Source organism: Pseudomonas sp. IT-P74 (assembly GCF_949768175.1).
Taxonomy (GTDB): domain Bacteria; phylum Pseudomonadota; class Gammaproteobacteria; order Pseudomonadales; family Pseudomonadaceae; genus Aquipseudomonas.
Genome location: NZ_CATKQD010000008.1, coordinates 1 through 57,671, shown reverse-complemented (window position 1 = coordinate 57,671; position 57,671 = coordinate 1). Strand labels below are relative to the sequence as shown.

Sequence of the window (57,671 nt, the reverse complement as noted above, 5' to 3'; positions counted from 1 at the left end):
AGCGACCTCAGCTTGCCGACCGTCACCAGCATCTGGCCGAACGCCAACTGGTACGAGCGTGAAGTCTGGGACATGTTCGGCATCGACTTCAAAGGTCACCCTCACCTGTCGCGCATCATGATGCCGCCGACCTGGGAAGGTCACCCGCTGCGCAAGGACTTCCCGGCCCGCGCCACCGAGTTCGACCCGTTCACCCTGAACCTGGCCAAGCAGCAGCTCGAAGAAGAGTCCGCGCGCTTCAAGCCGGAAGACTGGGGCATGAAGCGTTCCGGCCCGAACGAGGACTACATGTTCCTCAACCTCGGCCCGAACCACCCGTCCGCCCACGGTGCGTTCCGCATCATCCTGCAACTGGACGGCGAAGAGATCGTCGACTGCGTACCGGACGTCGGTTACCACCACCGTGGTGCCGAGAAGATGGCCGAGCGTCAGTCCTGGCACAGCTTCATCCCGTACACCGACCGTATCGACTACCTCGGCGGTGTGATGAACAACCTGCCGTACGTGCTCTCGGTCGAGAAGCTGGCCGGCATCAAGGTGCCGGAGAAGGTCGACGTCATCCGCATCATGATGGCCGAATTCTTCCGGATCACCAGCCACCTGCTGTTCCTGGGTACCTACATCCAGGACGTCGGCGCCATGACCCCGGTGTTCTTCACCTTCACCGACCGCCAGCGCGCGTACACGGTGATCGAAGCCATTACCGGTTTCCGTCTGCACCCGGCCTGGTACCGCATCGGTGGCGTCGCCCACGATCTGCCGCGCGGTTGGGAAAAACTGGTCAAGGATTTCGTCGAGTGGATGCCCAAGCGTCTGGACGAATACCAGAAAGCCGCACTGGACAACAGCATCCTGCGTGGCCGGACCATCGGCGTCGCCGACTACAACACCAAAGAGGCCCTGGAATGGGGTGTCACCGGTGCCGGTCTGCGTTCGACCGGTTGCGATTTCGACCTGCGTAAAGCGCGCCCGTACTCGGGCTACGAGAACTTCGAATTCGAAGTGCCGCTGGCCGCCAATGGCGATGCCTACGACCGCTGCATCGTGCGTGTCGAGGAGATGCGCCAGAGCATCAGGATCATCGACCAGTGCCTGCGCAACATGCCGGAAGGCCCGTACAAGGCGGATCACCCGCTGACCACGCCGCCGCCGAAAGAGCGCACCCTGCAGCACATCGAAACCTTGATCACGCACTTCCTGCAGGTTTCGTGGGGCCCGGTCATGCCGGCCAACGAATCCTTCCAGATGATCGAAGCGACCAAGGGCATCAACAGTTATTACCTGACGAGCGATGGCGGCACCATGAGCTACCGCACCCGGATTCGTACCCCAAGCTTCCCGCACCTGCAGCAGATCCCTTCGGTGATCAAAGGCAGCATGGTCGCGGACTTGATTGCGTACCTGGGTAGTATCGATTTCGTTATGGCCGACGTGGACCGCTAAGCATGAACAGCACGCTTATCCAGACAGACCGTTTCACCTTGAGTGAAACCGAGCGCTCGGCCATCGAGCACGAGCTGCATCACTACGAAGACCCGCGCGCGGCGTCGATCGAAGCCCTGAAGATCGTCCAGAAGGAACGTGGCTGGGTGCCGGACGGCGCCTTGTACGCCATCGGCGAGATCCTCGGCATCCCGGCCAGCGACGTTGAAGGCGTGGCGACGTTCTATAGCCAGATCTTCCGTCAGCCGGTCGGCCGTCACATCATTCGCGTCTGCGACAGCATGGTCTGCTACATCGGCGGCCACGAGTCCGTGGTCAGCGAAATCCAGAGCAAACTGGGCATCGGCCTGGGTCAGACCACCACCGATGGTCGTTTCACCCTGCTGCCGGTCTGCTGCCTCGGCAACTGCGACAAGGCGCCGGCGTTGATGATCGACGACGACACTTTCGGTGATGTGCAGCCAGCAGGCGTTGCCAAATTGCTCGAGGGCTACGTATGACCCTGACTTCCTTCGGTCCGGCCAACCGCATCAAGCGTTCGGCCGAGACTCACCCGCTCACCTGGCGTCTGCGTGACGACGGCGAAGCCGTATGGCTCGACGAGTACCAGGCCAAGAACGGTTACGCCGCTGCGCGCAAGGCCTTCGCCGACATGGCTCAGGACGACATCGTCCAGACCGTGAAAGATTCCGGCCTCAAGGGTCGCGGCGGTGCTGGCTTCCCCACTGGCGTGAAGTGGGGCCTGATGCCCAAGGACGAATCCATCAACATCCGCTACCTGCTGTGCAACGCGGATGAAATGGAGCCCAACACCTGGAAAGACCGCATGCTGATGGAGCAACTGCCCCATCTGCTGATCGAAGGCATGCTGATCAGTGCCCGCGCGCTGAAAACCTACCGTGGCTACATCTTCCTGCGTGGCGAGTACACCACCGCCGCCAGGCACCTCAACCGTGCCGTGGAAGAAGCCAAGGCAGCGGGCCTGCTGGGCAAGAACATCCTGGGCAGCGGCTTTGATTTCGAGCTGTTCGTCCACACCGGCGCCGGACGTTACATCTGCGGTGAAGAAACCGCACTGATCAACTCCCTCGAAGGCCGCCGCGCCAACCCGCGCTCCAAACCGCCCTTCCCTGCCGCCGTTGGCGTGTGGGGCAAGCCGACTTGCGTGAACAACGTCGAGACCCTGTGCAACGTGCCGGCGATCATCGCCGACGGCGTGGACTGGTACAAATCGTTGGCTCGCGAAGGCAGTGAAGACATGGGCACCAAGCTCATGGGCTTCTCCGGCAAGGTCAAGAACCCGGGCCTGTGGGAACTGCCGTTCGGCGTCACCGGTCGCGAGCTGTTCGAAGACTACGCCGGCGGCATGCGCGACGGTTACAAGCTCAAGTGCTGGCAGCCTGGCGGCGCCGGTACCGGCTTCCTGTTGCCGGAACACCTGGACGCACAAATGTACGCCGGCGGCATCGCCAAAGTGGGCACCCGCATGGGTACCGGCCTGGCCATGGCGGTGGACGACAGCGTCAACATGGTGTCCCTGCTGCGCAACATGGAGCAGTTCTTCGCCCGCGAGTCCTGTGGCTTCTGCACGCCGTGCCGCGATGGTTTGCCATGGAGCGTCAAGCTCCTGATGGCCATCGAGAACGGTGAAGGCCAGCCAGGCGACATCGAGACCCTGCTGGGTCTGGTTGGTTTCCTCGGCCCAGGCAAGACCTTCTGTGCTCACGCACCGGGCGCCGTGGAGCCGTTGGGCAGCGCAATCAAATACTTCCGTCCAGAGTTCGAAGCCGGTATCGCGCCTGTCAGCGCCGCCGTCCCGCCTCTGGCAAGGCCGATTGTAGTCGGCGCGTAAACGCTTAAAAAAGGCGAAGGGTCCGTGCCCTTCGCTTTTCGTGTGATGACGCCTTTAACGGCTGTGTTGATTCACGCGGATAACAAGATTCCATTAGCCACGCCCGCTGACACCGGGCCAACGAAGAACTTTGAACCATGGCCACTATCCACGTAGACGGCAAAGAGCTCGAAGTCGATGGGGCAGACAACCTGTTACAGGCATGTCTGTCGCTAGGCCTCGATATCCCTTATTTCTGCTGGCACCCTGCCCTCGGCAGCGTTGGCGCTTGCCGCCAGTGCGCGGTCAAGCAGTACACCGACGAAAACGACACCCGTGGTCGTATCGTCATGTCCTGCATGACCCCTGCCACCGACGGCACCTGGATCTCCATCGAAGATGAAGAATCCAAGGCCTTCCGCGCCAGTGTTGTCGAATGGCTGATGACCAACCATCCTCACGACTGCCCGGTCTGTGAAGAAGGCGGTCACTGCCACCTGCAAGACATGACGGTCATGACCGGCCACAACGAGCGCCGTTACCGCTTCACCAAGCGTACCCACCAGAACCAGCAACTGGGCCCGTTCATTTCCCACGAAATGAACCGCTGCATCGCTTGCTACCGCTGCGTGCGCTTCTACAAAGACTACGCCGGCGGCACCGACCTCGGTGTATTCGGCGCCCACGACAACGTGTACTTCGGTCGCGTTGAAGACGGCACCCTGGAAAGCGAGTTCTCCGGTAACCTCACCGAGGTCTGCCCGACCGGTGTGTTCACCGACAAGACTCACTCCGAGCGCTACAACCGCAAGTGGGACATGCAGTTCTCGCCGAGCATCTGCCATGGCTGCTCCAGCGGTTGCAACATCTCCCCGGGCGAACGTTACGGCGAACTGCGTCGCATCGAAAACCGCTTCAACGGTTCGGTGAACCAGTACTTCCTGTGCGACCGTGGCCGTTTCGGCTATGGCTACGTCAACCGCGAAGACCGCCCGCGTCAGCCATTGCTGGCCAACGGCACCAAGCTGAGTCTCGACGAAGCGCTGGATAAAGCCGCCGACCTGCTGCGCGGTCGCAACATCGTCGGTATCGGTTCGCCCCGCGCCAGCCTCGAAAGCAACTACGCGTTGCGCGAACTGGTGGGTGCCGAGCACTTCTACTCGGGTATCGAAGCTGCCGAACTGGAACGCATCCGCCTGGTCCTGCAAGTACTGAAAGACAGCCCGCTGCCAGTGCCGAACATGCGCGACATCGAAGACCACGATGCCGTGTTCGTCCTCGGTGAAGACCTGACCCAGACTGCCGCGCGCATGGCCCTGTCCCTGCGTCAATCGGTCAAGGGCAAGGCCGAAGACATGGCCGATGCCATGCGCGTCCAGCCTTGGCTCGACGCCGCCGTGAAGAACATCGGTCAGCACGCGCTGAACCCGCTGTTCATCGCAAGCCTGGCTGAAACCAAGCTCGACGACATCGCCGAAGAGTGCGTTCACGCCGCTCCAGACGACCTGGCCCGCATCGGTTTCGCCGTGGCTCACGCCCTCGACGCTAGCGCACCGGCCGTTGAAGGCCTGGACAGCGAAGCGCTCGAACTGGCCAAGCGCATCGCCGACGCCCTGCTCGCAGCCAAGCGTCCGCTGGTCATCGCCGGTACCTCCCTGGGCTCCAAAGCGTTGATTGAGGCTGCTGCCAACATTGCGAAAGCTCTGAAGCTGCGCGAGAAGAACGGTTCCATCAGCCTGATCGTGCCAGAGGCCAACAGCCTCGGCCTGGCCATGCTCGGTGGCGAATCGGTCGACGCCGCGCTGCAAGCCGTGATCGACGGTAAAGCCGACGCCATCGTCGTGCTGGAAAACGATCTGTACACCCGTACCGACAAGGCCAAGGTCGATGCTGCCCTAAGCGCCGCCAAAGTGCTGATCGTCGCCGACCATCAGAAGACTGCCACCAGCGATCGCGCGCACCTGGTTCTGCCAGCCGCCAGCTTCGCTGAAGGCGACGGCACCCTGGTCAGCCAGGAAGGCCGCGCCCAGCGCTTCTTCCAGGTCTTCGATCCGAAGTACATGGACGCGAGCATCCTGGTTCACGAAGGCTGGCGCTGGCTGCATGCACTGCGTGCAACCCTGCTGAACCAGCCGATTGACTGGACCCAACTGGACCACGCCACCGCTGCCGTCGCTTCCAGCACTTCGATCCTGAATCGCATCGTCGATGCCGCACCGTCCGCCGCGTTCCGCATCAAGGGTATGAAACTGGCCCGTGAACCGCTGCGTTACTCCGGTCGTACCGCCATGCGCGCCGACATCAACGTGCACGAACCGCGTACCCCGCAGGACAAGGACACCGCGTTCGCCTTCTCGATGGAAGGTTACTCGGGCTCGGCCGAACCGCGTCAGCAAGTACCATTCGCCTGGTCTCCGGGCTGGAACTCGCCGCAAGCCTGGAACAAGTTCCAGGACGAAGTCGGTGGTCACATCCGCGCTGGCGACCCGGGCACCCGCCTGATCGAAAGCACTGGTGACTCGCTGAACTGGTTCGCCAGCGCTCCGCGTGCGTTCAACCCAGCTCCTGGTACCTGGCAGGCCGTGCCGTTCTTCCACCTGTTCGGCAGCGAAGAGAACTCTTCGAAAGCCGCTCCGGTTCAGGAACGCATCCCGGCTGCTTATGTTGCTCTGGCCAGGTCCGAAGCCGACCGCCTGGGTGTCAATGACGGCGCCATGCTGAGCCTGAACGTGGCTGGCCAGACCCTGCGTCTGCCGCTGCGCATCAATGAAGAACTGGGTGCTGGTCTGGTGGCATTGCCTGCGGGCATCGCCGGCATTCCGCCAGCGATCTTTGGCAAATCCGTTGACGGTCTGCAGGAGGCAGCTCAATGACCTTGTTCACTCCTGAAGTGATCGACGTGATCATCGCGGTCCTCAAGGCCGTGGTGATTCTGCTCGCCGTGGTGGTTTGCGGTGCCCTGCTGAGCTGGGTCGAGCGTCGTCTGCTCGCCCTCTGGCAGGACCGTTACGGTCCGAACCGCGTCGGCCCGTTCGGCGCGTTCCAGATCGCCGCCGACATGATCAAGATGTTCTTCAAGGAAGACTGGACCCCGCCGTTCGCCGACAAAGTGATCTTCACTTTGGCGCCGGTCGTGGCCATGAGCGCCTTGCTGATTGCCTTCGCAATCATCCCGATCACCCCGACCTGGGGTGTCGCGGACATCAACATCGGCATCCTGTTCTTCTTCGCCATGGCTGGCCTGTCGGTCTACGCGGTGCTGTTCGCCGGCTGGTCGAGCAACAACAAGTTCGCCCTGTTGGGCAGCCTGCGGGCCTCGGCGCAAACCGTGTCGTACGAAGTGTTCATGGGCCTGTCGCTGATGGGCATCGTGATCCAGGTCGGCTCGTTCAACATGCGCGACATCGTTGAGTATCAAGCGCAGAATCTGTGGTTCGTCATTCCGCAGATCTTCGGTTTCCTGACCTTCTTCATCGCTGGCGTCGCCGTGACTCACCGTCACCCGTTCGACCAGCCGGAAGCGGAACAGGAACTGGCCGACGGTTACCACATTGAATACGCCGGCATGAAATGGGGCATGTTCTTCGTCGGCGAGTACATCGGCATCGTGCTGATCTCGGCGCTGCTGGTGACCTTGTTCTTCGGTGGCTGGCACGGTCCGTTCGGCATCCTGCCGCAGATCCCGTTCATCTGGTTCGCGTTGAAAACCGCGTTCTTCATCATGTTCTTCATCCTGCTGCGCGCCTCGATTCCGCGCCCACGGTATGACCAAGTGATGGATTTCAGCTGGAAGTTCTGCCTGCCGCTGACCCTCGTCAACATGCTGGTGACCGCTGCGATCGTGTTGCTCAACACGCCCGCCGTCGCGGCTCAGTGAGGATAGAATCATGAAGTACATTTTTGACATCGTGCATGGCTTCTACACCCAGCTTCGCAGCCTGGTGATGATTTTCGGCCACGCCTTCCGCAAGCGCGACACGCTGCAGTACCCGGAAGAACCGGTCTACCTGCCGCCGCGCTACCGTGGGCGTATCGTCCTGACCCGCGACCCCGACGGCGAAGAGCGTTGTGTAGCTTGCAACCTGTGCGCCGTGGCGTGCCCGGTCGGTTGCATCTCGCTGCAGAAAGCTGAAACCGAAGACGGTCGCTGGTACCCGGACTTCTTCCGCATCAACTTCTCGCGCTGCATTTTCTGCGGCCTCTGCGAGGAAGCCTGCCCGACCACCGCGATCCAGCTGACGCCGGATTTCGAAATGGCCGAGTTCAAACGTCAGGACCTGGTTTACGAGAAAGAAGATCTGCTGATCTCCGGCCCCGGCAAAAACCCTGATTACAACTTCTATCGTGTTGCAGGTATGGCGATTGCCGGTAAGCCGAAAGGCTCCGCGCAGAATGAAGCCGAACCGATCAACGTGAAGAGCTTGCTGCCTTAAGGAAGAAAGATGGAATTCGCTTTCTATTTCGCATCGGGTATCGCTGTGGTGTCCACGCTTCGCGTGATCACCAACACCAACCCTGTGCACGCCCTGCTCTACCTGATCATTTCGCTGATCGCCGTGGCGATGACGTTCTTCGCCCTCGGCGCACCGTTTGCCGGTGTCCTGGAAGTGATCGCCTACGCTGGCGCCATCATGGTGCTGTTCGTGTTCGTGGTGATGATGCTGAACCTGGGGCCGGCCTCGGCTCAGCAAGAGCGCGCCTGGCTCAAGCCCGGTATCTGGGGCGGCCCGGTCCTCCTCGCCGCGCTGCTGCTGGTGGAACTGCTGTATGTGCTGTTCTCCCACCAGACCGGTGAAGCCATCGGCCACACCACCGTAGACGCCAAGGCCGTGGGCATCAGCCTGTTCGGTCCTTACCTGCTGGTGGTCGAACTCGCCTCGATGCTGCTGCTCGCCGCAGCCGTCACGGCGTTCCATTTGGGCCGTAACGAAGCCAAGGAGCAATGACGATGCCTGCTATCCCCATGGAGCATGGTCTGGCGGTCGCCGGCATCCTGTTCTGCCTCGGTCTGGTCGGCCTGATGGTCCGCCGCAACATCCTCTTCGTGCTGATGAGCCTGGAGGTCATGATGAATGCCTCTGCTTTGGCGTTCATCGTTGCCGGTAGCCGCTGGGCGCAGCCGGATGGACAGATCATGTTCATCCTGGTGATCAGCCTGGCAGCCGCCGAGGCCAGTATTGGCCTGGCGATCCTGCTGCAACTGTATCGCCGCTTCCACACGCTCGATATCGACGCTGCCAGTGAGATGCGCGGATGAACCTACTCTTTCTGACTTTCGTATTCCCTCTCATTGGTTTCCTGCTGCTGTCGTTCTCACGCGGCCGCATTTCGGAAAACCTGGCTGCGCTGATCGGCGTCGGCTCCATCGGTCTGTCGGCGATCGTTACCGCCTACGTGATCTGGCAGTTCAACGTCGCCCCGCCGGAAGGCGGCCACTACACCCAGGTGTTGTGGCAGTGGATGGCGGTGGAAGGCTTCACGCCGAACTTCGCGCTGTATCTGGACGGCCTGTCGCTGACCATGCTCGGCGTGGTGGTTGGCGTCGGCTTCCTGATCCACCTGTTCGCGTCCTGGTACATGCGCGGTGAAGACGGTTACTCGCGCTTCTTCGCCTACACCAACCTGTTTATCGCCAGCATGCTGTTCCTGGTGCTGGGCGATAACCTGTTGTTCCTGTACTTCGGCTGGGAAGGCGTGGGCCTGTGCTCGTACCTGTTGATCGGTTTCTACTACAGCAACCGCAACAACGGTAACGCGGCACTCAAGGCCTTCATCGTGACCCGTATCGGTGACGTGTTCATGGCCATCGGCCTGTTCATTCTGTTTGCCCAGCTGGGCACGCTGAACGTTCAGGAACTGCTGGTGCTGGCTCCGCAGAAATTCCAGTCCGGCGACTTCTGGATGGTCATGGCCACCCTGATGCTGCTGGGCGGCGCTGTCGGTAAATCCGCGCAACTGCCGCTGCAAACCTGGCTGGCGGACGCGATGGCCGGCCCGACTCCGGTTTCGGCACTGATCCACGCCGCAACCATGGTGACCGCTGGCGTCTACCTGATCGCCCGTACCCACGGCCTGTTCACCCTGGCGCCGGAAATCCTGCACCTGGTGGGCATCGTTGGCGGTGTGACCCTGGTTCTCGCCGGTTTCGCAGCCCTGGTCCAGACCGACATCAAGCGTATCCTCGCCTACTCGACCATGAGCCAGATCGGCTACATGTTCCTGGCCCTGGGCGTCGGTGCCTGGGACGGCGCGATCTTCCACCTGATGACCCACGCCTTCTTCAAGGCCCTGCTGTTCCTTGCGTCCGGTTCGGTGATCGTTGCCTGCCACCACGAGCAGAACATCTTCAAGATGGGCGGTCTGTGGAAGAAGCTGCCACTGGCCTACGCCAGCTTCATCGTCGGCGGCGCGGCCCTGGCGGCCCTGCCACTGGTTACCGCGGGTTTCTACTCCAAGGACGAAATCCTCTGGGAAGCGTTCGCCAGCGGCAACAACGGTCTGCTCTATGCCGGTCTGGTCGGCGCGTTCATGACGTCGCTCTACACCTTCCGCCTGATCTTCATCGCGTTCCACGGTGAAGTGAAGACCGAAGCCCACGCCGGTCACGGCATCGCCCACTGGCTGCCACTGTCGGTGCTGATCGTATTGTCCACCGCCATCGGCGCGATGATCGTTCCACCACTGCACGGCGTGCTGCCGGAAAGCGTCGGCCATGCCGGCGGCGAAGCCAAGCACAGCCTGGAAATCGCCTCGGGCGCCATTGCCCTGGCCGGTATCCTGCTGGCTGCCCTGCTGTTCCTCGGCAAGCGTCGCTTCGTCACCGCCGTCGCCAACAGCGGCATCGGCCGTTTCCTCTCGGCCTGGTGGTTCGCTGCCTGGGGCTTCGACTGGATCTACGACAAACTGTTCGTCAAGCCGTACCTGGCGATCAGCCACATCCTGCGCAAAGACCCGCTCGACCAGACCATCGGTCTGATCCCGCGCATGGCCAAAGGCGGTCACACCGCCCTGAGCCGTACCGAGACCGGTCAACTGCGTTGGTACGCCGCCTCGATGGCTGCTGGTGCCGTGCTGGTCATCGGCGCCGTCGTGCTGGTAGCGGTCTGATATGAACCTTGCGAATTTGCGAAAGGAAACGAACCCGTCATGATTCTGCCTTGGCTAATCCTGATCCCCTTCATCGGCGGCCTGCTGTGCTGGATGGGTGAGCGCTTCGGCGCCACCCTCCCCCGCTGGATTGCGCTGATCACCATGTCCCTGTTGCTCTCCCTCGGCCTCTGGCTGTGGGCCAACGGCGATTATTCTTTTGCCCCGGCGCCTGGCGCCGACCCGACCTGGGCGCTTGAGTTCAAGCACGTCTGGATCCAGCGCTTCGGCATCAACGTGCACCTGGCCCTCGACGGCCTGTCGCTGTTGATGATCATGCTGACCGGTCTGCTGGGTGTGCTCTCGGTACTCTGCTCGTGGAAAGAGATCCAGCGTCACGTGGGCTTCTTCCACCTGAACCTGATGTGGATCCTGGGCGGTGTCGTCGGCGTGTTCCTGGCCCTCGACCTGTTCATGTTTTTCTTCTTCTGGGAAATGATGCTGGTGCCGATGTACTTCCTCATCGCGCTCTGGGGTCACAGTTCTTCGGACGGCAAGAAAACCCGGATCTACGCGGCGACCAAGTTCTTCATCTTCACTCAGGCTTCCGGCCTGATCATGCTGGTGGCGATCCTGGGCCTGGTACTGGTCAACTTCAACGACACCGGCGTGATTACCTTCAACTACGCCGACCTGTTGAAGACCAAGATGTCGATGACCACCGAGTACATCCTGATGCTCGGTTTCTTCATCGCCTTCGCGGTCAAGCTGCCGGTCGTGCCGTTCCACTCCTGGTTGCCTGACGCTCACGCCCAGGCGCCGACCGCAGGTTCCGTCGACCTCGCCGGTATCTTGCTGAAGACCGCGGCCTACGGCCTGCTGCGTTTCGCCCTGCCGCTGTTCCCGAATGCTTCGGCCGAGTTCGCGCCGTTTGCGATGGCCCTGGGTCTGATCGGGATCTTCTACGGTGCGTTCCTGGCGTTCGCGCAAACCGACATCAAGCGTCTGATTGCCTTCTCGTCCGTTTCCCACATGGGCTTCGTACTGATCGGCATCTACTCCGGCAGCCAACTGGCGCTGCAGGGTGCGGTGATGCAGATGCTGGCCCACGGCCTGTCGGCGGCGGCACTCTTTATCCTGAGTGGCCAGCTGTACGAACGCACCCACACCCGCGACATGCGTGAAATGGGTGGCCTGTGGTCGAAGATCGCTTACCTGCCGGCCCTCAGCCTGTTCTTCGCTGCCGCGTCCCTGGGCTTGCCGGGTACCGGTAACTTCGTCGGCGAGTTCCTGATCCTGATCGGCACCTTCCCGATCGCTCCATGGGTCACCATCATCGCCACGTCCGGCCTGGTGTTCGGTTCGGTCTATTCGCTGATCATGATCCACCGTGCGTACTTCGGTCCGGCCAAATCGGACGCAGTTCTGCATGGCATGGACGGTCGCGAAATGATCATGGTGGTCGGTCTGGCTGCGCTGCTGATCTACATCGGCGTGTACCCACAACCGTTCCTCGATACCTCTGCCGCTACGATGCATGGCGTGCAGCAGTGGCTCGGCACCGCCTTCACTCAACTCGCTTCGGCCCGGTAAGAGCGCTATGGAATTCACGACTCAACACTTTATCGCGCTAGCGCCGTTGTTGATCACCAGCGCCACGATCATCGTGGTGATGCTGGCGATCGCCTGGCGCCGCAACCACTCCCAGACCTTCCTGCTGTCCGTGGCGGGTCTGAACCTGGCACTGCTGTCGATCCTGCCTGCCTTGAAAGTCGCGCCATTGGCCGTGACCCCACTGCTGCAGATCGACAGCTTCGCCTGCCTGTACATGGCGCTGATCCTGGTCGCCACCCTCGCTTGTGTGACCCTCGCCCACGCCTACCTCGGCGATGGCGGCACGGGTTACCCGGGCAACCGTGAAGAACTGTACCTGCTGATCCTGATGGCCGCCGCCGGTGGCCTGGTGCTGGTCAGCGCGCAGCACCTGGCCGGGTTGTTCATCGGTCTGGAACTGCTGTCGGTGCCGGTCTACGGTCTGGTGGCTTACGCCTTCTTCAACAAGCGCTCGCTGGAAGCCGGCATCAAGTACATGGTGCTGTCGGCTGCCGGTTCCGCGTTCCTGTTGTTCGGCATGGCGCTGCTGTACGCAGACTCGGGTTCCCTGAGCTTCGTCGGCATCGGTCAGGCCCTGGCGGCCACCGGCCTGCCAAGCTCGCTGGCACAACTGGGCCTGGGCATGATGCTGATCGGCCTGGCGTTCAAGCTGTCGCTGGTACCCTTCCACCTCTGGACTCCAGACGTCTACGAAGGCGCTCCGGCGCCGGTCGCGGCGTTCCTGGCGACCGCTTCCAAAGTGGCCGTGTTCGCGGTGATGGTGCGTCTGTTCCAGATCTCGCCTGCGGCGAGCAGCGGCGTGCTGAGCGACGTGCTGACCATCATCGCCATCGCGTCGATCCTGTTCGGTAACCTGCTGGCACTGACCCAGAGCAACCTCAAGCGTCTGCTGGGTTACTCGTCCATCGCCCACTTCGGTTACCTGCTGATCGCCCTGGTGGCGAGCAAGGGTCTGGCCGTGGAAGCGATCGGCGTGTACCTGGTCACCTACGTGATCACCAGCCTCGGCGCCTTCGGCGTGATCACCCTGATGTCCTCGCCGTACAAAGGCCGTGACGCGGATGCCCTGTACGAATACCGCGGCCTGTTCTGGCGCCGTCCGTACCTGACCGCCGTACTGACCGTGATGATGCTGTCCCTGGCCGGTATCCCGCTGACCGCGGGCTTCATCGGCAAGTTCTACATCATCGCCACCGGCGTTGAATCGCACCAATGGTGGCTGGTCGGCTCGCTGGTACTGGGCAGCGCCATCGGCGTGTTCTACTACCTGCGTGTGATGGTCACCCTGTACCTGATCGAACCGAACCTGCGTCGCGTTGATGCCCAGTTGCACTGGGAACAGAAGGCAGGCGGCGTGATGCTGCTGGCCATCGCGGTACTGGCCTTCTTCCTCGGCCTGTACCCACAACCGCTGCTGAACCTGGTTCAACAGTCAGGGTTGGCGGGTTGATCGCTTAGGCGACCCTCGGTGGTAAACAAAAACGGCACCTTCGGGTGCCGTTTTTGCGTTTGGGGATTTGTGTTCGGTCATAGGTAATCGGTTGTCAGGAATGGCCTCATCGCGAGCAGGCTCGCTCCTACAGTGGTCGGGTCGCCCACAAATTCATTGCATGACACATAACCTGTAGGAGTGAGCCTGCTCGCGATCGCGGTAGATCAGGTACAAAAGAAAACGGCACCTTACGGTGCCGTTCGCTTCTTACAGGTCGCCTTATTTACGCGCCGCCTCCCACGATTTCAGCAGTTCGGCATAGCTCACGGTCTCGCCCTTAGGCTTCTCGTTTTCCAGTTTCGGCTTCGGTGCGCCCGGTTGGTCGAACCAGTATTGCGCATCCCGCTCGGGGTTCATTTTCGGGGCGCAGGTGGCTTGGGCTTTCGAGCGTTCCAGACGGGTCATGATCGCGTCCTGATCCTTGGCCAGGCCGTCGAGTGCCTGTTGCGGGGTTTTCTCGCCGCTGGCGGCTTCGGCGATGTGGCTCCACCACAGTTGCGCCAGGCGTGGATAGTCCGGCACGTTGGTCCCGGTCGGGGTCCATTGCACGCGGGCCGGGCTGCGGTAGAACTCCACCAGGCCGCCGAGTTTCGGTGCCAGGTCGGTCATGGCTTGCGAGTTGATGTCCGATTCGCGGATCGGCGTCAGGCCGACGATGGTTTTCTTCAGCGACACGGTTTTCGAGGTCACGAACTGCGCGTAGAGCCAGGCCGCGAGTTTCTGTTTCTCAGGCGTGGATTTCATGAAGGTCCAGGAGCCGGCGTCCTGATAACCGAGTTTCATGCCCTCCTCCCAATACGGGCCTTTCGGCGAAGGCGCCATGCGCCATTTCGGCGTGCCGTCGGCATTCATCACCGGCAGGCCCGGTTTGGTCATGTCGGCGGTGAACGCGGTGTACCAGAAGATCTGCTGGGCGATGTTGCCCTGGGACGGCACCGGCCCAGACTCGGAGAAGGTCATGCCCGCCGCTTCCGGTGGCGCGTATTTTTTCATCCAGTCCACGTACTTGGTGGTCGCATACACGGCCGCCGGGCCGTTGGTGTCGCCACCGCGGGTTACGCTGGAGCCGACCGGATGGCAATCCTCGACGCGGATACCCCACTCGTCCACCGGCAAGCCGTTGGGTATGCCTTTATCGCCAGCACCGGCCATGGAGAACCAGGCATCGGTGAAGCGCCAGCCCAGGGACGGGTCTTTCTTGCCGTAGTCCATGTGCCCGTAGACGCGCTTGCCATCGATTTCCTTGACGTCTTCGCTGAAGAACTTGGCGATGTCTTCATAGGCCGACCAGTTCACCGGCACGCCGAGCTCGTAGCCGTACTTTTCCTTGAACTTGGCCTTGAGGTCCGCGCGCTCGAACCAGTCGGCGCGGAACCAGTACAGGTTGGCGAACTGCTGGTCAGGCAACTGATAGATCTTGCCGTCCGGCGCGGTGGTGAAGGAGATGCCGATGAAGTCTTTGATGTCGAGGGTCGGCGAGGTGAAGTTCTTGCCTTCGTTAGCCATCAGGTCGGTGATCGATTCGGTCTTGCCGTAGCGGAAATGCGTACCGATCAGATCCGAGTCATTGACCCAGCCGTCATAGATGTTCTTGTCCGACTGCATCTGGGTCTGCAGCTTTTCCACCACGTCGCCTTCCTGCAGCAGGTCGTGGGTCAGCTTGATCCCCGTGATCTCGGTGAAGGCCTTGGCCAGCACCTTGGATTCATACTCGTGGGTGGCGATGGTTTCCGACACCACTTTGATGCTCATCCCGCGAAACGGCTCAGCCGCCTTGATGAACCACTTCAGTTCTTCGAGTTGTTGATCGGCCGTCAGTGTGGATGGCTTGAATTCACTGCCGATCCATTTCTTTGCGGCGTCTTCATAGGCATCGGCCCAGGCAGACGCGCTCAAACCGCTGAGTGCCAGCATGGCTGCCAATGAAATGCTATGTCGCAGCTTATTGTTTTTGTCGAACATAGAGACCTCCTTATTGAGTTTCGGAGCAACATTGCCGAGCGATTCGACTAGCCCCAACGCATCACAGCCAACAGCCACACCAGGGACATCGCGAAGGCGACCCAGATGCTCCAGTCGGTGACGCCGATTACCAGCAAATGCAGGTAGGCGCTGCCGAGAAGACCGATGAACAAGCGATCGCCACGGGTGGTGGCAATCGGCAAAAATCCACGCCGAAGGATGCTCGGCGAACGTAATTCCCAAGTGGTCATGACCACCAGGATCAGGGCGATCACACTGAAAAATGCCGCCGTGGGGACGGTCCAGCTCATCCATTCCATCATCAGTTCCTCATACCCGGCCCAGGGCAAAGCCCTTGGCCACGTGGTTGCGAACAAACCAGATCACCAGCATGCCCGGCAGGATGGTCAACACCCCCGCCGCCGCCAGCACGCCCCAGTCAATGCCGGATGCCGAGACGGTGCGGGTCATCACCGCTGCGATCGGCTTGGCGTTCACCGAGGTGAGGGTTCGCGCCAGCAGCAGTTCGACCCAGGAAAACATGAAGCAGAAAAACGCCGTGACGCCGATGCCGGAGCCAATCAGCGGGATGAAAATCTTCACGAAGAACTTGGGAAAACTGTAGCCGTCGATGTAGGCGGTTTCGTCGATTTCCTTGGGCACGCCGGACATGAAGCCTTCTAGAATCCACACCGCAAGCGGCACGTTGAACAGGCAGTGGGCCAGGGCCACGGCGATGTGGGTGTCGAACAAGCCGATCGAGGAATACAACTGGAAGAACGGCAGCAGGAACACCGCCGGTGGCGCCATGCGGTTGGTCAGCAGCCAGAAGAACAGGTGCTTGTCGCCCAGGAAGCGATAACGCGAGAACGCATAGGCTGCCGGTAGCGCCACGGTCAGGGAAATGATCGTGTTCAGGCTCACGTAGTACGCCGAGTTGATGTAGCCGGTGTACCAGCTCGGATCGGTGAAGATCACCTTGTAGTTCGCCAGCGTGAAGTCCTGTGGGAAAAGTGTCAGGCCGCCGAGGATTTCGCTGTTGCTCTTGAACGACATGTTCAGCAGCCAGTAGATCGGCACCAGCAGGAACAGGATGTAGATCAGCAGTGGAACAAGCTTTCTCTTGCTCATGGCGGGCCTCAGCGGTTGGCGTCGGAGTGAGTCATGGCGGTGTAGAACAGCCAGGACACCAACAGGATGATCAGGAAATACACCAGCGAGAATGCGGCGGCCGGCCCGAGGTCGAACTGCCCGATCGCCATTTGCGTCAGGGTCTGGCTCAAGAAGGTGGTGGAATTGCCCGGACCGCCGCCCGTGAGCACGAAGGGCTCGGTGTAGATCATGAAGCTGTCCATGAAGCGCAGCATCACCGCGATCAGCAGCACGCTCTTGAGCTTGGGCAGCTGGATGTGCCGGAACACCGCCCATGCCGAGGCCCGGTCGATCCGCGCCGCCTGGTAATACACATCCGGAATCGCCCGCAGGCCGGAGAAGCACAACAGCGCCACCAGCGAGGTCCAGTGCCAGACGTCCATCACCAGCACGGTGACCCAGGCATCCATGGTGTTCGCCGCATAGTTGTAGCTGATGCCCATGGCCTTGAGGCTCGCCCCCAGCAGACCGATGTCGGCGCGGCCGAAGATCTGCCAGATGGTGCCGACCACGTTCCACGGAATCAGCAACGGAATCGCCAGGATGATCAGCACCACCGACGACCAGCGGCCCTTGGTCGGCATGGTCAGGGCAATCGCAATCCCCAGGGGAATTTCGATCAGCAGCACGCAGGCCGAGTAGATGAACTGGCGCAGCAACGAGTCGTGCAGGCGCGGATCGAGCAGCACTTGCTTGTACCAGTCGGCGCCGACGAAGTAGCGGCTGGACTGGTCGAAGATGTCCTGCACCGAATAGTTGACCACGGTCATCATCGGGATCACCGCACTGAACGCCACCAGCAGGAACACCGGCAACACCAGCCACCAGGCCTTGTTGTTCTGCACCTTGTTCATGGCTGCGCCTCTTGGTTGGCATTGGCTTCGAGCAGGAATTCATCGGCGTAGACCATCAGCCACTGCGCCGGAAAACTGATGTAGGCCGTGCCTTGCGGCACTGGTTTGTCTTCGGCCAGGCGCACTTTCAAGGGCACGCCATCGAGGTCGAGGCTCATGATCTTGTAGGTGCCCAGGTCTTCGACGTGTACGACCTGTGCCCGCAGCGCGTCATCAAAGGCTTCGTCCCACACATGGACGAACTCCGGACGAATGCCGACCTTCAGGGTATTCCACTCGGACTCGGCAATACGCTGCTGCATCGCCTCGGACAGCGGCAGGTGCGTCGAGGCAAAACCGACACCGCCGGGTTGCGGCTGCACCTCGATCAGGTTCATCCCGGGGCTGCCGATGAAGTAGCCGACAAAGGTGTGGCTCGGGCGCTCGAACAATTCCCTTGGCGTGCCGAATTGCACGATCTGCCCGCCGTACATCACCGCAATCTTGTCGGCAAAGGTCGAGGCCTCCAACTGATCGTGGGTGACGTAGACCATGGTGATGTTGAACTGCTCGTGGATCTGCTTGAGCTTGCGCCGCAGTTTCCACTTCAGGTGCGGGTCGATCACCGTCAGCGGCTCGTCGAACAGGATCGCCGACACGTCATCGCGCACCAGGCCGCGCCCCATGGAAACTTTCTGTTTTTCGTCGGCGGTGAGGTTGCGCGCCTTTTTGCTCAGCAGGTTCTGCAGGTCGAGGACCTCGGCGATTTCCTGCACCTTGCTATGGACCCTGGCCTCGGCCATGCCCTGATTGCGCAGCGGGAAGGCCAGGTTGTCGAACACCGTCATGGTGTCGTAGACCACCGGGAACTGGAAAACCTGGGCAATGTTGCGCTTCTCCGGGGTCAGGTTGTTGACCGCTTTGCCGTCGAACAGCACATGGCCCTGGGACGGGCTGAGCAGCCCGGAAATGATGTTGAGCAAGGTTGATTTGCCGCAGCCCGATGGACCGAGCAACGCGTAGGCGCCGCCTTGCTCCCAGATGTGGTCCATCTCGCGGATCGCATAGTCCTCCGGTCCCGCCGGGGTCCTGGTGTAACTGTGGGCGAGGTTCTGCAAACGGATTTCGGCCATCAGGCAACCCTCGTGACACGCCGGCCCGGCGCCTGGACCAGCCGCCCCTGCGTATCGAACACAAACAGTTTATGGGTCGGGATGTAGATGCGTATCGGCGCATCGACGTCGTATTCGTGGACACCCGGCAAGTGCAGCACCAGCAGGAAGTGCTCGTTGCGCACGTGCAGGAAGGTTTCCGAGCCGCTGATTTCCGCGACTTCGACGGTCACCGCCAATTCGAGGTCATCGTCGTTGCTCGGCACCAGCGAGATATGGCTGGGCCGCACGCCGAAACGGAACTCGCCCTCGCCCACCGGGCGCAGATCGACGTTCAGCGGGAAATGCACGAAGTTGGCGAAACTCACTTCGTTGCCGGCAATGCGTCCCGGCATCAGGTTGATCGGCGGCTCGGAGAACAGCTCCGCCGCCAGCACCGTTTGCGGCTGGTGATAGACCGAGGAAGACTGGCCGCTCTGGATCACCCGGCCTTCGTGAAGAATCGTGGTGGTGCCGCCCAGGGCCAGGGCCTCGTTGGGTTCGGTAGTGGCGTAAATCGCGATGGTGTGGCGCGCCTTGAACAGCTCGCGCATTTCCTGGCGCAGTTCTTCGCGCAACTTGTAGTCGAGGTTGACCAGCGGCTCATCGAACAGGATCAGTTCGGCATCCTTGACCAGCGCCCGGGCCATGGCCGTGCGTTGTTGCTGACCGCCGGAAAGCTCCAGTGGATAGCGCTTGAGAAACTTCTCGATGCGCAGCATCTTCGCGGTTTCCAGCACCTTGCTCTGGATCACTTCGCTGGATACACCGGCCTGACGCAGCGGCGAGGCGATGTTGTCGAACACCGTCATGGTCGGGTAGTTGATGAACTGCTGATAGACCATCGACACATTGCGCAAGCGCACGGGGCGTTGGGTGACATCGACGCCGTTCATCAGGATGCGGCCGCTGTCGGGCTTGTCCAGACCGGCCATCAGGCGCATCAGGCTGGTCTTGCCGGACAAGGTGCGCCCCAGCAAAACGTTGAAGGAACCGGGTTCAAAACTCAGGTTGGCATCGTCGATCCAGGTCTGGCCCTCGACGGTGCGGCTGACGTGCTCCAGGGTGAGTGACATGGCTCGGCCTTTTTATTATTTGGAGTCAAGCGACCGGAGCTCTAAAGCGACATCCGTGCCAAAAATCTCAAACTGTTGATTCAGCTTGAAATTCTCGAAGAAGACGGCGAAACAGCGTTCGTTGCTGAACACAAATGAACAATCGGAAATGAACAATTGAACAGTTCACCCATTGACAGTGAACAATAGTGAACAACACTCTACAGACTGCTCACGCCCCCCTGTAGGAGCGAGCCTGCTCGCGATGGACGTTAACGTTGACGAGGGCTGTCTGAATAAACGCGGCGCTCTCACGTCCATCGCGAGCAGGCTCGCTCCTACAGGGAACGTGTGAAGTTGAAGTCACCATAAAAACAATAAAAGCTTGCCCAGAGATCGACTGCCATGGCCGCACCCGCATCGCCGTTGTCCCACGACGCCATCATCCAGGACTCCTGGTCCCGTTGCCGCGCGTTCGGCCTCAGCCATCAAAGCACGCCGGCATTCGACCAATTGCCGGCCGCGGGCATCGCACAATTGCTGGAGAGCCAGCATTCACTGGTGCAAACCACCCATCAGGAAGTGCTGCCCTACTACGAGAACATCCTCAGCAATTCCAATTGCCTGATCATGCTCGCCGACCACCAGGGCCAGGTGCTAACGTCCTGGGGCACCCAGCGCTTCATCGAACCGAAACTGGCCCGGGGTTTCAGCGCCGGCGCCAGCTGGATGGAACGTTGCACCGGTACCAACGCCATCGGCACCGCCCTGGCCTGCGAACAAGCGGTGCACATCGAGCACGATGAACATTACCTCAAGGCCAACCGCTTCATGACCGGTTCCGCCGCGCCGATTTTCGATGCCGAGCGCAAGGTGATCGCGGTGCTGGACGTGTCCAGCGACAGCTACCTGCCCCCCTCCCACACCCTGGGCATGGTCAAGATGATGAGCCAGACCGTGGAAAACCGGCTGATCCTCAACCTGTTCCATGGCCAGCATTTCCAGCTGACGTTCAATACCGGACTGAACAACCTCGACAGTCAGTGGGCCGGGTTGCTGATATTCGACGAGACCGGCCAGGTGCTGTCGGCCAATCGCCGGGCTGACAATCTGCTGGGCATCAGCCTGTCGCGGGTCAGTGTCGAAAGCCTGTTCAAGGTCTCGCTGCTGGAGTTGCTGAACCAGCCCGACGGCCTGCCCTTCGCCCTGCAAACCTCGGGGCGCAATCGCTTCCAGTGCCTGTTGAAGCGGCCGAAACAGGCAACGATTCAACCTCGAGTGTTCACCGAGCCGGTTGTAGCTGCACCCGCGCCCATCAGCCTCAACACCCTGCACTTCGGCGACAGTCGCGTGGAAAAAGCCGTGCGTCAGGCCGAGCGCTTGCTGGAAAAAGACATTCCATTGCTGATCCACGGTGAAACCGGGGTTGGCAAGGAAGTGTTCGTCAAAGCCCTGCATCAGGCCAGCTCACGCAGCAAACAAGCGTTCATCGCCGTCAACTGTGCAGCGATTCCCGCCGAACTGGTGGAGTCCGAGCTGTTCGGCTATGAGAAAGGCGCGTTCACCGGCGCCAACCAGAAAGGCAGCATCGGGCTGATCCGCAAGGCTGACAAGGGCACGCTGTTCCTCGATGAAATCGGTGACATGCCGCTGCCGACCCAGGCACGACTGTTGCGGGTGTTACAGGAGCGTTGCGTGCAGCCGGTGGGCAGCAGCGAGTTGTTCCCTGTGGACTTGCGCATCATTTCCGCGACCAATCGCTCGTTGCGCGAACAGGTACAACTGGGGCGGTTTCGTGAAGACCTGTATTACCGCATTGGCGGCCTGACCCTGGAACTGCCGCCGTTAAGAGAGCGCAGCGATAAAGAGGCACTGTTCAAACGCCTGTGGGAACAGCATCGCGAACCCAGCCAATGGGCTGGGCTGAGCCGCGAGGTATTGGAGCTGTTCGACCGTCATCCGTGGCCGGGAAATTTGCGCCAGGTCAGCAGTGTGATGCAGGTGGCATTGGCGATGGCCGAGGAACAACCGATAAGGCCGGAGCATTTGCCGGATGATTTTTTTGTCGACCTGGAGATGGAACCGGTCGATACGCCGGAACCGTTGGCCGTGGATCTGAATGATACCGAGGATTTGAACCGGCAATTGCAGGCGGCAGGGGGGAATATTTCGTATCTGGCGCGGCGGTTGGGGGTTAGTCGCAATACCCTTTACAAGCGGTTGCGCCAGACTGAATGACGATTGAACCGCGCTGGTGGGGTTTGGCTTGAGACCATCGCGAGCAGGCTCGCTCCTACAGGGGATCTATGTTGCTCACAAAACTCAAACCTGGCGAAAACCCAATGTAGGAGCGAGCCTGCTCGCGATTACGTCAGCTCAGGCACCTCAAAAACAGCAGCCACCTCATAAACAAAAACCCGCACAAGGCGGGTTTTGTCTGTAACAAGTAAAACTATCAGTCAGCCAGACGCCAGGTCGTGCCGCCCTTGCCGTCTTCCAGCACCACGCCCATGGCGGTGAGCTGGTCGCGGATGCGGTCGGATTCGGCCCAGTCCTTGCCGGCACGTGCCGCCAGGCGCGCTGCAATCAGTGCCTCGACTTCGGCTGCATCCACGCGCCCTTCGGCGCCAGCCTGCAGGAAGTCATCTGCCTCAAGCTGCAACACACCCAACACACTGGCCAGCTCTTTCAAACGGGCTGCCAGACCGGCCGCTGCGTTCAGATCGCTCTCGCGCAGGCGGTTGATCTCGCGGACCATCTCGAATAGCACCGCGCAGGCTTCCGGCGTACCGAAGTCGTCGTTCATCACCGAGGTGAAACGCTCGACGAAAGCTTCGCCGCCAGCCGGTGCAACGTTCGGCAGGCCTTTCAACGCGTGGTAGAAACGCTCCAGGGCGCCCTTGGCGTCCTTGAGGTTGTCTTCCGAGTAGTTGATGGCGCTGCGGTAGTGGCTCGACACCAGCAGGTAGCGCACGACTTCCGGGTGGTACTTGTCGAGCACGTCGCGAATGGTGAAGAAGTTGTTCAAGGACTTGGACATTTTCTCGCCATTGATGCGAATCATGCCGCAATGCATCCACGCGTTGGCGTAGGTCTTGCCGGTCGCTGCTTCGCTCTGGGCAATTTCGTTTTCATGGTGCGGGAACTCCAGGTCGCTGCCGCCGCCATGAATGTCGAAGGTCTCGCCCAGGCAGCAGGTGGACATCACCGAGCATTCGATGTGCCAGCCCGGACGCCCGGCGCCCCACGGCGATTCCCAGCTCGGCTCGCCCGGCTTGGTGGCTTTCCACAGCACGAAGTCCAGCGGGTCCTGCTTGGACTCGTCGACTTCGATGCGTGCACCGATGCGCAGGTCTTCGATCTTCTTGCGCGACAGCTTGCCGTAGCCCATGAACCTGGCAACGCGGTAGTACACGTCGCCATTGCCCGGGGCGTAGGCGTAGCCCTTGTCGATCAAGGTCTGGATCATGCTCAGCATGCCCGGAATGTGATCCGTGGCACGTGGCTCCATGTCCGGCTTGAGGATGTTGAGGCGCGCCTCGTCCTCATGCATCGCGGTGATCATGCGTTCGGTCAGCGCGTCGAACGGCTCGCCGTTCTCTTTCGCCCGATTGATGATCTTGTCTTCAATGTCGGTGATGTTGCGCACATAAGTCAGGTTATAACCGCTGAAGCGCAACCAGCGGGTCACCAGGTCGAACGCAACCATGCTGCGGCCATGGCCAATGTGGCAGTAGTCGTACACGGTCATCCCGCAGACGTACATGCGCACATTGTTGCCATCGAGCGGCTTGAAGACTTCTTTGCTCTTGGTGAGCGTGTTGTAGATCGTAAGCACGTTAATTCCTTGACGCTAAATCACTGGCCCCACGAATCACGCAGGGTCACGGTACGGTTGAATACCGGAGCGCCCGGTTTCGAGTCCTTGATATCCGCGACGAAGTAACCTTCGCGCTCGAACTGGAAACGGTCTTCCGGCTGTGCATTGCCCAACGAGGGTTCAGCACGACAACCGGTGAGTACCTGCAGCGAATCAGGGTTGATGTTGTCCAGGAAACTGGCGCTGTCTTCGGCCTTCTCAGGGTTGGCCGAACGGAACAGACGATCGTACAACCGCACTTCGCACTCGACGCTGGCCGCAGCCGGTACCCAGTGGACCACGCCTTTGACCTTGCGGCCCTCAGGGTTCTTGCCCAGGGTGTCCGGATCGTACGAGCAGCGCAGTTCGACGATGTTGCCATCGGCGTCCTTGATCGCTTCATCGGCACGGATCACGTAGCTGCCACGCAGGCGCACTTCACCGGCCGGTTCCAGGCGCTTGTAGCCCTTCGGCGGCTCTTCCATGAAGTCTTCACGGTCGATGTAGATTTCCCGGGCGAACGGCAACACGCGCACGCCCATGTCTTCTTTCGGGTGGCACGGCAGTTCGAGGTTCTCGACCTGGCCTTCCGGATAGTTGGTGATCACGACTTTCAGCGGACGCAGTACGCACATGGCGCGCGGCGCGCTATGGTCGAGGTCGTCGCGGATGCTGAATTCGAGCATGCCGAAGTCCACCACGCCGTCGGAACGGTTGGTGCCGATCATTTCGCAGAAGTTGCGGATCGATTTCGGCGTGTAGCCACGGCGGCGGAAACCCGACAGCGTGGACATGCGCGGGTCGTCCCAGCCATTGACGTGACCTTCGTCCACAAGCTGCTTGAGCTTACGCTTGCTGGTGATGGTGTAGTTCAGGTTCAGGCGGCTGAACTCGTACTGGCGCGGGTGCGCCGGCACCGGCAGGTTGTCGAGGAACCAGTCGTACAGCGGACGATGGCTTTCGAACTCCAGGGTGCAGATCGAGTGGGTGATGCCTTCGATGGCGTCCGACTGACCGTGGGTGAAGTCGTAGTTCGGGTAGATGCACCACTTGTCACCGGTCTGGTGGTGGTGAGCGTGACGGATGCGATACATGATCGGGTCGCGCAGGTTCATGTTCGGCGAGGCCATGTCGATCTTGGCCCGCAGCACCCGTGCGCCGTCCTTGAACTCGCCGGCTTTCATGCGGGCGAACAGGTCCAGGTTCTCTTCGACGCTGCGCTCGCGAAACGGGCTGTTCTTGCCCGGCTCGGTCAGGCTGCCGCGATACTCCTTGGCTTGCTCCGGGGTCAGGTCATCGACGTAGGCATTGCCGGACTTGATCAACTCCACCGCCCAGTCATGCAACTGGTCGAAATACTGCGAGGCGTAGCGCACTTCGCCGGACCACTCGAAGCCCAGCCATTTGACATCGCTTTCGATCGCGTCGATGTATTCCTGGTCTTCCTTGGCCGGGTTGGTGTCGTCGAAACGCAGGTGCGTGACGCCGCCGAACTCCTGGGCCAGGCCGAAGTTCACGCAGATCGACTTGGCGTGGCCGATGTGCAGGTAGCCGTTGGGTTCAGGCGGGAAACGGGTGACGATTTGCGTGTGCTTGCCCGAGTCCAGGTCTGCCTGGATGATCGGCCGCAGGAAGTTGACCGGCACGGCAGGGCCGGTCTTGGCATTCGAGGTAGGGTCGACAGTGGGCTTGCTCATAGGATCCTTGAACGTACAAGTGCGTGGCCGTAATGAAGGCCGGACAAAACAAAGGCGCTATCATAGCCGATGCCGTCAAGTACCTGACAGAGCGCACTCTGTAAACCGTCGTATTTAATAGGCCGCAAATGAAAAAACTGCCTCGAAATTCGCGTCTGGCACGCTAAACTGCGCACCTTGGCCAAGACAGGCCGAACCGGTTGCGGGACGGAATGTCCCAGAACCACGAATTCCTTAGATATGCTTCATCTCAAAAGAGTACCGATCATGACCCAAGTCAAACTGACTACCAACCATGGCGACATCGTCCTCGAACTGAACGCCGATAAAGCCCCGATCACCGTGGCCAACTTCGTCGAGTACGTTAAAGCCGGTCACTACGAAAACACCGTTTTCCACCGTGTCATCGGTAACTTCATGATCCAGGGCGGCGGTTTCGAGCCAGGCATGAAAGAAAAGAAAGACAAGCGCCCAAGCATCCAGAACGAAGCTGACAACGGTCTTTCCAACGACAAGTACACCGTCGCCATGGCCCGCACCATGGAGCCGCATTCGGCTTCCGCGCAATTCTTCATCAACGTGGCCGACAACAGCTTCCTGAACCACAGCGGCAAGAACGTTCAGGGCTGGGGCTACGCGGTATTCGGTAAAGTGACCGCCGGCACCGACGTTGTCGACAAGATCAAAGGCGTGGCCACCACTTCCAAGTCCGGCCACCAGGACGTACCAGCAGACGACGTGATCATCGAGAAAGCCGAGATCATTGAGTGATATTGCTGATTTCAGACTTGCATCTGGAAGAGGAGCGCCCGGACATTACCCGGGCGTTTCTGGATTTGCTCGCCGGACGCGCCCGCTCGGCGAGTGCGTTGTACATTCTGGGCGACTTCTTCGAGGTGTGGATTGGCGACGACGCCATGACCCCCTTCCAGCGCTCCATCTGCCAGGCCCTGCGCGACCTCAGCGACAGTGGCACGGCCATTTTCCTGATGCACGGCAATCGCGACTTCATGCTGGGCAAGGCCTTCTGCAAAGCAGCCGGCTGCACCTTGCTGAAAGATCCGAGTGTCGTGCAGTTCAACGGCGAGCCGGTGCTGCTGATGCACGGCGACAGCCTCTGCACCCGCGACGAAGCCTATATGAAGCTGCGTCGCTACCTGCGCAACCCGATCACCCTGTTCATCCTGCGGCACTTGCCGCTGCGCACCCGGCACAAGCTGGCGCGCAAGCTGCGCAGTGAAAGTCGCACGCAAACGCGGATGAAGGCCAATGACATTGTCGACGTCACGCCTGAGGAGATTCCGCGAATCATGCAGGAATACGGCGTGAAAACCTTGATCCACGGGCACACCCACCGCCCCGCGATTCACAAGTTGCAGCTTGGCGAGCAAGCGGCCAAGCGTATTGTGCTGGGGGATTGGGATCGTCAAGGGTGGGCGCTGCAGGTGGATGAGCAAGGGTTTGCGCTGGCACCCTTTGATTTCACGCCGCCACCGCAACTGGCTGCACCCGCGAACTGACTACCAAACACAAAACCCTGTAGGAGCGAGCCTGCTCGCGATTGCGGACTCAAATTCAACATCATTGTTGATTGATCCACCGCTATCGCGAGCAGGCTCGCTCCTACAGGGGGTGTGCGGTGTTTAGTGTCCGGCCGAGGCCGCAGGCCCGGCCTTCGCCGTAAACGGTGGCTTCGCCAGCCACACGATCAATATCAGCCCCATGAACATCCAGCCCAACAAGGTGAAGTAATCCACCGTGGACATGATGTACGCCTGGCTGACCACCGTCTGCTCCAGCTGCGTATAGGCCTTGGCCCCTGCCCCGCCCAGTTGGCTCAGTGCTTCGCGGGTTGCCGGATCGAAGGGGGTGATGCTTTCGGTCAGGTAGGCATGATGCTGGTCCGCCCGGCGAATCCAGATCCAGGTGGTCAACGACGCCGCGAAACTGCCGCCCAGGGTCCGCAAGAATGTCGCCAGCCCCGAACCGTCGGCAATCTGGCTGGGCGGCAGGTCCGACAGAAGGATGGTCAGGGTCGGCATGAAGAACAGTGCCACGCCGATGCCCATGAACAGTTGCACCATGGCGATGTGCTGGAAGTCCACTTCATTGGTGAACCCGGCGCGCATGAAACAGCTCAGGCCGATGGCCAGGAACGCCCCGCCCGCCAGCAGGCGCATGTCGAATTTCGGTGCGTATTTGCCGACAAACGGCGCCAGCAGCACCGGCAGGATCCCCAGCGGTGCCACGGCAAAACCGGCCCAGGTCGCGGTGTAGCCCAGCCGCGTTTGCAGCCACTGCGGCAGGATCAGGTTGATCCCGAAGAACCCGGCATAACCCAGGATCAGCACGATGGTGCCGTAGCGGAAGTTGCGATGGGCAAACAGGCGCAGGTTGACCACCGGGTGTTCGTCGGTCATTTCCCAGATCACGAAGAACGCCAGGGCCACCACCGAAATCACCGAGCCGATCACGATGAAGCTGGATTCGAACCAGTCGGCATCGTTGCCCTTGTCGAGCACGATCTGCAACGCCCCGACACCGATGATCAACGCGATCAAGCCGACGTAATCCATAGGCTGGCGGCTGGTGACCACCGGACGCTTTTTCATCTGCTGGGTCACCACCCACGCCGCGAACAGACCGATCGGCACGTTGATGAAGAAAATCCACGGCCAGCTATAGCTGTCGGTGATCCAGCCGCCGAGGATCGGCCCGGCAATCGGCGCGACCACCGTGACCATCGCCAACAGCGCCAGCGCCAGCCCCCGTTTCGCCGGTGGGTAAACCGCAATCAGCAGGGTCTGGGTCATCGGGTACAGCGGCCCGGCCACCACCCCCTGCAGCACACGGAAGCCCACCAGCTCCGGCATCGAGGTGGAAATCCCGCACAGGAACGAAGCCAGCACGAACAGCAGTGTCGCCCAGACAAACAGCTTCACCTCGCCGAACCGTCGACTGAGCCAGCCGGTCAGCGGCAAGGCGATGGCGTTGCTCACGGCGAACGAGGTGATGACCCAGGTGCCCTGCTCTGAACTCACGCCCAGGTTGCCGGAGATCGTCGGCAACGCCACGTTGGCGATGGTGGTGTCGAGCACTTGCATGAAGGTCGCCAGCGACAGGCCGATGGTGCTGAGCAGCAGGCTGGGCGGCGTGAAAGACGCGTTATTGCTCATCGCGAATCCTTTGGAGCTGAATTTTTTGGAGCGGGGCCGGCGCTGCGCCGGTAACAGACGCAGCTAACCCTGTGGGAGCGAGCCTGCTCGCGAAGGCGTCAGCTCAGTCGACATTGATGTTGAATGTCAGTCCGCTATCGCGAGCAAGCTCGCTCCCACAAGGGCAGAGGGATCAGCGTTGCGCGGTCTTGCTGACCGCGGCGCTGTTGTCGTGGATCAACTGGGTGATCATCGCGTCGGCCTCGGCCAGTTGACGGTCGTAGACGTTGGTGCTGAACGACGCCTTCTGCGGTGGCTGTTGCGCCAGCACCGGTCCGCTCTGGTCGTGCAGGTCCACATCGACCATGGTCGACAGGCCGACCCGCAGCGGATGTTTGGCCAGTTCCTCGGCGTTGACGTGGACTCGCACCGGCACGCGCTGCACGATCTTGATCCAGTTGCCGGTGGCGTTCTGCGCCGGCAGCAGGGCAAAGGCGCTGCCGGTCCCGGCGCCGAGGCTGTCGATGGTGCCGCTGAATTTGACGTCGCTGCCGTAGAGGTCGGTTTCGATCTCCACCGGTTGGCCGATGCGCATGTCACGCAGCTGGGTTTCCTTGAAGTTGGCGTCGATCCACAGTTGATCCAGAGGAATCACCGCCATCAGCGCGGTACCCGGTTGTACGCGCTGGCCAAGTTGTACAGAACGCTTGGCCACGTAACCGGTGACCGGTGCAATCAGGACGCTGCGCGAGTTGTTCAGGTAGGCCTGGCGCAGTTGTGCGGCGGCGGCCATCACGTCCGGGTGCGATGAAACAACGGTGTCATCGACCAGCGCACTGGTGGTCTTGAGCTTCTGTTCGGCATTGGCCAGGGCGTTTTGCGCCGAGGTCAGGTCGTCGCGGGCGTGGGACAGCTCTTCCTGGGAAATCGCGCCGCCAGCGGCAAGGTTCTTGCGCCGGCTGAAGTTGTCCTGGGCCTTTTGCACTTCGGCTTTCTGGGCGTTGACCTGGGCCTTCATGCCATCCACATCGCTGTACAGGCCACGCACCTGACGCACGGTACGCGCCAGATTGGCCTGGGCGTTTTGCAGGCCGATTTCGGCATCGTTCGGGTCGAAGTTCACCAGTACCTGGCCTTCATGGACCAGATCGCCGTCATCGGCGCCGATGCTGACCACGGTGCCGGTGACCAGCGGGGTGATTTCCACCACGTTGCCGTTCACATAGGCGTCGTCGGTGCTTTCGCTCCAGCGCCCGTAGAACTCATGGTAGGCCCAGACGCCCGCGCCGCTCAGCACGACGATGGTCGCCAGGACCAGCAGCATGAACTTGCGCTTGCCCGAATTGGGGTTGCCCTGGGTGTTTTCAGGAGGTTGAGTTGTATCGGCAGTGGCCATGACAAGTACCTTGAATTAGTGGGTCAGCGTGGCTGGCGTGGCGGTGGCCGTGGCAATGGCCTCAGGCTGGAAACCGCCGCCCAGCGCCTGCATCAACTGGATCGACAGGTCAATCCGCTCGGCATTCAGGTTGGCCAGCTGACGCTGGGCCTGGAGCAATTGCTGCTCGATGCTGAGCACGTCCAGGTAGTTGCCGATGCCGGAACCGTAACGCTGTACCACGGTGTTGTAGGAATCCTGGGCAATGTCGGTGGCGTGCTGCTGGGCAGCGATCTGCCGGCCGATATCGCGTAGCTGGTTGATGCTGTCACTGACATCCCCCAGTGCCTTGACCAGGCTTTTGTTGTACTGCGCCACGGCGAGGTCGTAATCGGCGTCGCGCGAATCGAGGTCGGCGCGCAAGCGGCCACCGTCGAAGATCGGCACCGAGATCGTCGGTGCGATGTTGAAGAAGCGGCTGGCCGAACCAAACATCGCATCGCCCAACAACGATTCGGCACCGGCGGCGGCGCTGAGGTTCAGGTTGGGATAGAACCGGGTCTTGCCGGCATCGATGCTTTTGCTCGCGGCCTCGACCCGCCAGCGCGCGGCCACCAGGTCCGGGCGACGCCCGAGCAATTCGGCCGGCAGCACCGAAGGTAGCGCTACCGCACTCGGCTGAAGAATGTTCGGGCGGGCAATTTCATTGCCGCGGTCAGGGCCTTTGCCGAGCAGCACCGCGAGAGCGACTTTCGCGCTGTTCAGGCGTTTTTCGGCGTCGATCAGGTTGGCCTGGGAAGTGGCTTCCAGGCTTTCGGTCTGCTGGAACTGGTATTGGCTGTCGATCCCGGCAGTCATGCGTCGCTGGCTCAGGTCGAGCATTTGCCGGGTGCGCTTGAGGTCTTCACTGGACAGGTCATAGACGATGTGTGCCTGGCCGAGGTCGCTATAGGCACGGGCGACATCGGCGGCCAGGGTCAGTTGCGCAGCCTGCTGGTCGACTTCGGCCGCTCGGGCCTGGCCCAAGGCCGCTTCCCAGGCATCGCGCTGACCGCCCCACAGGTCGAAGTTGTAATTGAAACTGCTGCTGATGTTACGCACGGTGGCGTACGTATCGCCCTGCCCACGCGGGTCCTGGTCCCGGGCCAGGCGCGAGCGGCTGACACCGGCGCTGGCATCCAGGGTCGGCATCCGCTCGGCGTCGGCTGCGGAAGCGGCAGCGCTGGCCTGATGGGCACGGGCGTCGGCGATCTGCATGTCCGGGCTGTCGCGCAGGGCCTCGCGGATCAAACCGTCGAGTTGCGGGTCGCCGAGGCTTTTCCACCAGTCGCTTTTCGGCCAGGCGGCGGGGGATAAAGTCACACCGCTGAGGGATTTCCCGGTCTTGAGGGTCTTCGCGTCGAGGCTGACGCCTTCGGTTTTCAGACCGCTGTAACTGGCGCAACCGGCGACGCTCATGGCCAACAGCACCAGGCTCAGGCCGGTACGCAAGGGGTTACTGCTCATTTGTCACCTACCCGTAGCAGGGTAATCGCGTCACCGGCTGCCACCAAAATTTTCTTCAGGATCAACTCCAGGGTTTTCAGTTCCTCTGGAGTGATGGCACCGGCCAGTTCATTCATGGCTTCGGCACCGATGTGCGGCAGGCGGTCGGCCAGTTTCTGCCCTTCTTCGGTCAGTACCAACTGCACCTGACGGCGATCCGCCTCGGAGCGTTGGCGAGCGAGGAAACCCTTCTGTTCCAGACGATCGAGCATGCGCGTCATCGAGCCGCTGTCCAGGGACAGGTGGCGGCACAACTCGCCCGGCGAATCGACGCCGAACTGGGCGATGATGATCAACACCTTGAACTGTGCGGCGGTGATGCCGTGGGGTTCCATGTGGGTGTCGATGATCCGGTCCTTGAGCAGCGCGGCACGCCCGAGCAACAGGCCGAGATGGCAATTCTGGAAATCGTCCGGAGAGAAATGTTTCATCTGACCACCAATTAGCTGCCTAGGCAGTGAATGTATGTCGAGATGTTACTGCCTAGGCAGCGAATGTCAACGCAATAGTTAGCAGGCTTGGTAAATAGTTGACTAATGGCGTCAGATTTTGTGCTGCCCACGCCGACGCCTTCGCGAGCAGGCTCGCTCCCACAGGTTCTGCGTAACCCTTGTGGGAGCGAGCCTGCTCGCGATGGCAGCGACTCGGATCCGAGAAGAAACGGGGGCTTAGAAATCCCGCTTGTAGAAGATGTCCAGCGAACTGGCCACGCCGCCAGCGGCTTCGAGGTAAACCTTCTTGCTCAGCTTGTAGCGCAAGGCAATGGTGTTGGCCGGTTCGAACACGCCGACGCCATAGCGCAGGCTGAGCTTCTCGGAAATATTGCCGCTGGCCACCACACTGGTGGCAGTACCGCTACCCTGGGTGTCGAGCTGGAAGTCCTGGATGCCCAGGTTCTTGGCGATGCCGCTGGTCACCCCGGAACTGCCCATCAAGCCCAGACCGAGGGCCGCCTGGGCGAGCATGTTGTTGTCCTCGCCATTGCTGCTCAGCGGACGCCCGAGCACCAGATAGGACAGGGCCTCCTCCTGGCTCATGGCCGGTTCGGAAAAGATCTGTGTGGTCGGCTGCTCAGCGCTGCCACTGAGGCGAATGCCGGCGATGATGTCGCCGGTCTTGCGAATGGCCTCGATGTCCAGGTACGGCTGATCGATGGGCCCGGCAAACAGCAAGCGTGCCCGGCGCACCGAAAGCCGCTGGCCGTAGGCGCGATAACGCCCGTCGTTGAGCCACAGCTCGCCACGGGTGTCCATGTTGTCGCCGATGTGCACATGCCCCTGCACATTCGCGGTCAGGCCAAACCCGGCAAAGCTCAGCTTGTCTTCGCCAACCAGCACTTCGATGTCCATCTTCATCGCCAGCGGCGGTTTACCCTCCTCGGTTTGCTGACCAATGATCACCGTGTCATCGGAGACCTTGACCGTCGACGGCGGCAACTCGCGAATGGTGATTTCGCCCCTGGGCACCAGCACTTTGCCGGCGATGGCCAACTCGTCGCCTTTCATCGAGATCTTCAGGTCCGGAGCGACTTCCAGCTTGGCGTATGGCTCGACGGTGACTGGCAACTGCGCCCCCTTGAGCGCCAGGTCCACCACCAGTGCCTGACCCCAGGTGACGTTGCCGCTCAGGCTGCCCTGCCCGACCTTGCCGCTGTTCCAGCCGCCGTTCAGTTCTACGCTTTCGCCGGCGATGAGTGCTTGAACGTGCAGGTTTTTCAGCTCCATCGGCAATTCAGGCCCGGAGATCTGACCGTCGCTGAGTTGCAGGCTGCCATTGACCCGCGGCACCAGCAGCCCGCCGGAAATCGTGCCGCTGCCATTCAAGCGCCCGGTCAGTTTCTCGACCATCGGCACGAACGGCCGCGCCACCGACAGGTCCAGCCCGCTCAAGCGGAACGAGCCGCTCAACGGTTTGTTCTTCGGCAACGGATCGAGCTGCGCCTGCACCATCAGTTCGCCGAGTTTGCCGCCGACGAAGTTGAGCTCGGTATCGATGCGCTTGGGCGTGAGTTTGCTGGAGAGTTTCAGGGTCTGGTACGGGAAGTCCAGCCACTGGTCCTTGTCCTTGTCCTTGATGCGCAGCGTGCCGCCGCCGGCATCGACGCTGATCTGGCCGTTCGGGCCACTGGCCGGCAGGTCCAGTTGCAGGTCGGCGTTGAGCCGGCCCTGCCAGGCGAAATCCTTCGGCAACCACTGCGCGAGGCTGTCGATCGGGAATTGCTTGAGGTGATAACGCAGCTTCGGCTCGGGCATCAGGCGTGAGTCTTCACCGCACAGGCTGGCTTGGCCGGATGCCCAGCAATGGGCGCCAAAGTTGATTTTGCCGTCCGCCAGGCGTTCGAGTTTCGCCGACCCTTGCAGCTTCCAGTCCTGGCCACCGGCCTGGATATCACCGCTGGCCAGGCGTCCGCGCCAATTGCCTTTGTCCAGCGCACCGTCCAGACCCAGCGCCAGTGTCAGCTTCGGCCCTTGCAGATCGAGGCTCAGCTTCTGGTTCTTGATGTCGCCCTGGCCGCTGGCGGTCAGGGTTCCCAGTAAAGTGTCGCCGGCCCGGATGCCGCTGCCTTTGAGGTTGATCTTCGCCCGTTGCGCACTGTCGAGCGTGGCGTCCAGGTTCAGGCTTTGCAGGCGATTGTCCTGGAAAGCCAGTTGCGAGCCTTGCAGGTCAAGCTTGCCCTGGGGCGCCTTGAGCGTGCCGGCGACATCCACGCGACCATTGAGCTGGCCGCGCAATTGCGGCCAGAGCTGGGCCAGGCGCGGCAGCTTGAGATCGATCTGGCCGGCGAGTTTCTGTTGCAGGCTGCCTTTGCCGCTGATGCTGTTATCGCCGAGGCGAACTTGCAAAGCGTTGAGGTTCCATTGCTCGCCACGGCCGTCGGCCTTGGCCTGGATCACCGCCGGCTGACCACGCAGTTTGCCCTTGAGGTCCAGGTCGGCATTGAGGCTGAGCACTTCGTTTTTCAGCTCGCCCGTGCTGCGCAGCGGCCCGGCCAGTGTGCCCGGCAGCTCTGCGACCCAGTACGCCGGGTTGATCGCCGACAGGTCCAGCGCGGTGTCCCAGGCAATGCCGTCGGCGAATTGCAGGTTCAGGTGCCCTTCGGCCTTGCCCTGCCCGGCCTGGAGTTGAATCTGTTGCAGGTAGATTTTCGTCAGGTCGCCGGCGAACGGGCTGGCCAGGGTGAAGACGCCAGCAGGACCGTCCGCCGCCGCGTCAAAATGACCGAGGTACTTACCGTCGGTGTAGGAGACTTCGCCGGTGAACGTGCGAAGCGCTACCTGAGGTTCGTCAATGAGCGGATAGAGCCTGTGCCACGGAAAGTCCAGCCAGTCGATCTTCGCCTCGGCGCTCAGACCCTTGCTCCAATCCACAAGCCCTGTGAGCTTGAGGTTTTGCTTGTCGTTGGCGGTCAGGTCCAGCGCGGCAATCTGCGCGCCCTTGGCGTCGACCTTGCCTTTCAGCGCCAGGGCGACTGGCCCTTGCTCGGCGGGCAGCGTGGCTTTGCCGAGCAGCGCGTAGCCGTTTTTCAGGTCGCCCGCCCCCGTGAGTTCAAGCTGATTGAGTTGCAGGGTGTCCGGCAGATCGGCACTGGGCTTGAAGCCATCGGCGGTGATCCGCACCTTGGCCGGCAGGTTTTCCACCAGCGGTTGCAGTTCGCCGGTCAGTTGCCCGTTGAGGTAACCACTGCTGTCGGCTTTCAGGTTCAGGGTCTTGAGCAGGTCGCCGTCGACCTTCAGCGCCAGCGCCAGGGGCTCAGGCGTCGACAACAGGGTCAGCTTGCCGGAAGCGCTGAGGGGCCAGTTGCCGGAGGGTTGCAACAGACCGGACAGGTTCAGGCTCAGGTCATCGCGCTGCAACGACACCGCGTCGATCTTCAAACCCGCCGTCGTCCAGTGCGCCGCCAGTTGCAAACCCTTGAGCTCTTCGCTGCCGTTGAACAACAGGCTGCCGACCTTGATCTCCCCCAGTTCGATGGCCAACGGTAACTTGAGCTCCGGGAGTGTGATCGGGCCGCTGTCTGGCTCTTCGGCACCCGGCGGGAACGTCAGGCTGACCTGATCGGCGTGCAATTGCTCGATGCACAGGGTCATACGGGTCAGGCACAACGGCGACCAGGCGAAAATCACCTTGCTCAGCTCAACCCGGTTGCTGTCCTGCTGCCACAGCACCCGGTCGGCACTCCACTGCCCGCCCAGCCGGCCCTGGTAGTTTTCCAGGGTCAAACCCGGCACGAAACCCAATGCCCAGCGGCTGCCCGTCGCCGTGCCCAGCACCGTGGCCAGCGTCAGGACAACCACCGCCACCAGCGCCGCCATCGTCAGCAGTGTTGCTTTCAAACCACGCTTCACAGCTCAGGCCCCATGGAAAAGTGCAGTCGAATGCCGCCATCGTCGTCCAGCGCGTGGGCCAGGTCGAGGCGGATCGGCCCCACCGGCGATACCCAGCGCACGCCGATACCAACCCCGGTCTTGAGGTTCGGCAATTCAAGTGTGTTGAAGGCGTTGCCCTGATCGACAAAGGTCGCGATCCGCCATTTTTCGGCGATGGAATATTGATATTCCGCGCTGGCGGCCACCATGTAGCGGCCACCGATGCGGTCACCGTCGGAGTTTTCCGGGGACAGGCTCTGATAGTCGTAACCGCGCACGCTCTGATCGCCACCGGCAAAGAAGCGCAACGATGGCGGTACCGATTTGAAGCCGTTGGTGGCACTGCCACCGACCTGCACCCGCCCGAGGAACCGGTGATTATCGAACACCGTGGTCAGGCCTTTGACCAATGCCGTGCCGTAGAGCAAGTTGCTGTCGGAACCCAAACCTTCCTTGGCCACTTTGGACTCGAATTGCAGGCGATAGCCGTTGTGCGGATCGATGCGGCTGTCGCTTTTGAGGTACGAGTAGCTCACGCCGGGCATCAGCAAGGTACTGAGTCCCGAGTCGTCGCCCAGTTGGTAATCCTCGCGCTGCCACTTCAGCGACACCACCCGTTGCCAACCGCTGGGCAGTTTGCTGTGCCACTCGGGACCGAGGGTCAGCAGCTTGCTGTGGCTGTCCTTATCGGCAATTTCTTGATTCTGATAGCCACCGGCAAAACGCAGTTTGTCGGTCAGTGGCGGGTCCAGCGGTATGTCGTAGAACAGCCCGACGTTTTGCCGAGGTGCCGAGACTTCGGTTTCCCAGCCATAACTGTGCCCTTGCGCATTGACCCAGTGCCGGGTCCAGTTGGCCTTGGCCCGTGGACCGACGTCGGTGGAAAAGCCCAGGCCCAGGCCCATGGTCCGCGGCTTGCGGGTTTCGAGCTTGACGTCCACCGGGATCGCTTCGTCCCTGGACGCCGTGGGTGCCGCGTCCACTCGAACGACTTCAAAGTAGCCGCTCGATTGCAGGTTCTGATTGAGTTCAGCGATCAGTTCCGAGTCATACGGCGTGCCGGTCTTGAACGGCACCATGCGTTGCAGCAGATCGTCATCGAACGGCGTATCGCCCTCGAAACTGACCTTGCCCAAGGTATAGCGCGGACCGCTTTCATAGATCAGTTCGATATCGGCGACGCCGGCACGGGGGTCGACCGACAGTTTTGAACGGGTGAAACGGCCGCTGAAAAAGCCATAACGCGAAGCCTGGTTCTGAATCAGGCGCTTGGCGTCCTCGTAATGCCCATGGTTGAGCACGGCGCCGGGCTTGAGCGCGTCGCTTTTAGGGATTCGAAAGGACTTGAGGGAAGCTGCCGGACCGTCGACACGCACCGTGACGTTGCGCAAGTGCACCGGCTCGCCGGGGTCGACCTTCAGCACCAGGCGCGGCTTTTCGCCGCCCTTCACCTCGCTGTCGATGTGCGGCTGGTAATAACCCAGGGCCTGGGCGGCCTTGCGCGCCTGCTCTTCGGCGCCACGGCTGAAGCGCAGCAACGCCTCTTCATCGCGATCGCCGAGGCCGCCGATATAGCCTTCAATATTGGCCTTCAGCTCGTCATTGGACGGTTTGATCCGTACATCCAATTCACTTTGTGCCAGCGCCGTGCAGCTGGTCATCAGCATCAGCACACCGCTGGTAATTCTTCCTGGAAACTTCATAGGCGCGGATGCTATCACGAGCATGGATCATGAACATGGGAGCGTGATAGAGCCTGACAAGCAAAGAAAGTTCGTCGTTCAAGCCGTTGCAGTATGTAACAGCTGGGGATTGGGGTGAAAAAACACGTGTTCGCGAATCGGTCCTACGGCAACCTCACCGATTTCCTGATAGCCCTGGCGCTTATAGAACTCCAGGTAGCGAGGGTTCCCGGTGTCGAGGATCACGCCCTGAGAGTTTTCATCCACCGCGCACCAGTTGTGCACGGCTTGCAGCAATTGTTCACCGAAATGCTGGCCCTGGAACTGCGGATGAACCCCCAGCAACGGCAGGACGTGCACCGACTCGTTCGGCACGCAGGCCTCCACGGCGGCGTGATACTCGAGGTAGCGACGGGTGCAGCGAAATCCCGTGCTGAGCACCATGCGCAGGCGCCAGGCCCAACTTTCAGTGACGCCCAGGCGTCGTTGCGGCGGTGCGATCAGGGCGATGCCGATCAAGCGGTCGTTGACCAGCAGGCCGATGGCCGGCAGGTCCTGGAGAAAGTGCTGGGTCACCAGTTCGCGCACGGTGGCGCGAACCCGCTGTTCGTAGCCGGGGCGCTCGGCTTCGAACAAATAGCCGAAGGTCGGCTCGTGTCGATAAGCCTGGTACAGCAGCGAACGTGCTTCGCGGGCGTAGCCGCTGTCGAGCATGTGAATATCGGCGATGGCGGTCGAGGTTTCGGGCATGACGGTTGATCTCCCCGGCACAGCTCGGGTGGCTGCGCTCTTGTTGTTACGAGCCTGTCGGCGCTGACACAGTTCCTTACAGATCCGAACTCAGTGTAGGCAATGAAATCGCCTTCGTCGGAACGCCGCCCGGAGCCGACTCGCTCCCACAAAGGGACAGACCACATCCGTTCCCTGTGGGAGCGAGCCTGCTCGCGATGAGGCCATCACTGCCCACACAAGACTGACTGACAAAACCGAATCCCCTCACCCCACACTGGCCCGATTCCCACATGTCAGCTAGCATCGCCCTTTTGCCAGGACTGCCGACCATGAAGATCGTCTCCTTCAACATCAACGGGCTGCGCGCCCGTCCCCATCAGCTGGCGGCGCTGATCGAAAAACACCAGCCCGATGTGATCGGCTTGCAGGAAACCAAGGTCCACGACGATCAGTTCCCACTGGCAGAGGTTCAAGCCCTGGGTTATCACGTGTACTTCCACGGGCAAAAAGGCCATTACGGCGTCGCCCTGCTCTCGCGCCAGGAGCCGCTGGCCCTGCATAAAGGTTTCGCCACCGACGAAGACGACGCCCAGCGACGCTTCATCTGGGGCACCTTCGCCGACGTCAACGGCGTGCCGGTGACCATCATGAACGGTTATTTCCCACAGGGCGAAAGCCGCGACCACCCGACCAAGTTCCCGGCCAAGCAGCGTTTCTATGGCGACTTGCAGCAATTGCTGGAAAGCCAGTTCAAGAACGACCAGCCGCTGGTGGTGATGGGCGATGTGAACATTTCCCCGGAAGACTGCGACATCGGCATCGGCCCGGACAACATGAAGCGCTGGCTGAAAACCGGAAAATGCAGCTTCCTGCCGGAAGAACGCGAGTGGATGGCCCGCCTGAAAAACTGGGGCCTGGTGGATAGTTTCCGCCACCTGAACCCGGACGTGGCGGATGTCTTCAGCTGGTTCGACTACCGCAGCCGCGGTTTTGAGGACGAGCCCAAGCGTGGGCTGCGCATTGATGTGATCCTGGCTTCCCACGGCTTGCTGCCACGGGTGAAGGCCGCCGGTGTGGACTACGAACTGCGTGGCATGGAAAAACCTTCGGACCATGCGCCGATCTGGCTTGAGTTGAGCTGATCCCTCCCGGCTGCATCAAACTCCTGTGGGAGCGAGCCTGCTCGCGAAAGCGGTGTGTCATTCAACAATGATGTCGACTGATACGCCCTCTTCGCGAGCAGGCTCGCTCCCACATGAGAAAGTGTCATTTTTCCGAAACCTTACTGACTTAATCTCCCGACACCTCCTTTGGCTATGTAAGGTGCCGGCATGATGCTGCGCGTGTTGTTCCTGTTGATGCTGTGCACGGGCTTGCCGCAAGCGGCCTCGGCCGGCGACTTGCCGACACCCGAACACGGCCCGGTGTTGCGGATTCAGGGTTCCAACACCATCGGCGCGGCATTGGCACCGGCACTGGTCGAGGGCCTGCTGAGTGAACAGGGCCTGCGCAAGATCCACCGCGAAACCCCGGACACCGCCAACGAACTGCGCATCGTCGGCGAAACCGTTCAGGGCCGTCGGGTCGTGGTGGAGGTGGCGGCCCATGGTTCCAGCACCGGTTTTACCGCGCTAAAAGCCGCCAGCGCCGATCTTGCCGCCTCGTCGCGCCCGATCAAGGACAGCGAACTGGTCAGCCTGCAATCCCTCGGTGACCTTAAAAGCCCGGGCGCCGAACAGGTCATTGCCATCGATGGCCTGGCGATCATCCTTCACCCGGACAATCCGCTGAACCAACTCGACACCCTGCAACTGGCGCGCATCTTCAGTGGCGAGGTGAAGACCTGGGAAGACATCGGCGGTCGCGGCGGGCCGATACATCTGTATGCACGGGATGATCAGTCCGGGACCTACGACACCTTCAAGGAACTGGTCCTCAGCGGCCGAGGGAAAACCCTGGGCAGTACAGCGAAACGTTTCGAGTCCAGCGAACAATTGTCCGATGCGGTCAGCGCAGACCCGCAAGGTATCGGTTTTATCGGTTTGCCCTACGTGCGCCGGGCCAAAGCCGTGGCCATTGTCGACGGTCAATCGCAGGCCATGCTGCCGCTCAACAGCCTGATTGCCACGGAAGATTATCCGCTGTCCCGTCGGTTGTTCTTTTACCTGCCACCGACGGGGAAAAATCCCTGGGCCCAGGCACTGGTGGCCTATGCCCAAAGCAGCAAAGGGCAGGCGATTGTTGCCGCCAACGGGTTTGTTGCCCAGACCGTCCAGGCCATGGCCGTCACGCCGAATGCATTGATGCCCGAGGGATACCAGTCCCTCAGTCGTCATGCCCAGCGGTTGTCGGTGAATTTTCGCTTTGAAGAAGGCAGTGCCAGCCTGGACAACAAGGCGCGGCAAGACCTGACGCGAGTGCTCGACTATATAAAGCAGCAAGACAAAATGTCCGGGCAAGTGACGCTGGTGGGGTTTGGCGATGCCAAGAGCGACCCGGCGCGTGCCGATCTGTTGTCGAAGCTGCGGGCCATGGCGGTACGGCGGGAGTTGGCGAAGAGCGGCGTGGTGTTTCGCGAGATACGTGGATTCGGTGCCGAAATGCCGGTGGCGGCCAATAGCGCCGATGAGGGAAGGATCAAGAATCGGCGGGTTGAGGTTTGGGTGTATTGAATTTGATGTTGATGTATTGAATTCGACGACGCCATCGCCAGCAGGCTGGCTCCCACAGGGATCACACTGAACCTGTGGGAGCCAGCCTGCTGGCGATTGAAGCCGCTGCGGTGTTAGTGCCCGCTACGCATCATCTCCTTCGGCACATATTTGCCGATTTCGAACTTGCCGATCGCCGCACGGTGCACTTCGTCCGGGCCGTCGGCCAGGCGCAGGGTGCGCTGCATCGCGTACATGTAGGCCAGCGGGAAATCGTTGGAAACCCCTGCCCCGCCATGGATCTGGATCGCCCGGTCGATCACCCGCAACGCTACGTTTGGCGCCACGACCTTGATCTGCGCGATCTCGCTTTTCGCCACTTTGTTGCCGACGGTGTCCATCATGTACGCCGCTTTCAACGTCAGCAGGCGTGCCATGTCGATCTCCATCCGCGAGTCGGCGATCTTGTCGATATTGCCGCCCAGGCGTGCCAGCGGCTTGCCGAACGCCGTGCGGCTCACCGAGCGTTTGCACATCAGTTCCAGCGCCCGCTCGGCCATGCCGATCGAACGCATGCAGTGGTGAATCCGGCCAGGGCCAAGGCGACCTTGTGCGATTTCGAAGCCGCGTCCTTCGCCCAGCAGGACGTTTTCGTACGGCACCCGCACGTTTTCAAAGTGCACTTCGGCGTGCCCATGTGGTGCATCGTCGTAACCGAACACTGGCAGTGGACGCACAATCTTCACGCCAGGCGCATCCACCGGCACCAGAATCATCGAGTGCTGGGCGTGACGTGGCGCATCCGGATTGCTCAGGCCCATGAAGATCAGGATTTTGCAGCGCGGGTCGCACGCACCCGACGTCCACCACTTCTTGCCGTTGATCACCCACTCGTCGCCATCGCGCACGGCACGGGCGGCCATGTTGGTGGCGTCGGAGGACGCGACGTCCGGTTCGGTCATGGCGAATGCCGAGCGGATCTCGCCGCGCAGCAGGGGTTCGAGCCAGCGTTGTTTCTGCTCTTCGTTGGCATAGCGCACCAGCACTTCCATGTTGCCGGTGTCCGGTGCCGAGCAGTTGAATGGCTCTGGCCCCAGCAGCGAGCGACCCATGATTTCCGCCAATGGCGCGTATTCGAGATTGGTCAGCCCGGCACCCAGTTCGGACTCAGGCAGAAACAAATTCCACAGGCCCTCGGCCTTGGCCTTGAGTTTGAGTTCTTCCATGATCGCGGTCGGCTGCCAGCGATCGCCCTCGGCGACCTGGCGCTCGAACACGGCTTCGGCGGGATAGACGTAGGTGTCCATGAACGCTGTTACACGCTCACGCAGTTCCTGAACCTTGGGCGAATAAGCGAAATCCATGAGCGAGATACCTTCTTGGGGGAGGTTGTTTAGGTCATGCAATCGATGCTAGAACAGCGCTGATAATTTACCTAGCCTATTCTCGGCGTGTATAAACATTCATCACCGATATATGATCGACTGATCGTCACGGTCAGCCCGCCCACACAATAAGAGAGCCGCGTAATGAATCTGAGCAAGGTCGATCTCAACCTTTTCATCGTCTTCGACGCGATCTACACCGAAGCCAACCTGACCCGTGCCGGGCAGATTGTGGGCATTACCCAGCCAGCGGTGTCGAACGCTCTGGCCCGGTTGCGCGAGACCTTCAACGACCCGTTGTTCGTACGCACCGCCCAAGGCATGGTGCCCACGCCCATGGCGCAGAACATCATCGGCCCGGTGCGCAACGCGCTCTCGCTGCTGCGCGTGTCGGTGCAGGAAAGCCGCATTTTCAACCCGCAGCAAGCGGTCAAGACCTATCGCATCAGCATGACCGACCTCACCGAAGCGGTGATCCTGCCGCCATTGTTCCAGCGCCTGCGCCGCCTGGCGCCGGCGGTGATCATCGAAAGCTTCCTGTCCAAACGCCGGGAAACCACCAAAGAGCTGGCAGCCGGTCGCCTCGATTTCGCGGTGGATGCGCCACTCAACACCGACCCGCAGGTGCGTCACGTCAAGTTGATGGAGGACCGCTACGTGTGCGCCATGCGCAAGGGGCATCCGCTGGCGGGCAAGGATAAACTCAGCCTGGATGATTATCTGGGCCTGACCCACATCCATATTTCCAGCCGACGCAGCGGCCTCGGCTATGTCGACCTGGCGCTGGGCAAGATGGGCATCCAGCGCAAGATCGCCCTGCGCTCCCAGCATTACCTGATGGCCTCACAGGTGATGCAGCAGACCGACATGGTCATGACCGTGCCGGAACGTTTTGCCCGTCGTAACGATCTGCAAGCCTTTAATCTGCCGGTCAACGATGTGCCGCCGGTGGAAACCCACCTTTACTGGCACGAAAGCACCGACCAGGACCCGGCGAACCGCTGGATGCGCGAGCAGATGATCGAGTTGTGCCAGCAGGTGACGGCGCAGGAGAAAAAGCTCGAGAAGGTGTAGGGCTTGATACCGAAGCGCCCCCATCGCGAGCAAGCTCGCTCCCACAGGGATTATTTGTTGTACTCAGATGTTGAGTTCAATGAAGAACCACTGTGGGAGCGAGCCTGCTCGCGATGAGGCCCGCAAGAACACTGAAATCTCACACCCCTTGACGTAAACGTCAACCTGCCATTAGCTTAGCGCCATGACCTATTGCGAGCGCGCCCATGAGCAGCCAGACCTACAGCATTTCCGACCTCGCCCGCGAGCTCGACATCACCACCCGCGCCATTCGCTTTTATGAAGAGCAAGGCTTGCTCAGCCCCGAGCGCCGTGGCCAGGAACGCATTTACTCGCCCCGCGACAAGGTCAGCCTGAAGCTGATCCTGCGGGGCAAGCGCATCGGTTTCTCCCTGGCGGAATGCCGCGAGCTGATCGAACTCTACGACCCGTCCAGCGGTAACACCAAGCAACTGCACAGCATGCTGGCGAAAATCAGCGAGCGCCGGGAGCAGCTTGAACAGCAAATGCTGGACATCGAACAGATGAAACTGGAACTCGATACCGCCGAAGAGCGCTGCGTGCAGGCGCTGGAGCAGACGCTCAAAAGCCAGGAAGCCATCCAATAAAACCCGCCCCCTTGTAGGAGCGAGCCTGCTCGCGATGGTCGTTAACGATTACGCGTGTCTGCTGGATAAACGCGGTGCCTGGGAGTCCATCGCGAGCAGGCTCGCTCCTACAGGATTCTTCGAACAATTCACACAGGTCGAATCCCATGTCCCTCCCAACCCACGTACGCCTGGTCGAAGTCGGCCCACGCGACGGCCTGCAAAACGAAGCCCAACCCATCAGTGTTACCGACAAAGTACAACTGGTCGATGCACTGACCGCCGCCGGGCTTGGCTATATAGAAGTCGGCAGTTTCGTTTCGCCCAAGTGGGTGCCGCAGATGGCCGGCTCCGCCGAGGTCTTCGCGCAGATCCAGCGCAAACCCGGTGTGGTCTACGGCGCGCTCGCCCCCAACCTGCGCGGTTTCGAAGATGCCCTCGCCGCCGGGGTAAAGGAAGTGGCCGTGTTCGCCGCGGCGTCCGAGGCGTTTTCCCGGCGCAACATCAATTGCTCGATCAGCGAAAGCCTGGAGCGTTTCGGGCCGCTCATGGAGGCCGCCAGACAACATGGGGTGACCGTGCGCGGGTATGTGTCCTGTGTGCTGGGCTGTCCCTATGAAGGTAACGTCGCCCCGGAGCAGGTCGCCGTGGTCGCCCGCGAGCTGTATGCCATGGGCTGCTATGAGGTCTCGCTGGGGGACACCATCGGCACCGGCACCGCTGGCGCAACCCGCAGGATGTTTGAAGTGGTATCGAAGGATGTGCCCCGGGAGAAACTCGCAGGTCACTTCCACGACACCTACGGCCAGGCTGTGGCAAACATCTACGCCAGCCTGCTGGAAGGCATTTCGGTGTTCGACAGTTCCATCGCAGGCCTGGGCGGCTGCCCCTACGCCAAGGGCGCCAGCGGTAACGTCGCCACCGAAGATGTGGTTTACCTGCTCAACGGCCTGGGCATCGACACCGGAATCGACCTCGACGCCTTGATGCTCGCTGGCCAGCAGATCTGCACAGTATTGGGTCGCCCTACCGGCTCCCGCGTGGCCAAGGCCCGCAGCGCACAGTGAGTGCGCTGAGTGTGTCAGGGTGTTACCGCTGTTTCTGAAACGTGGGCAGAAGCGAGTAACACGGAAACAAAATGTAGGGTTTTGCCTGAGACGAAAAACCCTACAAGTTTTCAAACCATTGATTTTAAAGGCTTTTAAAAAGTTGGCACGCCTCCTGCTATATCTATCGCATAACAAGAATAAAAAAATTGCGGCAAACCTAATAAAAACAAGACGTAACGACTCTGACATAACAAAAACAACACGGCAGAGACGCAGCTAACAGATTTTTTTGGAGAAGATGTGCTTTTCAGGGTGCTTTTCGGAGTTACCCGCAACCGGGCAGAGAATAATAAAACTACCTTCAGGTAGCTCCCGAACTGGTTGGATCGCTCAGCGAGAAAGTAGATCAGCGCTCAAAAAAATACGTTTGCTCTTGATCCCGAATGGGGATCGCCAAAAACAGCGGTAAAGGGCAACGGTTGCCAAAAACAACAACAGACCGACCCTCAATAATAAAAAAAGAGCACGCGCAACGAAATTAAAGGGGAGCTTCGGCTCCCCTTTGTGCTGTCTGGCATTTATATTTCTCACCACCGCCCACTGTGGGAGCGAGCCTGCTCGCGATAGCGGTGGGTCAGTCGACATCCTTGCTGGATGTTCAATCGCCATCGCGAGCAGGCTCGCTCCTACAGGGGAATGAGTCAGGCCTTGTTGATGCGCAACTCCTCGATACTGATCTCGCGCATCCTGAATTTCTGGATCTTGCCGGTCACCGTCATTGGAAACTCCTCGACGAACTTGAAGTAACGCGGCGTCTTGAAGTGCGCGATGCGCTCCTTGCACCAGGTTTGCAACTCTTGCTCGGTGGCACTGTGACCGGGGTGGAACTTGATCCAGGCGACGATCTCTTCGCCGTAGCGCGAGCAGGGAATCCCGATCACCTGCACGTCCGCCACAGCCGGGTGAGTGAAGAAAAACTCCTCCAGCTCCCGTGGGTAGATGTTCTCACCGCCACGGATGATCATGTCCTTGTTGCGCCCGGCAATGCGCACGTAACCCTCGTCATTCATGCTCGCCAGGTCACCGGTGTGCATCCACCCGGCCTGGTCGATGGCGTCTGCCGTGCCTTCCGGGTTGTTCCAGTAACCGAGCATCACGCTGTAACCACGGGTGCACAGCTCGCCGATGGTGCCGCGCGGTACCAGGTTGCCCGCCTCGTCGATGATCTTGCTTTCCAGTTGCGGCTGGGTGCGGCCGACGGTGGTCACGCGCAGTTCCAGGTTGTCTGAAGGACCGGTCTGCAACGACACCGGACTGGTTTCGGTCATGCCGTAGGCAATCTGCACTTCACTCATGTGCATTTCGCTGATGACCCGGCGCATCACTTCGATAGGACAGGTTGCGCCCGCCATGATCCCGGTGCGCAGGCTCGACAGGTCGAACCCGGTACGCTGAGGTTGATCAAGCATGGCGATGAACATGGTCGGTACGCCGTACAGCGCGGTGGCCTTTTCTTCGGCCACGGTGCCGAGGGTCAACAATGGATCGAACGCGTCGTTCGGATAAATCATCGTGCTGCCATGGGTGATGCAGCCGAGGTTGCCCATGACCATGCCGAAGCAGTGGTACAACGGCACCGGGATCACCAGACGATCAGTGGCGGTCAGGCCGAGGCTTTCGCCGACCATGTAGCCATTATTGAGAATGTTGTAGTGGCTGAGGGTCGCGCCCTTGGGGAAACCGGTGGTGCCGGAGGTGTACTGGATATTCACCGGCTGATCGAAATGCAGGCTGTCCTGGCGTTCATGCAGTTGCTCGACCGCCACGCTACCCGCCAGATCGGCCAGTTGCGACCATGGCAGGAACCCCGACGGCGGCTGCGAATCCAGGCTGATGACGCCACGCAACTGCGGCAGCCGCTCACTCTGCAACTTGCCGATGGATTGCTCGGCCAGTTCCGGCACCAGGCCTTGCAGCATCGCGTGATAGTCCGAGGACTTGAAGGCTCCGGCACACACCAGCCATTGGCAGCCGGACTGCTTCAATACATATTCGAGTTCGGAACTGCGATAGGCGGGGTTGATGTTGACCAGGATCACGCCGATTTTCGCCGTGGCGATCTGGCTGATGCACCACTGCGCACAGTTGGGCGCCCAGATGCCAAGGCGGTCCCCGGTTTGCAGCCCCAGCGCCAGCAGTGCTCTGGCGTGCAGGTCCGCAGCCTCGGCCAATTGCCGCCAGGTGTAACGCAGCTGCTGATGGCGCACCACCAGCGCCTCCCCGTCCGGGTACTGTGCAACCGTGTTGTCGAACGCCTGGCCAATGGTCATCGCCAGCAAGGCTTTGTCCTGGGAACCACGGGTGTAACTGCGTTGCGGGCTTGCACTGGGTTGATCCATGACGACCCCTATTGTCTTTATTGATGGGCTACCGGCGATCCCCTGTAGGAGTGAGCCTGCTCGCGATGATGGACTTACAGCCGACATTGTCGCCAACTGATACACCGCCATCGCGAGCAGGCTCACTCCTACAGGATTGGTCCGCGTTCTATCTTGAACTGGCTCTACTCTCGCTCAAGTTGACGTTAACGTAAAGGGTGATTGACAGCCATTCGTCACAGGCTTACGTTAACGTAAAGGTGAGAACCCATTGACAGTCTCACCAACCGACAAAAATGCCAAAAGGTGACCCATGAGCTATCCATCCCTGAACTTTGCCCTCGGTGAAACCATCGACATGCTGCGCGATCAGGTTCAGTCCTTCGTCGCCAAGGAGATCGCCCCGCGCGCCGCTCAGATCGACATCGACAACCTGTTCCCCGCCGACCTGTGGCGCAAGTTCGGCGACATGGGCCTGCTGGGCATTACCGTGCCGGAGGAGTACGGCGGTGCCGGCCTGGGTTACCTGGCCCACGTGGTGGCCATGGAAGAAATCAGCCGTGGCTCGGCCTCGGTGGCGCTGTCCTACGGCGCCCACTCCAACCTGTGCGTCAACCAGATCAACCGCAACGGCAACCACGAGCAGAAATCCAAATACCTGCCCAAGCTGATCAGCGGCGAGCACATCGGCGCCCTGGCCATGAGCGAACCGAATGCCGGTTCCGACGTGGTATCGATGAAACTGCGCGCCGACAAACGCGGCGACAAGTACGTGCTCAACGGCAGCAAGACCTGGATCACCAACGGTCCGGATGCCAACACCTACGTGATCTACGCCAAGACCGACCTGGAAAAGGGCCCCCACGGCATCACCGCCTTCATCGTCGAGCGCGACTGGAAAGGCTTCAGCCGCAGCAACAAGTTCGACAAGCTCGGCATGCGCGGTTCGAACACCTGCGAGCTGTTCTTCGATGACGTCGAAGTGCCGGAAGAAAACATCCTCGGTGTGCTCAACGGCGGTGTGAAAGTGCTGATGAGCGGCCTCGACTACGAGCGCGTCGTTCTTTCGGGTGGCCCGACCGGGATCATGCAGGCGTGCATGGACCTGATCGTGCCCTACATCCACGACCGCAAGCAGTTCGGCCAAAGCATCGGCGAATTCCAGCTGATCCAGGGCAAGGTCGCCGACATGTACACCCAACTGAACGCCAGTCGCGCCTACCTGTATGCCGTGGCCCAGGCCTGCGAGCGCGGCGAAACCACACGCAAGGACGCCGCTGGGGTGATCCTCTACAGCGCCGAACGGGCCACGCAAATGGCCCTCGACGCGATCCAGATTCTCGGCGGCAACGGCTACATCAATGAATTCCCCGCCGGCCGTCTGTTGCGTGACGCCAAGCTGTACGAAATCGGCGCGGGTACCAGTGAGATCCGTCGCATGCTGATCGGTCGCGAACTGTTCAACGAAACCCGCTAAACGGAGCTGCACATGGCTACCCTGCATACCCAGCTCAACCCCCGTTCAGCGGAGTTCGCCACTAACAGTGCGGCGATGCTCAAGCAGGTCGACGCGTTGCACACCCTGCTCGCCCAAGTGGCCCAAGGTGGCGGCCCGAAGGCTCAGGAACGTCATACTTCCCGGGGCAAACTGCTGCCTCGCGAGCGCATCAACCGCTTGCTCGATCCGGGCTCGCCGTTTTTGGAAATCAGCCAACTGGCGGCGTACGAGGTGTATGGCGAGGACGTCCCCGCTGCTGGCGTGATTGCCGGGATCGGACGCGTGGAAGGCGTCGAGTGCATGATCGTCGCCAACGACGCCACCGTGAAAGGTGGCTCGTACTACCCGCTGACCGTGAAAAAACACCTGCGCGCCCAGACCATCGCCCAGCAGAATCGCCTGCCGTGCATCTATCTGGTGGATTCGGGCGGTGCCAACCTGCCGCGTCAGGATGAAGTGTTCCCGGATCGCGAGCACTTCGGGCGGATCTTCTTCAACCAGGCCAACATGAGCGCCATGGGCATTCCACAGATTGCCGTGGTGATGGGCTCGTGCACCGCTGGTGGTGCGTATGTGCCCGCGATGGCTGACGAAGCGATCATGGTGCGCCAGCAAGCGACGATTTTCCTCGCCGGCCCGCCGCTGGTGAAAGCCGCGACCGGTGAAGTGGTCAGCGCCGAAGACCTCGGCGGGGCCGATGTGCACTGCAAGATTTCCGGTGTGGCCGACCATTACGCCGAGAGCGATGAACACGCTCTGGCGCTGGCGCGTCGTAGCGTGGCCAACCTCAACTGGCGCAAGCAAGGCGAGGTTCAACAACGCACTCCAATCGCCCCGCTCTACAGCAGCGACGAGTTGTACGGCGTGGTCCCGGCCGACGCCAAGCAACCCTTTGACGTGCGCGAAGTCATTGCGCGGCTGGTGGATGGTTCGGTATTCGACGAGTTCAAGGCGCTGTTCGGGACCACGCTGGTCTGCGGTTTTGCCTACCTGCACGGTTACCCGATCGCGATCCTCGCCAACAACGGCATCCTGTTCGCTGAAGCGGCGCAGAAAGGCGCGCACTTCATCGAACTGGCGTGCCAACGCGGCATCCCACTGCTGTTCCTGCAAAACATCACCGGTTTCATGGTCGGCCAAAAGTACGAAGCCGGCGGCATCGCCAAGCACGGCGCGAAGCTGGTGACGGCAGTGGCCTGCGCCAAGGTGCCGAAGTTCACCGTGATCATCGGCGGCAGCTTCGGTGCCGGTAACTACGGCATGTGCGGTCGGGCCTACGATCCGCGCTTTCTGTGGATGTGGCCGAATGCGCGCATTGGCGTGATGGGCGCCGAACAGGCGGCCGGCGTGTTGGTGCAGGTCAAGCGCGAGCAAGCCGAACGCGGTGGCCATGGTTTCAGCGCCGAGCAGGAAGCCGAGATCAAGCAACCGATCCTCGACCAGTACGAAGAACAGGGTCACCCCTACTATTCCAGCGCGCGCCTGTGGGACGACGGTGTCATCGACCCGGCCCAGACCCGCGACGTACTGGCCCTGGCCTTGTCCGCGTCGTTGAACGCGCCAATCGAACCGAGCCGCTTCGGCGTGTTCCGGATGTGATTTTTTGTAGGAGCGAGCTTGCTCGCGATGGTCGTCAACGATAACGCTGCAAGCCTGACACCCAGCGGCGTCCTCAAGACCATCGCGAGCAAGCTCGCTCCTACAGAATAGAGTTGTGGAGACGGACGAATATGAGCGAATTCAACACCCTCGAACTGCTGAGCGACCCAAGGGGTTTTGCAACCCTGTGGCTCAGCCGTGAAGAAAAGAACAACGCGTTCAACGCCGAAATGATCCGCGAACTGATCCTCGCCCTCGACAAGGTCGCGAGCGATGCCAGCCTGCGGTTTTTGATCGTGCGCGGTCGCGGCAAGCATTTCAGCGCCGGCGCTGACCTGGCCTGGATGCAGCAATCGGCCGAACTCGATTACGCCACCAACCTCGATGATGCCCGGGAACTGGCGGAGTTGATGTACAACCTGGCCAAACTGAAAGTCCCGACCCTGGCAGTGGTGCAAGGCGCAGCCTTTGGTGGCGCGCTGGGCCTGATCAGTTGCTGCGACATGGCCATCGGCGCCGATGACGCGCAGTTCTGCCTGTCGGAAGTGCGCATCGGCCTGGCGCCGGCGGTGATCAGCCCGTTCGTGGTGCAAGCCATCGGCGAGCGCGCGACCCGTCGCTACGCCTTGACCGCTGAACGCTTCGGCGGACAACGGGCTCGGGAAATCGGTTTGTTGTCGGAGAGCTATGCAAGCGCCGAGCTGGAACAGAAAGTCGAGCAGTGGATCGACAATCTGCTGCTCAACAGTCCGGCCGCGATGCGCGCCAGCAAGGACCTGTTGCGTGAAGTCGGCGACGGCTCACTGACCCCGGCATTGCGCCGCTACACCGAAAACGCCATCGCCCGCATCCGCGTCAGCCCCGAAGGCCAGGAAGGCCTGCGCGCCTTCCTGCAAAAACGTCCGCCGAGCTGGCAAGCACAAACCACCAAGGAGCCCCGTTGATGAGCGCACCTGTCCTCACCACCCTGCTGGTGGCCAACCGTGGCGAAATCGCTTGCCGGGTGATGCGTACCGCCAAGGCCCTGGGCCTGACTACCGTGGCCGTACACAGCGCCACCGACCGTGACGCCCGGCACAGCCGCGAAGCCGACATTCGGGTTGACCTCGGTGGCAGTAAAGCCGCCGACAGCTATCTGCAGATCGACAAACTGATCGCCGCCGCCAAGGCCAGCGGCGCCCAGGCGATTCACCCCGGCTATGGCTTTTTGTCGGAGAACGCCGGGTTCGCTCGCGCCATCGAAAACGCCGGTTTGATCTTCCTCGGCCCACCCGCGTCGGCCATCGACGCCATGGGCAGCAAGTCCGCCGCCAAAGCCTTGATGGAAACCGCCGGCGTACCGCTGGTGCCCGGTTATCACGGTGAAGCCCAGGACCTGGAAACCTTCCGCGACGCCTGCGAGCGCATCGGCTACCCGGTGCTGCTCAAGGCCACGGCCGGGGGCGGCGGCAAAGGCATGAAAGTGGTCGAGGACGTCAGCCAACTGGCCGAAGCCCTGGCCTCGGCCCAGCGTGAAGCGCAATCGTCGTTCGGCGACTCGCGGATGCTGGTGGAGAAATATCTGCTCAAGCCACGTCACGTGGAAATCCAGGTGTTCGCCGACCAGCACGGCAACTGCCTGTACCTCAACGAACGCGACTGCTCGATTCAGCGCCGTCACCAGAAAGTCGTCGAAGAAGCCCCTGCTCCGGGTCTGAGCCCGGAGTTGCGTCAGGCCATGGGTGAAGCCGCCGTGCGTTCGGCACAGGCCATCGGTTATGTCGGTGCCGGCACCGTGGAGTTTTTGCTGGATGCGCGCGGCGAGTTCTTCTTCATGGAGATGAACACCCGTCTGCAAGTGGAACACCCGGTCACCGAAGCCATCACCGGCCTCGATCTGGTGGCCTGGCAGATTCGTGTGGCTCGTGGCGAAGCTTTGCCGATGACTCAGGACCAGGTGCCACTGGTGGGTCATGCGATCGAAGTGCGGCTGTATGCCGAAGACCCGGGCAACGATTTCCTGCCGGCGACCGGTCGCCTGGAACTGTATCGCGAATCCGCCCAAGGGCCGGGGCGTCGAGTGGACAGCGGCGTTGAAGAAGGCGACGAGATCTCGCCGTTCTACGACCCGATGCTCGGCAAGTTGATTGCCTGGGGCGAAGACCGTGAACAGGCGCGCTTGCGCCTGCTGAGCATGCTCGACGAATTCGCCATCGGCGGGTTGAAGACCAACATCAACTTCCTGCGGCGCATCATCGGCCACCCGGCGTTTGCCGATGCCGAACTGGATACCGGCTTCATTCCGCGCTATCAGGAGCAATTGCTGCCGGCCCCGGCGGAACTCAGCGATGATTTCTGGCAAGCCGCCGCCCAAGCGTTTGCCCAGAGTCAGCCGCCAGCCACCCGCGCCGATGACCCGAGTTCGCCGTGGGCGGCGGGTAATGGCCTGCGTGCGGGTTTGCCGAGAGAAATCACCCTGCACTTGAGCTGTGAAGGCCAGGACCGGGCGCTGACCCTGGGCGACATCGATGCCCACAGCGCTCGGCTCAAGGGCGAGCAGCTGCTGACCGAGCAGGCTGGCGTACGCCGTCAGCACCGCGCAATACGCCGTGGCGATTACGTGTATTTGCAGTGGGATGGCGAGTTGCACCGCATCGAGACCTACGACCCGATCAGCGCCGTCGAGGCCAGCCACAGCCATCAGGGCGGGCTCACCGCCCCCATGAACGGCAGCATCGTCCGGGTGCTGGTGGAAGCCGGGCAATCGGTCGAAGCCGGGGCGCAATTGGTGGTACTGGAAGCGATGAAGATGGAGCACAGCATCCGCGCGCCCCATGCCGGGGTGATCAAGGCGCTGTATTGCCAGGAAGGTGAAATGGTCAGCGAAGGCAGTGCACTGGTCGAACTGGAAGAAGCGTGAAATGAAGATCGGTCCTACGCACCGCGAGGACCGATCTGATCAGAACCTGGCTGTTGCCTGAACCACTACGCCGATGATTCGACACTCTTCGGTGTACAAGGCTTTCGGATACGTCGGATTGAGCGGGACCAGATAACGCTGCCCGCCCTCTTCGATGAGCTTGCGGAACGTCGCTTCGGCGCTGCCCGGCCACTGGGCAATGACCAGTTTGCCAGGCTCGGCGTCCACCGCAGGGTCCACCAGGATCAGCATGCCTTCCGGAATGCTCATGCCATTGGGTGCGGTCATCGCATCGCCTGCCACCCTCAACCAGAATGCCGGCCCCCGGGCGTGGTAATCGGACAGTTCAAAGTGCCCTTTTCCGTACGCCGGGACCTCGCCGTCGCGCACTTCGACAGGTTCGCGCCAGTCACTGACCGGGTAGCGAAAGTACGGGTTGTACTTCTGTGTCAGGGGAACTTCGTCGTCCGTTGACGCCAGCGGTTCCCGGATCACCAGCGCCACTTCGAGAAACTCAAGGCCCAGCGCCCCCAGCACACGGTTCATGTCTTCGATGCCGGGTTCACGACGTTTGTTGAGCCAGTGGCCAATGCCGCCCTGGGACATCCCGAGGCGCTCGGCGAGTATCTCTTGAGTGATTTTGAGTTCACTCATCTTGGCCTTGACCAATTCAATCCATTTATCCATGTGCGGCACGATACGTGGGCGACTCCAGCCATCAAAACACAAAATGTAGTATTTAAATTGTCGTCACAAATACAGTTCGTATTAGGATCAATCCACGGATCTGAATCTAACACGGAGCTTGCCATCGCCATGAACCCACCCACCAACGACCGCCTGGACCTGCAAATCGACAACACCTTTACCTCGCCCCTGGACTCTGCGGCGGCACAACGCGCGCTGGACTATTACTTGAAACCAGCTATTTCGGAGGAAGTGGCCGAGCCGCGTTTTTTTGATGTGAACCGCAATATCAGCGGCGAAGAGGCGCTGGTCCATGCCCTGGACCTGTTGCGCTGTGCTGCCGCCACCGCGCACGAGTCAGCCAGTCACCTGCAAGGCGCAAGCCGCGACCTGGCGTTTTCGACGGTGCACATGATCGACATGGCCAAGGCGATGGTCGATCGATCGCTGGAGAAGTATGAAAACGGTTGAAGTGAGAAGGCAAATCGAGAGGACTGGAAAGAATTTTCCTGTCGAGCAGGCAAAAACGCTTGACCCTCAAACGAGAATGATTATTATTACATCAACTGATCGCGAGATCAGCCGATGGACCAGGTCGCCTTAGGTCGGTCTCCTGGACTATCTCCTCATCAGGCTAATCACGGTTTTTGACCCGGCTTTTTGCCGGGTCTTTTTTTGTCCGCCGCATTTCGTATTTTTCCGTAAGGAATAAATTGTACGGCGCTTTCCACTTAGTCTCTTTGCGCTGCGTTCACCCTGGTGATGACCATTGAGCCACTCAATGATTCCGCTGGGAAATACAGTGGTGGAACAAACCATCCCGACGCGTCCGGACCCGCAAAATCTGCCTGGGCGAAGTCGGGCCCTGCATGCCGGGCCCGCGGTTCAGCATGGCTCAGGCAGGGAAATGCTGGTTGGCGATCGCCACCACTTCCTGCTCGGAGATCGGCGCAAGAGCCGCCACCGCCCACAGGTCATAGGCCGGATGGGCACGCTGGATCGGTAGCACCATGTCGAAGCCGGCCGCTTGCAGGGAGCCGGTCAGAACCTTCTTGGTGAAACCGCAACGGTGCGCCATGAACACGTTGCCGTTGGCCATGGCCGGGCGATGGCCGTAGAGGATGTCGATGGGCGCGATCGGGCCGGCCGGTGAAAGGTAGGCCTCGTCGGTCAACTTGTCTTCGGCCACCAGGGCACACACCGATTGCAGGTCCGGGCAAGTGATGATCACGAAGCCGCCAGGCTTGAGGACGCGCTTGAACTCCGCCAGGGCGACCGGCACTTCATGGGGATAGAGATGCTCGATGTTGTGGCTGGAGAACAGCGCATCCACCGAAGCGTCCTTGACCTGGGACATGTCGGTCATGGTGCCGACGATATCCGGGTTGACACTCTCATCAATATCGAAGCGCAGTTCCTGCCACTGCTCCGAGGCGAAGCCCTTGGTCGTGCTGTTCTTGCTCTTTGGACCGCAACCTACATGGAGGAAGGTTTTCACAATCAGTTACTCGATCAAGGCCCTTGCCGGATGGCAAAAGGGGAAATGGGGGCATGTTCCGCTGGCCAATGCCTCCAACGGACGCCCGCGCACACTAGGGGAAGTGCTGGGTGAGGGTCAAGGTCATGGCAGCACAACGGCGTACCGACTGGTCAGCTCGCAAAGAATGGCGGAAACCCAAGATAGTGGCTATATGATATCTACCCATTACTATACGAGCCTATAAAACAATACCTTTTTATAACTAAAAGTTTAAAAAAGGCAAAAAGCCATCAAAAAGATTCTTAATGTTTTCAGCGACCGTGTCGCTAATGACACGAGGGCTACCAAATTTTCGCCCAAGGCTACGGCGACAACGCTGGCAGCGCCGTAAATGACCCCTATACAGGATGCGTCCATGAGCTTTATTTCTTCGTTGACCCCAGCGCAAGTCGCTGCCCTGAGTACAACCACCATTGCCGGGCTTGCGACCCAGGATATTGCCGCCTTGAGCACCGCTCAGATCGCCGTGATGACCACTGCGCAGATCGCGGTCATCACCACGCCGAACATTGCCGTGCTTTCGACCGCGCAGGTACCGGCACTGACGACTGCGCAGGTCGTAGCCCTGACCACCGCTCAGGTCACCGCACTGAAAACCACACAGATCGCCGCGCTGACGACTACGCAAGTCGCTGCCTTCGAAACGACGGATATCGCTGCGCTGCCCGTTGCCTCGCTCGCCAGCCTGACCACCGCCCAGACCGCCGCACTGACCACCGCCCAGGTGGTTGCCCTGACCACTGCCCAGGTGGCGGCCCTGAAAACCACGCAAGTCGCAGCGCTGACCACCACGCAAGTGGCGGCCCTGCAGACCGTCGATGTCGCCGCGCTGACCACCGCCAGCGTCGTGGCCCTGACCACCGCTCAGGTGGCGGCACTGACCACTGCCCAGGTCGCAGCGCTGACCCCGGCCCAGGTCGGTGCACTGGAAACCGCCGACGTGGCCGCCTTGACCACGGCTCAGGTGGTGGCCCTGACCACCGCCCAGGTCGCGGCGCTGAAAACCACCCAACTCGCTGCCTTGACCACCACCCAGGTGGCGGCCATCGAAACCGCTGACATCGCTGCCTTGCCAGTGGCCAGCGTCGCGGCGCTGACCACCGCGCAGACCGCAGCCCTGACCACCGCCCAAGTCGTGGCCCTCACCACCGCCCAGGTGGCCGCGCTGAAACCGGCCCAAGTGGCTGCACTGACCACCACGCAAGTGGCGGCCATGCAGGCCGCCGATGTCGCCGCACTGACCACCGCTGGCGTCGTCGCCCTGACCACCGCCCAGGTCGCGGCACTGACCACGGCACAAGTGGCGGCACTGAAACCGACCCAGATCAGTGCCATGGAAACCGCCGACGTGGCCGCCTTGACCACCGCTCAGGTGGTGGCCCTGACCACCGCCCAGGTGGCGGCACTGACCACCGCGCAAGTGGCTGCTTTGACCACCACACAAGTGGCGGCCATCGAAACCGCTGACATCGCCGCCTTGCCAGCGACCAGCGTTGCGGCCCTGACCACCGCCCAGGCCGCTGCCCTGACCACCGCCCAGGTCGTGGCTCTCACCACTGCCCAGGTCGCCGCGCTGAAACCGGCCCAAGTGGCTGCACTGACCACCACGCAAGTGGCGGCCATGCAGGCCGCCGATGTCGCCGCGCTGACCACCGCCAGCGTCGTGGCTCTGACCACCGCTCAGGTGGCAGCACTGACCACCGCCCAGGTTGCGGCACTGACCCCGGTTCAGATCGCGGCTATGGAAACCGCTGACGTGGCGGCACTGACTACCGCTCAGGTGGTGGCGTTGACCACCGCTCAGGTGGCAGCCCTGACCACCGCCCAAGTGGCTGCTTTGACCACCACACAAGTGGCGGCCATGGAAACTGCCGATATCGGTGCATTGACCACCGCAGGTGTCGTCGCCTTGACCACTGCCCAAGTGGCGGCACTGACCACCGCCCAGGTGGCGGCTCTGAAACTGACCCAGATCAGCGCCCTGCAGACTGTAGATGTCGCGGCGCTGACCACCGCCCAGGTCGTGGCCCTGACCACCGCCCAAGTGGCTGCACTGACCACCGCTCAAGTGGCCGCGCTGACCACCACGCAGGTGGCAGCAATGGAAACTGCCGATGTCGGCGCCCTGACTGCCGCTCAACTGGCAGCCTTGACCACCGCCCAGGTCGCGGCATTGACCACGACGCAGATCGCGGCCCTGAAGTCGACACAGATCAGCGCCCTGCAGACTGTCGATGTCGCGGCGCTGACCACGGCTCAGGTGGTGGCCTTGACCACCGCCCAAGTGGCGGCA

The 57,671-nt window shown here is 61.1% G+C and carries 44 protein-coding genes (1 of these 44 running past the window's edge); 25 read left to right on the top strand and 19 right to left on the bottom strand.

The genetic code is table 11. The features are described from left to right. The 11 genes from nuoC to nuoN all read left to right on the top strand — a co-directional run. Positions 1-1,443: the 3' portion of an NADH-quinone oxidoreductase subunit C/D gene (gene nuoC / locus ACM6J5_RS07315; protein WP_095943717.1), read on the top strand. 342 nt of this gene lie to the left of the window's left edge; 1,443 of the gene's 1,785 nt are visible here — the last part of the coding sequence; the start codon falls outside the window, past its left edge; it ends in the stop codon at positions 1,441-1,443. 2 nt (positions 1,444-1,445) lie between these two features. After that, a complete protein-coding gene (nuoE, locus tag ACM6J5_RS07310) occupies positions 1,446-1,943 on the top strand; it encodes an NADH-quinone oxidoreductase subunit NuoE (protein WP_008053447.1) in 498 nt (165 codons plus the stop codon). Continuing rightward, complete coding sequence (nuoF, locus tag ACM6J5_RS07305) at positions 1,940-3,295, top strand: NADH-quinone oxidoreductase subunit NuoF (protein ID WP_095943716.1); 1,356 nt, start codon at positions 1,940-1,942, stop codon at positions 3,293-3,295. The genes nuoE and nuoF overlap by 4 nt, the downstream gene beginning before the upstream one ends. A gap of 137 nt (positions 3,296-3,432) precedes the next feature. After that, the gene (nuoG, locus tag ACM6J5_RS07300; protein WP_150671702.1) at positions 3,433-6,147 is read left to right on the top strand and encodes an NADH-quinone oxidoreductase subunit NuoG; all 2,715 of its coding nucleotides are present in this window, start codon (positions 3,433-3,435) and stop codon (positions 6,145-6,147) included. After that, positions 6,144-7,151, top strand: coding sequence for an NADH-quinone oxidoreductase subunit NuoH (gene nuoH, locus ACM6J5_RS07295; RefSeq protein WP_095943714.1), 1,008 nt, complete (start codon positions 6,144-6,146; stop codon positions 7,149-7,151). The genes nuoG and nuoH overlap by 4 nt, the downstream gene beginning before the upstream one ends. A gap of 10 nt (positions 7,152-7,161) precedes the next feature. Continuing rightward, positions 7,162-7,707: an NADH-quinone oxidoreductase subunit NuoI gene (nuoI, locus tag ACM6J5_RS07290; protein WP_007970449.1), complete on the top strand. Its 546-nt coding sequence runs from the start codon at positions 7,162-7,164 to the stop codon at positions 7,705-7,707. Between the two features lie 9 nt (positions 7,708-7,716). Beyond that, positions 7,717-8,220, top strand: coding sequence for an NADH-quinone oxidoreductase subunit J (gene nuoJ, locus ACM6J5_RS07285; RefSeq protein WP_046037836.1), 504 nt, complete (start codon positions 7,717-7,719; stop codon positions 8,218-8,220). Between the two features lie 2 nt (positions 8,221-8,222). Beyond that, entirely contained in the window at positions 8,223-8,531 is a 309-nt protein-coding gene (gene nuoK, locus ACM6J5_RS07280) for an NADH-quinone oxidoreductase subunit NuoK (protein ID WP_007946416.1), read from the top strand. Beyond that, complete coding sequence (gene nuoL / locus ACM6J5_RS07275; protein WP_095943713.1) at positions 8,528-10,381, top strand: NADH-quinone oxidoreductase subunit L; 1,854 nt, start codon at positions 8,528-8,530, stop codon at positions 10,379-10,381. Before nuoK ends, nuoL begins: the two co-directional genes overlap by 4 nt. A 39-nt stretch (positions 10,382-10,420) precedes the next feature. Continuing rightward, positions 10,421-11,953 (top strand): NADH-quinone oxidoreductase subunit M, encoded by a 1,533-nt coding sequence (nuoM, locus tag ACM6J5_RS07270; RefSeq protein ID WP_095943712.1) that lies wholly within the window; start codon positions 10,421-10,423, stop codon positions 11,951-11,953. A 7-nt stretch (positions 11,954-11,960) separates the two neighbouring features. Continuing rightward, the gene (nuoN, locus tag ACM6J5_RS07265; RefSeq protein ID WP_095943711.1) at positions 11,961-13,424 is read left to right on the top strand and encodes an NADH-quinone oxidoreductase subunit NuoN; all 1,464 of its coding nucleotides are present in this window, start codon (positions 11,961-11,963) and stop codon (positions 13,422-13,424) included. A 261-nt stretch (positions 13,425-13,685) separates the two neighbouring features. On the opposite strand, the gene ACM6J5_RS07260 is transcribed toward nuoN, so the two are convergent. Genes ACM6J5_RS07260 through ACM6J5_RS07235 form a run of 6 tightly spaced genes read right to left on the bottom strand, consistent with a single transcriptional unit; the run spans position 13,686 to position 19,640 of the window. Further along, positions 13,686-15,428 (bottom strand): ABC transporter substrate-binding protein, encoded by a 1,743-nt coding sequence (locus ACM6J5_RS07260; protein ID WP_095943710.1) that lies wholly within the window; start codon positions 15,426-15,428, stop codon positions 13,686-13,688. Positions 15,429-15,475: 47 nt separating this feature from the next. Next, positions 15,476-15,748, bottom strand: a complete 273-nt coding sequence (locus ACM6J5_RS07255; protein WP_095943787.1) for a DUF2160 domain-containing protein — start codon at positions 15,746-15,748, stop codon at positions 15,476-15,478. A gap of 10 nt (positions 15,749-15,758) precedes the next feature. Further along, positions 15,759-16,559, bottom strand: coding sequence for a carbohydrate ABC transporter permease (locus ACM6J5_RS07250; protein WP_095943709.1), 801 nt, complete (start codon positions 16,557-16,559; stop codon positions 15,759-15,761). 8 nt (positions 16,560-16,567) lie between these two features. After that, positions 16,568-17,434 carry a carbohydrate ABC transporter permease gene (locus ACM6J5_RS07245; protein ID WP_008046507.1) on the bottom strand — a complete coding sequence of 289 codons (867 nt, stop codon included), beginning with the start codon at positions 17,432-17,434 and terminating at the stop codon, positions 16,568-16,570. Then, entirely contained in the window at positions 17,431-18,546 is a 1,116-nt protein-coding gene (locus ACM6J5_RS07240) for an ABC transporter ATP-binding protein (RefSeq protein ID WP_095943708.1), read from the bottom strand. The genes ACM6J5_RS07245 and ACM6J5_RS07240 overlap by 4 nt, the downstream gene beginning before the upstream one ends. Beyond that, on the bottom strand, positions 18,546-19,640 hold the full coding sequence (locus ACM6J5_RS07235; protein ID WP_414928091.1) for an ABC transporter ATP-binding protein: 1,095 nt from the start codon (positions 19,638-19,640) through the stop codon (positions 18,546-18,548). The genes ACM6J5_RS07240 and ACM6J5_RS07235 overlap by 1 nt, the downstream gene beginning before the upstream one ends. 384 nt (positions 19,641-20,024) lie before the next feature. Here ACM6J5_RS07235 and ACM6J5_RS07230 point away from each other — a divergent pair, with 384 nt between their 5' ends. After that, entirely contained in the window at positions 20,025-21,857 is a 1,833-nt protein-coding gene (locus ACM6J5_RS07230) for a sigma-54-dependent Fis family transcriptional regulator (RefSeq protein ID WP_095945991.1), read from the top strand. Between the two features lie 217 nt (positions 21,858-22,074). Here the strand turns inward: ACM6J5_RS07230 and cysS are convergent, their stop codons facing one another. Both cysS and ACM6J5_RS07220 read right to left on the bottom strand, forming a co-directional pair. Continuing rightward, entirely contained in the window at positions 22,075-23,457 is a 1,383-nt protein-coding gene (gene cysS, locus ACM6J5_RS07225; RefSeq protein ID WP_414928090.1) for a cysteine--tRNA ligase, read from the bottom strand. Between the two features lie 20 nt (positions 23,458-23,477). Further along, the gene (locus ACM6J5_RS07220) at positions 23,478-25,175 is read right to left on the bottom strand and encodes a glutamine--tRNA ligase/YqeY domain fusion protein (RefSeq protein ID WP_414928089.1); all 1,698 of its coding nucleotides are present in this window, start codon (positions 25,173-25,175) and stop codon (positions 23,478-23,480) included. A 267-nt stretch (positions 25,176-25,442) separates the two neighbouring features. Between ACM6J5_RS07220 and ACM6J5_RS07215 the strand changes: the two genes are divergently transcribed. Beyond that, positions 25,443-25,946, top strand: coding sequence for a peptidylprolyl isomerase (locus ACM6J5_RS07215; RefSeq protein ID WP_046037821.1), 504 nt, complete (start codon positions 25,443-25,445; stop codon positions 25,944-25,946). Further along, positions 25,943-26,695 carry a UDP-2,3-diacylglucosamine diphosphatase gene (lpxH, locus tag ACM6J5_RS07210; RefSeq protein WP_414928088.1) on the top strand — a complete coding sequence of 251 codons (753 nt, stop codon included), beginning with the start codon at positions 25,943-25,945 and terminating at the stop codon, positions 26,693-26,695. The genes ACM6J5_RS07215 and lpxH overlap by 4 nt, the downstream gene beginning before the upstream one ends. A 123-nt stretch (positions 26,696-26,818) precedes the next feature. On the opposite strand, the gene ACM6J5_RS07205 is transcribed toward lpxH, so the two are convergent. The 7 genes from ACM6J5_RS07205 to ACM6J5_RS07175 form a co-directional block, all read right to left on the bottom strand. Next, entirely contained in the window at positions 26,819-28,351 is a 1,533-nt protein-coding gene (locus ACM6J5_RS07205) for a DHA2 family efflux MFS transporter permease subunit (RefSeq protein WP_095945987.1), read from the bottom strand. Between the two features lie 172 nt (positions 28,352-28,523). Beyond that, positions 28,524-29,726 (bottom strand): efflux RND transporter periplasmic adaptor subunit, encoded by a 1,203-nt coding sequence (locus tag ACM6J5_RS07200; RefSeq protein ID WP_095945985.1) that lies wholly within the window; start codon positions 29,724-29,726, stop codon positions 28,524-28,526. A 15-nt stretch (positions 29,727-29,741) separates the two neighbouring features. Next, on the bottom strand, positions 29,742-31,211 hold the full coding sequence (locus ACM6J5_RS07195) for an efflux transporter outer membrane subunit (RefSeq protein WP_414928087.1): 1,470 nt from the start codon (positions 31,209-31,211) through the stop codon (positions 29,742-29,744). Next, the gene (locus tag ACM6J5_RS07190; RefSeq protein WP_095945983.1) at positions 31,208-31,681 is read right to left on the bottom strand and encodes a MarR family winged helix-turn-helix transcriptional regulator; all 474 of its coding nucleotides are present in this window, start codon (positions 31,679-31,681) and stop codon (positions 31,208-31,210) included. Before ACM6J5_RS07190 ends, ACM6J5_RS07195 begins: the two co-directional genes overlap by 4 nt. A 237-nt stretch (positions 31,682-31,918) precedes the next feature. Continuing rightward, the gene (locus ACM6J5_RS07185) at positions 31,919-35,596 is read right to left on the bottom strand and encodes a translocation/assembly module TamB domain-containing protein (RefSeq protein WP_414928086.1); all 3,678 of its coding nucleotides are present in this window, start codon (positions 35,594-35,596) and stop codon (positions 31,919-31,921) included. Then, positions 35,593-37,320, bottom strand: a complete 1,728-nt coding sequence (locus ACM6J5_RS07180; RefSeq protein ID WP_414928085.1) for an autotransporter assembly complex protein TamA — start codon at positions 37,318-37,320, stop codon at positions 35,593-35,595. The genes ACM6J5_RS07185 and ACM6J5_RS07180 overlap by 4 nt, the downstream gene beginning before the upstream one ends. Positions 37,321-37,398: 78 nt before the next feature. Then, complete coding sequence (locus ACM6J5_RS07175) at positions 37,399-38,049, bottom strand: GNAT family N-acetyltransferase (protein WP_414928084.1); 651 nt, start codon at positions 38,047-38,049, stop codon at positions 37,399-37,401. A gap of 311 nt (positions 38,050-38,360) precedes the next feature. Here ACM6J5_RS07175 and xthA point away from each other — a divergent pair, with 311 nt between their 5' ends. Next, the gene (xthA, locus tag ACM6J5_RS07170; RefSeq protein WP_095945979.1) at positions 38,361-39,173 is read left to right on the top strand and encodes an exodeoxyribonuclease III; all 813 of its coding nucleotides are present in this window, start codon (positions 38,361-38,363) and stop codon (positions 39,171-39,173) included. Between the two features lie 189 nt (positions 39,174-39,362). Further along, positions 39,363-40,703, top strand: a complete 1,341-nt coding sequence (locus ACM6J5_RS07165) for a substrate-binding domain-containing protein (protein WP_414928083.1) — start codon at positions 39,363-39,365, stop codon at positions 40,701-40,703. Between the two features lie 113 nt (positions 40,704-40,816). Here the strand turns inward: ACM6J5_RS07165 and ACM6J5_RS07160 are convergent, their stop codons facing one another. After that, positions 40,817-42,046: an acyl-CoA dehydrogenase gene (locus ACM6J5_RS07160; RefSeq protein ID WP_008053616.1), complete on the bottom strand. Its 1,230-nt coding sequence runs from the start codon at positions 42,044-42,046 to the stop codon at positions 40,817-40,819. A 165-nt stretch (positions 42,047-42,211) separates the two neighbouring features. Between ACM6J5_RS07160 and ACM6J5_RS07155 the strand changes: the two genes are divergently transcribed. From ACM6J5_RS07155 to ACM6J5_RS07145, 3 genes are all read left to right on the top strand, one after another. After that, on the top strand, positions 42,212-43,141 hold the full coding sequence (locus ACM6J5_RS07155; protein ID WP_095945977.1) for a LysR family transcriptional regulator: 930 nt from the start codon (positions 42,212-42,214) through the stop codon (positions 43,139-43,141). Positions 43,142-43,347: 206 nt separating this feature from the next. Then, a complete protein-coding gene (locus ACM6J5_RS07150; protein WP_095945976.1) occupies positions 43,348-43,749 on the top strand; it encodes a MerR family transcriptional regulator in 402 nt (133 codons plus the stop codon). A gap of 146 nt (positions 43,750-43,895) precedes the next feature. After that, the gene (locus tag ACM6J5_RS07145) at positions 43,896-44,795 is read left to right on the top strand and encodes a hydroxymethylglutaryl-CoA lyase (RefSeq protein WP_095945975.1); all 900 of its coding nucleotides are present in this window, start codon (positions 43,896-43,898) and stop codon (positions 44,793-44,795) included. A gap of 683 nt (positions 44,796-45,478) precedes the next feature. On the opposite strand, the gene ACM6J5_RS07140 is transcribed toward ACM6J5_RS07145, so the two are convergent. Next, positions 45,479-47,176: an AMP-binding protein gene (locus ACM6J5_RS07140; RefSeq protein WP_095945974.1), complete on the bottom strand. Its 1,698-nt coding sequence runs from the start codon at positions 47,174-47,176 to the stop codon at positions 45,479-45,481. A gap of 292 nt (positions 47,177-47,468) precedes the next feature. Here ACM6J5_RS07140 and ACM6J5_RS07135 point away from each other — a divergent pair, with 292 nt between their 5' ends. The 4 genes from ACM6J5_RS07135 to ACM6J5_RS07120 all read left to right on the top strand — a co-directional run bounded on the left by ACM6J5_RS07135 (position 47,469) and on the right by ACM6J5_RS07120 (position 53,151). Then, positions 47,469-48,632 carry an isovaleryl-CoA dehydrogenase gene (locus ACM6J5_RS07135; protein WP_007946948.1) on the top strand — a complete coding sequence of 388 codons (1,164 nt, stop codon included), beginning with the start codon at positions 47,469-47,471 and terminating at the stop codon, positions 48,630-48,632. A 12-nt stretch (positions 48,633-48,644) separates the two neighbouring features. Then, positions 48,645-50,252, top strand: coding sequence for a carboxyl transferase domain-containing protein (locus ACM6J5_RS07130; RefSeq protein ID WP_414928082.1), 1,608 nt, complete (start codon positions 48,645-48,647; stop codon positions 50,250-50,252). 131 nt (positions 50,253-50,383) lie between these two features. Next, positions 50,384-51,196, top strand: a complete 813-nt coding sequence (locus ACM6J5_RS07125) for a gamma-carboxygeranoyl-CoA hydratase (RefSeq protein ID WP_095943352.1) — start codon at positions 50,384-50,386, stop codon at positions 51,194-51,196. Further along, entirely contained in the window at positions 51,196-53,151 is a 1,956-nt protein-coding gene (locus ACM6J5_RS07120) for an acetyl/propionyl/methylcrotonyl-CoA carboxylase subunit alpha (RefSeq protein ID WP_414928081.1), read from the top strand. The genes ACM6J5_RS07125 and ACM6J5_RS07120 overlap by 1 nt, the downstream gene beginning before the upstream one ends. A gap of 39 nt (positions 53,152-53,190) precedes the next feature. Here ACM6J5_RS07120 and ACM6J5_RS07115 read toward each other — a convergent pair whose 3' ends face one another. Further along, positions 53,191-53,838 carry a LexA family protein gene (locus ACM6J5_RS07115; protein ID WP_095943350.1) on the bottom strand — a complete coding sequence of 216 codons (648 nt, stop codon included), beginning with the start codon at positions 53,836-53,838 and terminating at the stop codon, positions 53,191-53,193. Positions 53,839-53,967: 129 nt separating this feature from the next. Here ACM6J5_RS07115 and ACM6J5_RS07110 point away from each other — a divergent pair, with 129 nt between their 5' ends. Beyond that, on the top strand, positions 53,968-54,309 hold the full coding sequence (locus ACM6J5_RS07110) for a DUF6124 family protein (RefSeq protein ID WP_095943349.1): 342 nt from the start codon (positions 53,968-53,970) through the stop codon (positions 54,307-54,309). A 424-nt stretch (positions 54,310-54,733) separates the two neighbouring features. On the opposite strand, the gene ACM6J5_RS07105 is transcribed toward ACM6J5_RS07110, so the two are convergent. After that, the gene (locus ACM6J5_RS07105; RefSeq protein WP_007978448.1) at positions 54,734-55,336 is read right to left on the bottom strand and encodes a class I SAM-dependent methyltransferase; all 603 of its coding nucleotides are present in this window, start codon (positions 55,334-55,336) and stop codon (positions 54,734-54,736) included. Between the two features lie 397 nt (positions 55,337-55,733). Here ACM6J5_RS07105 and ACM6J5_RS07100 point away from each other — a divergent pair. After that, positions 55,734-57,671: hypothetical protein (locus ACM6J5_RS07100; RefSeq protein ID WP_414928080.1), on the top strand; the 1,938-nt coding region annotated here is incomplete at its 3' end.

What these genes read in the sequence shown, in the direction of transcription:
- ACM6J5_RS07150 (WP_095945976.1), top strand. Translation starts at nt 43,348, where the DNA reads ATGAGCAGCCAGACCTACAGCATTTCCGACCTCGCCCGCGAGCTCGAC.
- ACM6J5_RS07205 (WP_095945987.1), bottom strand. Translation starts at nt 28,351, where the DNA reads ATGAGCAATAACGCGTCTTTCACGCCGCCCAGCCTGCTGCTCAGCACC.
- nuoJ (WP_046037836.1), top strand. Translation starts at nt 7,717, where the DNA reads ATGGAATTCGCTTTCTATTTCGCATCGGGTATCGCTGTGGTGTCCACG.
- ACM6J5_RS07135 (WP_007946948.1), top strand. Translation starts at nt 47,469, where the DNA reads ATGAGCTATCCATCCCTGAACTTTGCCCTCGGTGAAACCATCGACATG.
- ACM6J5_RS07130 (WP_414928082.1), top strand. Translation starts at nt 48,645, where the DNA reads ATGGCTACCCTGCATACCCAGCTCAACCCCCGTTCAGCGGAGTTCGCC.
- ACM6J5_RS07165 (WP_414928083.1), top strand. Translation starts at nt 39,363, where the DNA reads ATGATGCTGCGCGTGTTGTTCCTGTTGATGCTGTGCACGGGCTTGCCG.
- ACM6J5_RS07175 (WP_414928084.1), bottom strand. Translation starts at nt 38,049, where the DNA reads ATGCCCGAAACCTCGACCGCCATCGCCGATATTCACATGCTCGACAGC.
- ACM6J5_RS07235 (WP_414928091.1), bottom strand. Translation starts at nt 19,640, where the DNA reads ATGTCACTCACCCTGGAGCACGTCAGCCGCACCGTCGAGGGCCAGACC.
- nuoG (WP_150671702.1), top strand. Translation starts at nt 3,433, where the DNA reads ATGGCCACTATCCACGTAGACGGCAAAGAGCTCGAAGTCGATGGGGCA.
- ACM6J5_RS07155 (WP_095945977.1), top strand. Translation starts at nt 42,212, where the DNA reads ATGAATCTGAGCAAGGTCGATCTCAACCTTTTCATCGTCTTCGACGCG.
- ACM6J5_RS07195 (WP_414928087.1), bottom strand. Translation starts at nt 31,211, where the DNA reads ATGAGCAGTAACCCCTTGCGTACCGGCCTGAGCCTGGTGCTGTTGGCC.
- ACM6J5_RS07120 (WP_414928081.1), top strand. Translation starts at nt 51,196, where the DNA reads ATGAGCGCACCTGTCCTCACCACCCTGCTGGTGGCCAACCGTGGCGAA.
- nuoI (WP_007970449.1), top strand. Translation starts at nt 7,162, where the DNA reads ATGAAGTACATTTTTGACATCGTGCATGGCTTCTACACCCAGCTTCGC.
- ACM6J5_RS07190 (WP_095945983.1), bottom strand. Translation starts at nt 31,681, where the DNA reads ATGAAACATTTCTCTCCGGACGATTTCCAGAATTGCCATCTCGGCCTG.
- ACM6J5_RS07200 (WP_095945985.1), bottom strand. Translation starts at nt 29,726, where the DNA reads ATGGCCACTGCCGATACAACTCAACCTCCTGAAAACACCCAGGGCAAC.
- nuoE (WP_008053447.1), top strand. Translation starts at nt 1,446, where the DNA reads ATGAACAGCACGCTTATCCAGACAGACCGTTTCACCTTGAGTGAAACC.
- ACM6J5_RS07115 (WP_095943350.1), bottom strand. Translation starts at nt 53,838, where the DNA reads ATGGATAAATGGATTGAATTGGTCAAGGCCAAGATGAGTGAACTCAAA.
- ACM6J5_RS07140 (WP_095945974.1), bottom strand. Translation starts at nt 47,176, where the DNA reads ATGGATCAACCCAGTGCAAGCCCGCAACGCAGTTACACCCGTGGTTCC.
- ACM6J5_RS07260 (WP_095943710.1), bottom strand. Translation starts at nt 15,428, where the DNA reads ATGTTCGACAAAAACAATAAGCTGCGACATAGCATTTCATTGGCAGCC.
- ACM6J5_RS07145 (WP_095945975.1), top strand. Translation starts at nt 43,896, where the DNA reads ATGTCCCTCCCAACCCACGTACGCCTGGTCGAAGTCGGCCCACGCGAC.
- nuoN (WP_095943711.1), top strand. Translation starts at nt 11,961, where the DNA reads ATGGAATTCACGACTCAACACTTTATCGCGCTAGCGCCGTTGTTGATC.
- nuoH (WP_095943714.1), top strand. Translation starts at nt 6,144, where the DNA reads ATGACCTTGTTCACTCCTGAAGTGATCGACGTGATCATCGCGGTCCTC.
- ACM6J5_RS07180 (WP_414928085.1), bottom strand. Translation starts at nt 37,320, where the DNA reads ATGAAGTTTCCAGGAAGAATTACCAGCGGTGTGCTGATGCTGATGACC.
- nuoM (WP_095943712.1), top strand. Translation starts at nt 10,421, where the DNA reads ATGATTCTGCCTTGGCTAATCCTGATCCCCTTCATCGGCGGCCTGCTG.
- xthA (WP_095945979.1), top strand. Translation starts at nt 38,361, where the DNA reads ATGAAGATCGTCTCCTTCAACATCAACGGGCTGCGCGCCCGTCCCCAT.
- ACM6J5_RS07250 (WP_095943709.1), bottom strand. Translation starts at nt 16,559, where the DNA reads ATGAGCAAGAGAAAGCTTGTTCCACTGCTGATCTACATCCTGTTCCTG.
- nuoF (WP_095943716.1), top strand. Translation starts at nt 1,940, where the DNA reads ATGACCCTGACTTCCTTCGGTCCGGCCAACCGCATCAAGCGTTCGGCC.
- nuoK (WP_007946416.1), top strand. Translation starts at nt 8,223, where the DNA reads ATGCCTGCTATCCCCATGGAGCATGGTCTGGCGGTCGCCGGCATCCTG.
- ACM6J5_RS07245 (WP_008046507.1), bottom strand. Translation starts at nt 17,434, where the DNA reads ATGAACAAGGTGCAGAACAACAAGGCCTGGTGGCTGGTGTTGCCGGTG.
- ACM6J5_RS07215 (WP_046037821.1), top strand. Translation starts at nt 25,443, where the DNA reads ATGACCCAAGTCAAACTGACTACCAACCATGGCGACATCGTCCTCGAA.
- nuoL (WP_095943713.1), top strand. Translation starts at nt 8,528, where the DNA reads ATGAACCTACTCTTTCTGACTTTCGTATTCCCTCTCATTGGTTTCCTG.
- ACM6J5_RS07240 (WP_095943708.1), bottom strand. Translation starts at nt 18,546, where the DNA reads ATGGCCGAAATCCGTTTGCAGAACCTCGCCCACAGTTACACCAGGACC.
- ACM6J5_RS07125 (WP_095943352.1), top strand. Translation starts at nt 50,384, where the DNA reads ATGAGCGAATTCAACACCCTCGAACTGCTGAGCGACCCAAGGGGTTTT.
- ACM6J5_RS07220 (WP_414928089.1), bottom strand. Translation starts at nt 25,175, where the DNA reads ATGAGCAAGCCCACTGTCGACCCTACCTCGAATGCCAAGACCGGCCCT.
- ACM6J5_RS07230 (WP_095945991.1), top strand. Translation starts at nt 20,025, where the DNA reads ATGGCCGCACCCGCATCGCCGTTGTCCCACGACGCCATCATCCAGGAC.
- ACM6J5_RS07255 (WP_095943787.1), bottom strand. Translation starts at nt 15,748, where the DNA reads ATGGAATGGATGAGCTGGACCGTCCCCACGGCGGCATTTTTCAGTGTG.
- ACM6J5_RS07110 (WP_095943349.1), top strand. Translation starts at nt 53,968, where the DNA reads ATGAACCCACCCACCAACGACCGCCTGGACCTGCAAATCGACAACACC.
- ACM6J5_RS07160 (WP_008053616.1), bottom strand. Translation starts at nt 42,046, where the DNA reads ATGGATTTCGCTTATTCGCCCAAGGTTCAGGAACTGCGTGAGCGTGTA.